The 57,671-nt window shown below is 65.6% G+C and carries 43 protein-coding genes and 2 pseudogenes (1 of these 45 only partly in view); 20 read left to right on the top strand and 25 right to left on the bottom strand.

Annotated elements, in window-relative coordinates; genetic code table 11:
• The 8 genes and pseudogenes from QA649_RS31265 to QA649_RS31230 all read right to left on the bottom strand — a co-directional run.
• Positions 1–1,295, bottom strand: the 5' portion of a protein-coding gene (locus tag QA649_RS31265) for an alpha/beta-hydrolase family protein (RefSeq protein ID WP_283020573.1). The gene continues 445 nt to the left of window position 1, outside the view; only the first 1,295 of its 1,740 coding nucleotides appear in the window; it begins with the start codon at positions 1,293–1,295; the stop codon falls past the left edge of the window.
• Positions 1,296–1,316: 21 nt separating this feature from the next.
• Entirely contained in the window at positions 1,317–3,800 is a 2,484-nt protein-coding gene (locus QA649_RS31260) for a GAF domain-containing protein (RefSeq protein WP_283020572.1), read from the bottom strand.
• 113 nt (positions 3,801–3,913) lie between these two features.
• A pseudogene (locus QA649_RS31255) lies at positions 3,914–5,557 on the bottom strand (thiamine pyrophosphate-requiring protein); the annotation flags it as partial.
• A gap of 98 nt (positions 5,558–5,655) precedes the next feature.
• A complete protein-coding gene (locus QA649_RS31250) occupies positions 5,656–8,592 on the bottom strand; it encodes a winged helix-turn-helix domain-containing protein (protein WP_283020571.1) in 2,937 nt (978 codons plus the stop codon).
• A gap of 143 nt (positions 8,593–8,735) precedes the next feature.
• Positions 8,736–9,158, bottom strand: coding sequence for a putative quinol monooxygenase (locus tag QA649_RS31245; RefSeq protein WP_283020570.1), 423 nt, complete (start codon positions 9,156–9,158; stop codon positions 8,736–8,738).
• Positions 9,159–9,234: 76 nt separating this feature from the next.
• Positions 9,235–10,077: a VOC family protein gene (locus tag QA649_RS31240; RefSeq protein ID WP_283020569.1), complete on the bottom strand. Its 843-nt coding sequence runs from the start codon at positions 10,075–10,077 to the stop codon at positions 9,235–9,237.
• A gap of 95 nt (positions 10,078–10,172) precedes the next feature.
• Positions 10,173–11,186, bottom strand: a complete 1,014-nt coding sequence (locus QA649_RS31235; protein ID WP_283020568.1) for an aldo/keto reductase — start codon at positions 11,184–11,186, stop codon at positions 10,173–10,175.
• 51 nt (positions 11,187–11,237) lie between these two features.
• The gene (locus tag QA649_RS31230; protein ID WP_283020567.1) at positions 11,238–11,993 is read right to left on the bottom strand and encodes an alpha/beta hydrolase; all 756 of its coding nucleotides are present in this window, start codon (positions 11,991–11,993) and stop codon (positions 11,238–11,240) included.
• 336 nt (positions 11,994–12,329) lie between these two features.
• Here QA649_RS31230 and QA649_RS31225 point away from each other — a divergent pair, with 336 nt between their 5' ends.
• The 5 genes from QA649_RS31225 to QA649_RS31205 all read left to right on the top strand — a co-directional run bounded on the left by QA649_RS31225 (position 12,330) and on the right by QA649_RS31205 (position 17,442).
• On the top strand, positions 12,330–13,265 hold the full coding sequence (locus QA649_RS31225) for an AraC family transcriptional regulator (protein WP_283020566.1): 936 nt from the start codon (positions 12,330–12,332) through the stop codon (positions 13,263–13,265).
• Between the two features lie 82 nt (positions 13,266–13,347).
• Positions 13,348–13,812 (top strand): (2Fe-2S)-binding protein, encoded by a 465-nt coding sequence (locus QA649_RS31220; protein WP_283020565.1) that lies wholly within the window; start codon positions 13,348–13,350, stop codon positions 13,810–13,812.
• A gap of 1 nt (position 13,813) precedes the next feature.
• Entirely contained in the window at positions 13,814–16,069 is a 2,256-nt protein-coding gene (locus QA649_RS31215; protein ID WP_349254040.1) for a molybdopterin cofactor-binding domain-containing protein, read from the top strand.
• 8 nt (positions 16,070–16,077) lie between these two features.
• The gene (locus QA649_RS31210; RefSeq protein WP_283020563.1) at positions 16,078–16,710 is read left to right on the top strand and encodes a hypothetical protein; all 633 of its coding nucleotides are present in this window, start codon (positions 16,078–16,080) and stop codon (positions 16,708–16,710) included.
• Between the two features lie 63 nt (positions 16,711–16,773).
• Positions 16,774–17,442 carry a type 1 glutamine amidotransferase domain-containing protein gene (locus QA649_RS31205; protein ID WP_283020562.1) on the top strand — a complete coding sequence of 223 codons (669 nt, stop codon included), beginning with the start codon at positions 16,774–16,776 and terminating at the stop codon, positions 17,440–17,442.
• A gap of 717 nt (positions 17,443–18,159) precedes the next feature.
• Here the strand turns inward: QA649_RS31205 and QA649_RS31195 are convergent.
• From QA649_RS31195 to QA649_RS31175, 5 genes are all read right to left on the bottom strand, one after another.
• A complete protein-coding gene (locus QA649_RS31195) occupies positions 18,160–20,913 on the bottom strand; it encodes a calcium-binding protein (RefSeq protein ID WP_283020560.1) in 2,754 nt (917 codons plus the stop codon).
• 445 nt (positions 20,914–21,358) lie between these two features.
• Entirely contained in the window at positions 21,359–21,523 is a 165-nt protein-coding gene (locus QA649_RS31190) for a Flp family type IVb pilin (protein ID WP_018647793.1), read from the bottom strand.
• A gap of 196 nt (positions 21,524–21,719) precedes the next feature.
• The gene (locus QA649_RS31185; protein WP_349254039.1) at positions 21,720–21,905 is read right to left on the bottom strand and encodes a hypothetical protein; all 186 of its coding nucleotides are present in this window, start codon (positions 21,903–21,905) and stop codon (positions 21,720–21,722) included.
• 138 nt (positions 21,906–22,043) lie between these two features.
• Complete coding sequence (locus QA649_RS31180) at positions 22,044–22,280, bottom strand: hypothetical protein (protein WP_260385006.1); 237 nt, start codon at positions 22,278–22,280, stop codon at positions 22,044–22,046.
• 59 nt (positions 22,281–22,339) lie between these two features.
• A complete protein-coding gene (locus QA649_RS31175; protein ID WP_283020559.1) occupies positions 22,340–23,323 on the bottom strand; it encodes a Ku protein in 984 nt (327 codons plus the stop codon).
• A gap of 235 nt (positions 23,324–23,558) precedes the next feature.
• Between QA649_RS31175 and QA649_RS31170 the strand changes: the two genes are divergently transcribed.
• The 12 genes from QA649_RS31170 (at position 23,559) to QA649_RS31115 (ending at position 36,485) form a co-directional block, all read left to right on the top strand.
• Positions 23,559–23,714, top strand: a complete 156-nt coding sequence (locus QA649_RS31170; RefSeq protein WP_283020558.1) for a hypothetical protein — start codon at positions 23,559–23,561, stop codon at positions 23,712–23,714.
• A 230-nt stretch (positions 23,715–23,944) separates the two neighbouring features.
• Positions 23,945–24,619: a response regulator transcription factor gene (locus QA649_RS31165; RefSeq protein WP_014496705.1), complete on the top strand. Its 675-nt coding sequence runs from the start codon at positions 23,945–23,947 to the stop codon at positions 24,617–24,619.
• A gap of 88 nt (positions 24,620–24,707) precedes the next feature.
• The gene (locus QA649_RS31160) at positions 24,708–26,084 is read left to right on the top strand and encodes a sensor histidine kinase (RefSeq protein WP_283020557.1); all 1,377 of its coding nucleotides are present in this window, start codon (positions 24,708–24,710) and stop codon (positions 26,082–26,084) included.
• A 161-nt stretch (positions 26,085–26,245) separates the two neighbouring features.
• On the top strand, positions 26,246–27,646 hold the full coding sequence (locus tag QA649_RS31155; protein ID WP_283020556.1) for a hypothetical protein: 1,401 nt from the start codon (positions 26,246–26,248) through the stop codon (positions 27,644–27,646).
• Positions 27,647–27,746: 100 nt separating this feature from the next.
• On the top strand, positions 27,747–28,016 hold the full coding sequence (locus QA649_RS31150; RefSeq protein ID WP_026312775.1) for a hypothetical protein: 270 nt from the start codon (positions 27,747–27,749) through the stop codon (positions 28,014–28,016).
• Between the two features lie 132 nt (positions 28,017–28,148).
• Entirely contained in the window at positions 28,149–29,264 is a 1,116-nt protein-coding gene (gene ccmI, locus QA649_RS31145; RefSeq protein WP_283020555.1) for a c-type cytochrome biogenesis protein CcmI, read from the top strand.
• Between the two features lie 37 nt (positions 29,265–29,301).
• Positions 29,302–29,811, top strand: coding sequence for a cytochrome c maturation protein CcmE (ccmE, locus tag QA649_RS31140; RefSeq protein ID WP_283020554.1), 510 nt, complete (start codon positions 29,302–29,304; stop codon positions 29,809–29,811).
• Positions 29,808–31,790: a heme lyase CcmF/NrfE family subunit gene (locus QA649_RS31135; RefSeq protein ID WP_283020553.1), complete on the top strand. Its 1,983-nt coding sequence runs from the start codon at positions 29,808–29,810 to the stop codon at positions 31,788–31,790. Before ccmE ends, QA649_RS31135 begins: the two co-directional genes overlap by 4 nt.
• A gap of 5 nt (positions 31,791–31,795) precedes the next feature.
• Positions 31,796–32,278, top strand: a complete 483-nt coding sequence (locus QA649_RS31130) for a cytochrome c-type biogenesis protein (protein WP_283020552.1) — start codon at positions 31,796–31,798, stop codon at positions 32,276–32,278.
• 105 nt (positions 32,279–32,383) lie between these two features.
• Positions 32,384–33,727 (top strand): methyl-accepting chemotaxis protein, encoded by a 1,344-nt coding sequence (locus QA649_RS31125; RefSeq protein ID WP_283020551.1) that lies wholly within the window; start codon positions 32,384–32,386, stop codon positions 33,725–33,727.
• A 223-nt stretch (positions 33,728–33,950) separates the two neighbouring features.
• Positions 33,951–35,531: a Do family serine endopeptidase gene (locus QA649_RS31120; protein WP_283020550.1), complete on the top strand. Its 1,581-nt coding sequence runs from the start codon at positions 33,951–33,953 to the stop codon at positions 35,529–35,531.
• A gap of 273 nt (positions 35,532–35,804) precedes the next feature.
• Complete coding sequence (locus QA649_RS31115; protein WP_035668167.1) at positions 35,805–36,485, top strand: response regulator transcription factor; 681 nt, start codon at positions 35,805–35,807, stop codon at positions 36,483–36,485.
• Positions 36,486–36,494: 9 nt separating this feature from the next.
• On the opposite strand, the gene QA649_RS31110 is transcribed toward QA649_RS31115, so the two are convergent.
• On the bottom strand, positions 36,495–37,925 hold the full coding sequence (locus QA649_RS31110) for a DUF1254 domain-containing protein (RefSeq protein ID WP_283020549.1): 1,431 nt from the start codon (positions 37,923–37,925) through the stop codon (positions 36,495–36,497).
• A gap of 431 nt (positions 37,926–38,356) precedes the next feature.
• Here QA649_RS31110 and QA649_RS31105 point away from each other — a divergent pair, with 431 nt between their 5' ends.
• Positions 38,357–39,817 carry an ATP-binding protein gene (locus tag QA649_RS31105; protein WP_283020548.1) on the top strand — a complete coding sequence of 487 codons (1,461 nt, stop codon included), beginning with the start codon at positions 38,357–38,359 and terminating at the stop codon, positions 39,815–39,817.
• Entirely contained in the window at positions 39,814–42,801 is a 2,988-nt protein-coding gene (locus tag QA649_RS31100) for a bifunctional [glutamine synthetase] adenylyltransferase/[glutamine synthetase]-adenylyl-L-tyrosine phosphorylase (RefSeq protein ID WP_283020547.1), read from the top strand. Before QA649_RS31105 ends, QA649_RS31100 begins: the two co-directional genes overlap by 4 nt.
• Here the strand turns inward: QA649_RS31100 and QA649_RS31095 are convergent.
• Genes QA649_RS31095 through QA649_RS31075 form a run of 5 tightly spaced genes read right to left on the bottom strand, consistent with a single transcriptional unit; the run spans position 42,758 to position 48,750 of the window.
• The gene (locus tag QA649_RS31095; RefSeq protein ID WP_283020546.1) at positions 42,758–42,991 is read right to left on the bottom strand and encodes a formate dehydrogenase subunit delta; all 234 of its coding nucleotides are present in this window, start codon (positions 42,989–42,991) and stop codon (positions 42,758–42,760) included. The genes QA649_RS31100 and QA649_RS31095 overlap by 44 nt on opposite strands.
• Positions 42,981–43,808, bottom strand: coding sequence for a formate dehydrogenase accessory sulfurtransferase FdhD (gene fdhD, locus QA649_RS31090; RefSeq protein ID WP_283020545.1), 828 nt, complete (start codon positions 43,806–43,808; stop codon positions 42,981–42,983). Before fdhD ends, QA649_RS31095 begins: the two co-directional genes overlap by 11 nt.
• A gap of 4 nt (positions 43,809–43,812) precedes the next feature.
• Complete coding sequence (fdhF, locus tag QA649_RS31085; protein WP_283020544.1) at positions 43,813–46,686, bottom strand: formate dehydrogenase subunit alpha; 2,874 nt, start codon at positions 46,684–46,686, stop codon at positions 43,813–43,815.
• A gap of 10 nt (positions 46,687–46,696) precedes the next feature.
• Positions 46,697–48,253: an NADH-quinone oxidoreductase subunit NuoF gene (locus QA649_RS31080; RefSeq protein ID WP_283020543.1), complete on the bottom strand. Its 1,557-nt coding sequence runs from the start codon at positions 48,251–48,253 to the stop codon at positions 46,697–46,699.
• Positions 48,250–48,750, bottom strand: a complete 501-nt coding sequence (locus QA649_RS31075; protein WP_283020542.1) for a formate dehydrogenase subunit gamma — start codon at positions 48,748–48,750, stop codon at positions 48,250–48,252. Before QA649_RS31075 ends, QA649_RS31080 begins: the two co-directional genes overlap by 4 nt.
• Before the next feature lie 224 nt (positions 48,751–48,974).
• Here QA649_RS31075 and QA649_RS31070 point away from each other — a divergent pair, with 224 nt between their 5' ends.
• Positions 48,975–49,868, top strand: a complete 894-nt coding sequence (locus tag QA649_RS31070) for a LysR family transcriptional regulator (RefSeq protein ID WP_283020541.1) — start codon at positions 48,975–48,977, stop codon at positions 49,866–49,868.
• Between the two features lie 3 nt (positions 49,869–49,871).
• Here the strand turns inward: QA649_RS31070 and QA649_RS31065 are convergent, their stop codons facing one another.
• The 6 genes and pseudogenes from QA649_RS31065 to QA649_RS31040 all read right to left on the bottom strand — a co-directional run bounded on the left by QA649_RS31065 (position 49,872) and on the right by QA649_RS31040 (position 57,431).
• Positions 49,872–52,199, bottom strand: coding sequence for an ATP-binding protein (locus QA649_RS31065; protein ID WP_283020540.1), 2,328 nt, complete (start codon positions 52,197–52,199; stop codon positions 49,872–49,874).
• A gap of 225 nt (positions 52,200–52,424) precedes the next feature.
• A complete protein-coding gene (locus QA649_RS31060) occupies positions 52,425–53,798 on the bottom strand; it encodes a cation-efflux pump (RefSeq protein WP_283020539.1) in 1,374 nt (457 codons plus the stop codon).
• A gap of 239 nt (positions 53,799–54,037) precedes the next feature.
• Positions 54,038–54,942: pseudogene (locus tag QA649_RS31055) on the bottom strand (zinc-binding dehydrogenase).
• Between the two features lie 25 nt (positions 54,943–54,967).
• Complete coding sequence (locus tag QA649_RS31050) at positions 54,968–55,963, bottom strand: nitronate monooxygenase family protein (protein WP_283020538.1); 996 nt, start codon at positions 55,961–55,963, stop codon at positions 54,968–54,970.
• 568 nt (positions 55,964–56,531) lie between these two features.
• Positions 56,532–57,182 carry a hypothetical protein gene (locus QA649_RS31045; RefSeq protein WP_283020537.1) on the bottom strand — a complete coding sequence of 217 codons (651 nt, stop codon included), beginning with the start codon at positions 57,180–57,182 and terminating at the stop codon, positions 56,532–56,534.
• A gap of 45 nt (positions 57,183–57,227) precedes the next feature.
• Complete coding sequence (locus tag QA649_RS31040; RefSeq protein ID WP_209965301.1) at positions 57,228–57,431, bottom strand: hypothetical protein; 204 nt, start codon at positions 57,429–57,431, stop codon at positions 57,228–57,230.
• Between the last annotated feature and the right edge of the window lie 240 nt (positions 57,432–57,671).

Raw genomic sequence — 57,671 nt, 5'->3', positions numbered from 1 at the left:
ATGAAGCGCACGAAGCGGCTGTCGCGGAATTCCGGAAGCCACGCCGGCGAGCCAGCGTTGCGGTTCGCGGTGACCGAGCGCCAGATGCGGCTCTCGAATGGTGGCCCGCTCCATAGCGCGCCGGCAATGGGATCACCGATCGTCTCGAACAGCTCCGCGGATTTTTCCGAGTTCATGGCGCCGAGGCTGAGCCCGTGAAGATACAGCTTCGGCCGCTTGTCCTTCGGCAAGCTTGTCCAGTAGCCGTAGATTTCCGCGAACAGGGCGCGCGCGGCCTCTGCGCCGTATTCGGGCTGAAACAGCAGCGACAGCGGGCTGTTGAGATAGGAATATTGCATCGCGACGCTCGCGACATCGCCGTGGTGGAGATATTCGACCGTATCCATCGCGGACGGATCGATCCAGCCGGTGCCGGTCGGCGTGATCACGATCAGGATCTTGCGTTCAAAGCCGTGCTGGCGCTTGAGCTCGTCCAGCGCAAGCCTTGCACGCGCCTGCGCCGTGCCTCCGCCGGCGAGGCCCACATAGACGCGCACGGGGTCATGTGCGGCCCGGCCCGTGATGGCGCTGATGTCCGCTGCGGTCGGACCCGAGGCAATGAACCGGCGGCCCGTACGCCCGAGCTCCGTCCATTTCACCAGCGACGCCGGACTTCCCGTGCGATCCGGCGCGGTCGGCTGCGGCCGTTCTGGCTCGTGCAGGGCGTCGAGTTCACGGAAGGACGAATCAAGTGCACGAAATGCCGTGCTGATCAGGACGTTACTGGCGATCGACCAGAACAGCAGGCCGGCAGCCGCGATGCCAATGACGTTCGCGATCTTGCGTGGAATGATGCGCTTCGCGTGCCAGATGAGGAATCGCGACACAAGCGCGAACAGCCGCCCCAGCAGCAGCAATGCGGCGAACGTGACGATGGCGATGGCGCAGACCTTGAAGGGATGCGCGGTTTCGACCGGCGCCATCTTCATCACAGTGCGGATCGAGTTCTGCCATTCGGCGGCGCGCCACAGATAGATGACGACGACGATCAGGCAGCCGGCCGCGACCAGCGCATTGGCACGCGAGCGCAGGCGCGTCGAGGGCTCGGGCAGCTCGAGATAATGCCACAGCCAGCGCCAAAGGTTGCCGGCGAGGTAACCGATCGCAAAGCAGGCGCCGGCAAGGGCGCCTTGCGTGAGATAGCTTCGCGGCACCAGCGTCGGCGTCAGAGCGGCCGCGAAGAACAGCGCGCCCAGCATGAGGCCGACGCCGGACAGCGAGAGCGATTGTCGCCGAATGAGCCGGGTCAGATACATGAGAGCACCTTGTGAACGAAGCTACCGTCCGTCCTTGTCCGGGAAGCCGCTCTTCCGCGGCAGCAGAATCGTGAACTCCGTGAACTTGCCCGGTTCGGTCGCGACGTCGATCGTGCCGCCGTGCTGCTTGACCACGATATCATGGCTCATCGACAGCCCGAGGCCGGTGCCTTCGCCGGCCGGCTTGGTGGTGAAGAAGGGATTGAACATCTTCTCCTTCACCTCGTCCGGAATGCCGGTGCCGTTGTCGCGGATTCGGATCTCGATGCTGTCGCCGCGATCGCGCGTCGTGGCGGTCACCATCGGCTCGTACCCCGCGCCGCCGTCCTCCGCCTTGCGCCTGGTCACCGCGTAAAATCCGTTCGAGATCAGGTTCAGCAGTACCCGCGTGATCTCCTGCGGAAACACTTCGGCTTGGCCGGCCGCGGGATCGAGCTCGTGCTTCAGCGTCACGTCGAACTGCGGTGTTTCGGCGCGGGCGCCGTGGTAGGCAAGATTGAGGCTCTCCTCGACCAGCGCGTTGATGTCGCTCAAGCGGTGCTCGCCGCCGCCCTCGCGCGAATGCAGCAGCATGTTCTTGACGATTGAATCGGCGCGCCTGCCGTGTTGCACGACCTTGTCCAGATTGTCCTTCAGAAGTCCCGTCAGCTCGGCGACCTCGCTGCGGACGTCGCCCGCGAGCGGGACGGGCGCCAGCACCTCGTTCAACTCGCTCGTCAGCTCGGCGGAGAGCGAGGCAAAATTGTTGACGAAGTTGAGCGGGTTCTTGATCTCATGCGCAATGCCGGCGGTGAGCTGGCCGAGCGAGGCCAGCTTCTCGGTCTGGATCAGTCGGTCCTGCGCGGCCCTGAGATCATCGAGCGATCTGGCGAGCTCACGCGTGCGGTCCTGCACCTCGTTGAACAGGCGCGTGTTCTCTATGGCGATCACGGCCTGATCGGCGAAGGTCTTGAGCAGGTTGATCGCCTTGTCCGGGAACTGACCGGCCACCGGCCGCGTCACCGCGATGGTGCCGATCGCGACGCCGTCGCGCAGCATCGGCACCACGAGAATGCTGCGATAGCCGCGGGTCCGCGCCAGCTCCTTCATGGCGTCGGTCAGATCAGGCTCGTTCTGCATGTCGCTGCGGAAGGCATATTCTCCGCTCGTCGCCACCCGGCTGTGAATGCCCGACGAGGACAGCGGCGCCGGGAAGGAGCTGAGCAGGTCCGCATTGCCGGCTTCATTGTCGGTGGTGAAGGCGGCCAGATGCAGCATGCCGTCGATGACGCGGGTGACAGTGGAGGAATGCCCGCCGATCAGCGCCTTGGCACTGTCGGAGATCGCCTGGAACACCGGGGTGACATCGGCCGGCGAAGCCGCGATCACCTTCAGGATGTCGGCGGTCGCAGTCTGCCGCTCCAGCGCTTCCCTTGTGGCGTTGAACAGGCTGACATTCTTGATCGCAATCACCGCCTGGTCGGCGAAGGTCTGCAGCAGCCGCACATGATGTTCGGCGAACGCGCCGGTCGCGCGGCGCGTGGCGATGATGATGCCGATGGCTTCGCCCTCGCTCATCAGGGGCGCGAACAGCATGCTGCGATAGCCGCGGGCGCGCGCGATGTCGCGCGCGGCGGGCTCAAGCTCGGTGTCGGGCAATTGCGCCGCGGCTCCGTTGGCCACGAGCCGGTAGGGCGGGAACTGCGCGAAGGGGACGGGGAACGAGGCCTGGAGCACGCGATCACCGGCCGGATCGGTCGGCGTGAAGGCCGCAAGATGCGCGGCGCCGTCGTTGTAGCGCAGCACCGCGGTGGAGAAGCCGCCGATCAGCCGGTTGGCATTGGCGGCGATCGCGTCGAACACCGGCTGCACGTCCGACGGCGAGGCGGCCATCACCTTCAGGATGTCGGCCGTGGCGGTCTGGCGCTCCAGCGCCTCGCGCGTCTCGTTGAACAGCCGCGCATTCTCGATCGCGATCACGGCCTGGTCGGCAAAGGTCTGGAGCAGCTGCACAAGATCGGTTGCGAATGCGCCCGGCTCGGCGCGCGTGACGCTGATCATGCCGACCGGCGTGCCCCGGTTCATCAGCGGCATGAACAGCACGCTGCGGAAGCCGCGCAGCCGCGCAAGATTCCTGTTCAGCTCCGGGACATCGTCGGCCTCGCTGTCGGGAAACTGGATCGTCTCGCCATTGCGAACCAGGGCGAAGGTCGGAAAGTCCGCGATCTTGCGCGGGAACGATCCCTTGAGCCCCTCGTCAGCTTCAGGACTGGTCGGCGTGTAGGCCACGAGATGCAATTCGTCGCCGATGAACTGCAGCACGGTGGCGGAGAAGCCGCCGAGCAGGCGCTTCGAGCTGGACGCGATCGCCGCGAAGACCGGCCGGGCATCCGATGGTGAGGCCGCGATGGTGCGCAGGATCTCCGCGCTGGCATTCTCACGATCGCGCGCAATCGCGAGTGCGCTGCGTAGCCGCGCGTTCTCGGCTGCGAGTTCGTCGGCGGCATCGTGGGAGGGGTCGGTCATTCGCAATCCGGCTAAATGCCGCGACGGGGCGCGGCACCGGGCCGGATTATCACACCTTCTGCGGCGGGAGCCAGCGCCAGCGACAGCAAGCCTTGCCGCCGAGAGCTGCCCGCTCACGTGCCCGGCCGCGATACCTCGGTCTCCTTGCTGGTGATGAACTCCAAGAGCACCGGCACGCCTTCCTCGGTCTTCTGGATGCCGCGCCTGATTGCGGGGATGATGTCCTCGGGCCGCGTGACCCGCTCGCCATAGCCGCCGAAGGCGCGCGCCATCGCGGCATAGTCGCCCGAAATGTCGGTCGAGCGATATTTTTCGGTCGAGATCGGCATCACCTTCAGTTCGATCGCCATCGAGAAATTGTTGAGCAGGATCGACATGATCGGGATGCGCTCGCGCACCGCGGTCTCGAAATCCATGCCGGTAAAACCAATGGCCGCATCGCCCCAGACATTGATGCAAAGCTTGTCGGGCTTTGCCAGCTTGGCACCCATTGCGAGCCCGAGGCCGTAGCCGAGTTGCGTTGTCTTGCCCCAGCCGAGATAGGTGAGGGGCTCGACCGCCTTCCAGAACGGCGAGAGCTGGTCGCGTGGGCTGCCGGCATCGTGTGTGATGATGGTGTTCTTGATGTCGACGGTGTGCTGCAAGTCCCACAGCACGCGATAGGGGCTCAAGGGTGCATCGTTGCTGGTGAGTTTTGGCATCCATTTCGCCAGCCACTCCTTGTGCGAGGCCGCGATCTCGGCCGCGACCGCCGAGGCGTCGCGATCCCTGGTGACGGTCGTGCCGATCTCCTCCAGCAACGCATCGAGCACGAGGCCGGCATCGCCGACGAGGCCGATGCCGGCTTCGACATCCTTGTTGAGATGGTTCGGATCGAGCGTCGAATGGATGATGGTCTTGCCCTTGGGCATCGCGATGCCGAAATTTGTCTCGGTGAAGGAGCAGCCGATGCCGAAGATGACGTCGGCCTCGGCGAGGAATTTCGGGACTGCGCGCGGCACCGCGAGCCCGCCGGAGCCGAGCGAGAGCGGATGCGTTTCCGGAAACGCCGATTTGCCCCCGAGGCTGGTGGTGACGGGGATAGCGAGACGCTCGGCGAGGCGTTTCAGCTGCGGCCAGGCCTGCGCGTAATGCACGCCCTGGCCCGCATAGATGACCGGCCGCTTCGCACTCACGAGCAGGCTTGCTGCCTCTTTCACATGCACGGGATCGGCGCCGTAGCGGGTGCGCAGAACCGGCGTGTAGTTCAGCGGCTCCGGCACCTCCTCATTCCACATGTCGGAGGGGATCTCGACGATCACGGGCCCGCCGCGGCCGTTCTTCAGCTTGGTGAAGGCCCGGCGGAAGATGTTGACGACCTCCGCGGCCAGGATGATCGGCTCGGTGGATTTCGCGAACGGCTTCATCGCCTCGCTGGAATTGAAGTTCGGCTCGATATGCGCGAGCCGGCGCTGATAGCCCATCGGCAGCACCAGCACGGGCACGGATTCGCCGAAGCACTGGGCGACGCCGCCCATCGCATTCTCGGCGCCGGGTCCGTGCTGCATGCAGAACGCGCCGATGCTGCGTCCCGAGGTCACCCGCGAGATTGCGTCAGCCATGTGGATGCCGACGCGCTCCTGCCGCACCATGACGGGACGGATCTCGGCCTTGGCCGCATGCTCGATCAGGTGATTGACCGGATAGCCGCAAAGGATCTCGATCCCCTCGCGCCGCATGATTTCCGCAATCGCAGTGCCGAGCTTCATGGCGTCTCTCTCCTCAGGCGAGGCCGGTTGATCCGGCTGGTTGGGGAGAGAGGATCAGGAAATCGGAGAGGCGTAAAGCGCGCGCGGTGGGCGCGGCGGTAGGCCAGCTATGCACCGCGGGCGTGCATCGGCTCCGGCTGGCGATAATGGCCGCAGCCGTTCGCCGTTGGCTGCCTGCGCTGCAGCAGGCGCTCGGCCGCAACGAGATCCGGCGTTTCGAAGCCCTCGGTGAACGCGTCATAAATCGGGGCGAGCAGTCGGATGGCCTTCGCCCTGCGGCCGGTCGCGATCCAGTGTGCTGCGAGATCGGTGGCGATCCGCAGCTGGAATGTCATCGCGCCTATGGCGCGCGCTTCGGTAAGCGCCTGCTGGAGCCGCTGCTCGGCGCGCAGCGGCTCGCCGGCGTGGAGCAGGACCGCTGCGTCGACCCGCTGCAGTTCCGACCGGCACCAGCGCTCGCCCTGACGTTCCTGATGGTCGATCGCACGCGTGATGGCTTCGCGCGCATCTGCGATCCGCCCCTGCCGCAGATAGGCGCGGGCGAGGACCGCGAGATAGCTGCCGATCCGCATCAGGAAGCGACATTCGATCAGTTCGTCGATTGCGGCTCGGATATCCTGAACCGCGCGCGGATCGCCACGTAGCTCGCGAAGGCAGGCGGAGAAATAGCGCTCGACCGGAACCCAGCGCGAGATGCGCTCGCGTTCGAGGTTGCGACGCAGCCGCATCGTGTAACTCTCGAGCGCATCCAGATTGCCGGTTTCCAGTGCAACCGGAAGTGCGGCGAGCCCGAGTGCGTTCGACTGCGACACCCAATGGCCGCCGCGGTCCGCGGCGTCGACCGCATCACGAGCGAGCCTTGCCGCGTGGTCGGCCTGCCCTTGCATCCACGCCACGAAGGGCAGGTTGAAGCGGACGGTGATGAATCGGTAGACCTCATTCGCATCCTTGCGCGAACGGCCCTCGGCCAGCGAATAGGTCGCCGCGAGGCGATCCAGAACCGGGCGGCTCTTGCTCAACTCGCCGGCGAAGGCGCGGGCCCAGGCCAATGCCCGATCGGCTTCGGACGTCGCCGTCAGGTCGCGGCCGCGGTCACTGTCGGCGAGCGCGGTGGCCTCCTCGAGATAGGTTGTGGCGCGCGGGACCTGACCGATCTGCAACAGGTAAAAGGCAAAACCCACCAGCGCTCGCTGCTGATACTCGATACTGCCGGCGCGCCTTGCAAAGGCGATCGCATCGAGCCAGGCAACCTCGTTCTCGTTCGACATCTTGCGGGCGTAGAACAGGCTCCATCCAAGGGCGCAGGCGAGCTTTGCCTTCGATAGATCGTCGCACGCGACGGTCTTGGCCAAGGCGAGCGCGTCCTCCAGCCGCGCCTGCGCTTCCGACAGGATGGAGGTTTCCGACCACAAGGTGATCGCCGCAACTGCGAGCCTGATGCCGAGGACAGCATCGCCGTCCTCGCCGAAGGCCCACGACAGCGCCGCTCTCAGATCGGCAATGCGGCCGAGGTAGCGCTGGGTCCAATCGGCCGGCTCGCGCCAGTTCCATTCCTCCTCGGACTGCTCGAACAGCGCAAGCACGTGCTGCGCGTGGTGGCGCAGCGCCTGGCCGCAGGCGGGATCGGCCTGGCGCCGCTCGGCCGCATAGCGGCGTGTGCTGTCGAGCAGCCGGTAGCGAAGGTGCGCTCCGCGGGCCTGCGCACTCAGAAGCGATTTGGCGACGAGGCTGCCGAGGCCGGTGACGACGTCGACCGGCGTGAGCCCTGCCGCTTCTGCGACGAAAACCGCATCCTCGGCGTCAAAGGCGTCGCTGAACACCGACAGCAGGCCGAACAGTCTGGCCTCCTTCTGCGACAGCAGCCGGAAGCTCCAGTCGATCGTCGCCATCAGGGTCTCGTGGCGCGGCGGCGCGCTCTCGGCGCTGGGCGCGCGAAAGCCCAGGTTCTGGTCGAGCAGCGTCACCAATTCGCGAGGATTAAACCTGCCGATCTGGGCTGCTGCCAGCTCGATGGCCAGCGGAAGGCCGTCAAGCGAATGGCAGATCGAGGCGACCGCCTCGCAATCGTCATCGACGAACTGGTAGCCCGACCATTCGGCGGCGCGGCGGACGAACAGCTGCACCGCTGGAAACTTGACGGCCTGATCGACCGACAGGTCGAGGCCAGACTTCGGCGAGGCCAGCGAGCCAAGCCGTACGACGTGCTCGGTGACGGTGCCGAGCGCTTCGCGGCTCGTCGCCAGCAGCCTGGACGGCGATGTGTCCGTCAGGAACTTGCCGGCGAAGATCGTGGCGGCGGGCAGCACATGCTCGCAATTGTCGAGGATGAGCAGCATCTGCCGCGGCCTCAGATAATCGAGGGCGGCAGCCAGACCGTTGTCCGTATTGCCTCTGATGCCCAGTGCCGTCACCAGCGCCGTGCCGAACAGCGTCGGATCGGAGATCGTCGCGAGATCGACGAAGCAGACGCCGTCGCGGCACCGCGGCGCAAACGCCTGGGCGACAGCCACGGCGACCGTCGTCTTGCCGATGCCTCCCGCGCCGGCCAGGGTCACGTGCCTGTTGTCGGCCAGCAGATCGGCGATTTCGACGATGTCCGCCTCGCGACCGACGATGCCGCGCAGCAATGGCGGCCTGGACAGGGGGACCGGTTCGGCGAGCGACGGATCGTCCTCGACCTCGCCGATGCTGATTTGCACGTCCGCAATGAACTTGTACCCGCGGCGCGCCACGGTCGCGATGTAGACGGGCTCGATCTGGGTATCCGCCAGCGAACGCCGCAAGCTCCACATGTTGACCTTGAGATTGCTGTCGTGGAGGAAGGTGCCCGGCCAGGCCGCCGCCATCAGCTCATTCTTGCTGACCAACTCACCGCGGCGCTGCACTAGCAGCTGCAACAGCTCGAATGCGCGTCCGCCCAGTTTGACGGGGCGCCCGTCGAGCAGGAGGAGCTGGCGGCTGGGAACCAGTCGGAATGGGCCGAAGGAGTAAGTCAGTTCCTGTCGGCGTGTGCCCCGTTGCCGTATCTCCGTGGCAGCCTGCATTGATCATTGCCAATCGATCGAAGAGATCGTCTGCAAATATCATGCGCCGCAAACTTGTTGGAGTGGGCCGTTCTGAATTCGCACGATTGCGGCGGGCATTGCCCGCAGGATGGCTGCGACAAAACCGCTCGCGCGCAGGCCGGCTATTTCTTGGGCACGCCGAGAACCGCCATGCGCATGACCTCGACGCCGCCATTGGCAAGTTCCGGAAGCTTGGCGAACCAGTCCTTCACATAAGGCATCGCGTTATGGGCGTCGAAATCGGCCTGGCTGGCGAACACCTCGTAGAAGACGAAATGGCCGGGTTTGGCGCGGTCTTCCTGGAGAAAATAGACCAGGTTCTTGGGATCGCCGCGAACCAGATCGATCAGCGGCAGCGTGGCCGCGCGCAATGCGTCTTCCTTTCCAGGCTTGGCGCGCACCTGGGCCACCACCGAATAAGCGCCTTCCGGAATCTCCTGATAGCGCACGCGCGGGGCTTCCTGGGCAACGACTGGTGTCGCCGTCATGGTCACCGAGACGGCGACGAGCAGGGCGCCAAGCGAATCGCGGACGAGCGTTTGCATGATGAAGTCCTTCACATCGAGGTCGAGGGTGCTTTGCCGGGCGGCCAGCGGAAGCCGGTCGCCCGAGTTTTATGGGTCAGCGCACGATTGTCTGCTGCCGCTTTGCCAGGGCTTCGCTGAAGCGCTGCTTGACCGGGCCCAGCGCTTTGACGAATTCGAGCTGCTCGCCCTCCGGCCCCTTGCAATAGATCAGCTCCCAGCCGTTCGAGGGTTCCGCGGTCACCCGGTTGGTGTTGGTGCTGCGGGGCGCGGCCTTGCGGTCGGCCTCCGTCATGACGCGGATGGTGCGGTTCGCCCGCACCTGCGTCATGCCGCGGCGCGCGGATTCGGCTTCGAGGTCGGCGATGAACTTGTTGAAGTCGACGTCGTCGCGAACGTAGAAGCAGATGTGCATCATGCGCGGAAAAGCCGGGCTCATGTGCTCCACTGGCTCGGCAAAGCTCTTCGCGCTGCCCATCGGCTGATCGGCCTCGCGATATTGCAGCAGTTCGATCACCACGTTGTCGAACTGGATGAAGCGGACATCGAGCCTCTGCGCTCCGCTTCTGAGGTCGGGAACGCCGATGGTCCGCGGATTGACCCCGCGCGCGTTCGCCTCGATCTCCTGGTCGGCCAGCAGTGTGTTCTGCACCTCGTCGCCCTGGAAGTCGCCGTGACGGAACACCTCGGTGCCGCCGAGCACTTCCGTATAGAACTGATAGGCCCGCTCCATGTTCTGGACCGTCAGCCCGAAATGCTGGACGCCCTGAAGCCGCGCACCGAGCGGCGCCTCGTCGCGCGCCGCTGACGACATGCCGTCTTGCGTCGCGGCCCGCGCGTCGGTCGTGCCGGCGACGAGGCCGGTGACGACGGCTGCGCCGGCGCTCTGGAGCAGGGCGCGGCGGCCCATGTCGGTGGCGTTGTCTGCTTCATCTGTCATGTCGCTCTCCTTGGTCGTTCGACGGATTTTGTGTGCGTTATCCTGCCGGCCGCAGCAGCGCTCGGCCGGGATGAACCTGCTTGTGCCTCGGCGCCTCAAGCGGCCGCGGGAAGCGGAGCTGCGGGGTTGACGAGCCCCTCCGAACGGAGCTCGCGCCAGAAATCGGCGGGGATGGCCTCCTCAAGCGCAGCGCGATCCTCGGCGATGCGGCCCGGGCGGCTCGCGCCGGGAATGACGGCCGCGACCACCGGGTTGGCGAGCGCAAACTGCAAGCCTGCCGCCTTCATGCTGATGCCGTAGCGGCCGGCGATGGCCTTGATCCGCGCCACCTTGTTGAGGATTTCCGGCGGCGCCGGCGCATATTCGAAGTTGGGGCCGCCGACGAGCGCGCCCGAACTGTAGGGGCCGCCGACGACGATCGCGAGCTCGTGTTCCGCAACCATCGGCATCACCCGTTGAAGCGCCCTTGCATGGTCGAGCAGCGTGTAACGGCCCGCGAGCAGGAAGCCGTCGGGGCGCGGCTCTTCGAGCGCGAGCAGCAGCTCGATCGGCTCGACCCGGTTGACGCCGAGGCCCCACGCCTTGATCACGCCTTCGTCGCGCAGCCGGTCGAGCGCCTTGAACGCGCCCTTGCGCGCGCTTTCGAAGACCGAAAGCCACTCGTCGCCGTAAAAATCCTGCGCGACGTCATGCACGAACGCGATGTCGATGTGGGAGGTGCCGAGCCGCTTCAGGCTGTCCTCGATCGAGCGCAACGTCCCGTCCCGGGAATAGTCGTTCACGATCCTGTTCGGGCGCCCGTATTGGAAGACCCCGCCCTTCTCGCCGAGGTCGCGGGCGCTGACATCCTCGATCTCGTCAAGAATCAGGCGTCCGACCTTGGTGCTGACGACATAGTCGCTGCGCGGCCGGCCGGCGAGCGCAGCGCCCATGCGGATCTCGGCAAGACCTGCGCCGTAGAAGGGCGCCGTGTCGAAATAGCGGATGCCGTCGTCCCAGGCCGCATTTACCGTCGCGAGGGCTTCCTGCTCCGGGATGTCGCGGAACATGTTGCCGAGCGGCGCCGCACCGAAACCCAGTTTTCCCGGCAGAATATCCTTGAGGGCCATGTTGCGAGTCCTTGTGTGACAGAAGACCACCCGTGCTCCGCGCGGCCGAACTCAGTCGGCGGCGGACGTGTCTGCGCTTCTGATGAAGGCTGCGACCTCGCGCGGATGCGACAGCATCACCGCGTGGCTGCTCTTCATCTCCGTCACCTTCGCGCCTGACCGCTTGGCCATGGTGCGCTGTGCCGTCGGCGGGATCATGTGATCCTCGCTCGTCACCATGTAATGGGTCGGCTTCGTCTTCCAGGCCACGCGATCGACCTTGGTCTGCACCGCCTGCAATCCCCAGGGTAGCTGCGCGGCGCCCATGAAGCGGGTCGTTGCCGCGTCGACATCGGCCGCGAAAGAGGTCGGGAATTTCTCGCGGTCGACCAGGAGATAATTGCCCTCAGTGACCAGCGGAGCCTTGTGCTCGCCCGCCGGCACTGGGGCTTCCGCCAGCGTGCTGACCGACTCCCCGGCATCGGGCGCGAATGCCGCGAGATAGACGAGGCTGCGAACCTTCGGATTGTCGCCTGCTTCGGTGATGATCATTCCTCCATAGGAATGCCCGACGAGGATGACCGGATGCCGCGCCTTGGCGATCACGCGTTCGGTCTCCGCGACATCGTCGCGAAGCGTGATCGTCGGCTGCTGGACCACGAGAACCTCATAGCCCGCGTCCGAGAGGATGTTGTAGGTGTCCTTCCAGCCCGAGCCGTCGACGAATGCGCCGTGGACGAGGACGATGGAAACGGTCCTCTCGGCCGCGATCGCGGGGGAGACCGTTGCGATCGACATTGCGGCAAGCGCAGAGATGAGCGTCTTCATACCAGGCTCCAACCTCGTTACGGCGGCATTGCCGTTGATGAGCCCTCCACTAGCGTTCGCGAGCACTGCGGTATTTCCGATTCCTGCGCGATGACCGACGCATCTTGCTCATCCGTTGCGAGACCGGCTTGCGAAGCCAATCGCATCCGGCTCCAAGTCTTTGCTTTGCCTGCCTTTTACCTCTTTTAACCGCGCCGCCTCTGGACTTCGCCATCGCCGCTTGTGAGAAATTCGGGATCGGCGTGGCAGCAGCCGGGGCTGCAACTCACCACCGGATGGAATGATCGCTCGCTTGCGATATGGGGCCGGGATTCGCCGCAACTCGCGGAGGTCGTGATGGCGCTCGTGACGCATGGAGACGAAAAGTATCAGAACAGCGAGAAGCTCGCGGCGGCCAACGACTGGCCGGGGCTGAGCATCGAGCATCGCAAGTTCGAGGCGGGGCGCCAGGCAACGCCCGTTCCCATCTGCACCGAAATCGTCATGGTGCTGTCAGGCGGCGGCATGGTGTGCCGGGTCGGCAACGGCGAAGTCCAGAAGAGCTTCGCCCGGCCGGGCATGAGCTACCTCGTTCCCGTGGGGACGCAGGAGAGCCATCTCGAACTGTCCGACCGGATGGAGTGTCTTCATCTCTATCTTCCGCCGGCGCTGCTGGACCACAGCGCGCTTGCGGACTTCGATATCGATCCGGCGAAAGTCGAGATCGCCTACGCCCACGGTCTGGCGGACCAGGTACTCTTCCACATCTGCTCGCCGCTGCGCGACCTGCTCCATCGTCCGCGCCAGCCGACCGACGCGCTGTTCGTGGAGGGAATCCAGGTTGCGCTCGCGGCGCATCTTCTGGGGAATTACACGATCGACCGCTGGCGCGCGCCCGACAAGTTGCCGTCGCTCGATCCACGGCGCCTGCAGCGCGTGCTGGACTATATCGAGGCTTCTCTTGGCAGCGACGTCAGGCTTGAGGATCTGGCGGCCCAGGCCTGCCTCAGCCCCTATCATTTCTCCCGGCTGTTTCGCGAGGCGACCGGATTGTCGCCGCACCGTTACGTGACCGATCGCCGCGTTCAGGCCGCGCGGCAAGAACTCGCGCGCAACCGTTTGTCCCTGGTCGAAATCGCGCTCGAGTTCGGTTTCGGCTCGCAAGCCAATTTCACGCGCGTGTTCCGCAAGGCCGCAAGTCTCACGCCCGGGCAGTATCGCGAATTGTGCTGCGGCCAGGCCGACGTGAAAACCGATCGCGTCGATGCGGCATTGCGCAGGGATTGCGCATGATCCCGCAGGAATCGGAAATACGGCTCAGCGTCCATCAGGCAGTGCTGTTGTGCCGACCAGATCCGCAAGGAGATGTACCGACATGATCGAGCTCACGGTGAACGGGATCAAGCATCAGGTCGACGTCGTTCCCGAGATGCCACTCTTGTGGGTGCTGCGCGACGAGCTCGGCCTCACCAGTGCCAAATATGGCTGCGGGGTCGCACAATGCGGCGCCTGCACCGTTCACATCGACGGCAAGGCGGTGCGGTCCTGTCAGGCGCATATCGGCGAGGTCGCGGGCAAATCGGTCGTCACGCTCGAAGGGCTGGACAACAAGGACCAGCACCCGGTCCTGCAGGCCTGGATCGAGCATCAGGTCCCGCAATGCGGCTACTGCCAGACCGGACAGATCATGCAGGCCATCTCGCTTCTTGCATTGATCTCCAAACCAACCGACGAGCAGATCAATCAGGTGATGTCCGGCAATCTCTGCCGCTGCGGCACCTATCCGCGCATCCGCGCGGCAATTCATGCGGCCGCTGCACACAAGATAGCGGAGAAGTGAGATGGGCCACATGCAGCGCCTTTCCCGCCGCGCCTTCGTTTTCGGCTCCGCGGCTGTCGCCGGCGGCGTCGCGTTCGGCGCCTACGGCCGCGTCGAAGCGGCCGCACCGGCCGCCGGCGACAATCCATTGGCTGCCGGCCTCGGACCGAATTCCGTGAGCTTCAATCCCTGGGTCGAAATCAGCCCGGAGAAAATCACGCTGATCGCGCAGCACGCCGATATCGGCCAGGGTGTCGGATCGGTGCAGCCGATCATGATCGCCGAAGAAATGGACCTCGATCCCGGCCAGTTCGAGATCCGCTTCGCCGGTCCCAGTCCCGCCTATTTCAACACCGGCTTTGCCGACGAGTTTGCGCCGTTCGTGGCTGCGGACCAAAGTCCGGCCGCGGAGGAAGCCCGCGCCAAGACGCTCGAGTGGCTGAGGCAATCTGGCCTGCAAATGACCGGTGGATCGAGCACAATCCCGGACACCTACGAGAAGCTGCGTGTAGCCGGTGCGGTCGCGCGCGAAACGCTCAAGGCCGCTGCGGCCAAACGTTCGGGCGTCGCGGTGGCCGACCTTCGCACGCAATCAGGCCATGTGATCCTGCCCGACGGAAGCAAGATCGCCTATGTCGCACTCGCGGCCGAGGCGTCGAAAATTCCGCCGGTGCTCGATGCGCAGCCGCGCGACCCGTCCAAATGGCGCATGCTCGGCAAGCCGATGATGCGGCTGGACGTCCGCTCGAAAGTGATGGGCGAGCTGAAGTTCGGCATCGACATGAAAATGGATGGCATGCTCTATGCCTCCGTCAAGCTGAACCCCGCCAAGGGGCAGCCGCTGAAATCATACGACGCGAGCAAGGCGCGCGTGATGCCGGGGGTCAAGAACATCCTCGAGATCAAGAATGGCGTCGCGGTGATCGCGACGAACAGTTGGTACGCGATGAAGGCGGTCGACGCCATCGCTTGCGAGTGGGCGCCTTCAGCCTATCCTGCCGAGCAGGCCGACCATTGGAAGGTTCTGGAATCCTCGTTCAAGCCCGAGTTCCTCGGCAAGGAGTGGCGGAAGATCGGTGACATCGAAGCCGGGCTGAAGGCCGGGACGCGCGTCGAAGCCGAATATCGCGCGCCCTATGTGGCACATCAGCCGCTCGAGCCGCTGAACGGGATCGGCCTCGTCACCGACAAGGGGATGGAGATCTGGGTCGGCCATCAGAGCCCGCGCTTCGTGCAATATGTCGCGGCGACGGCGATCGGCCTCAAACCCGAGCAGGTCACCTTCCACAATCAGTGGACCGGTGGAAGTTTCGGCCACCGTCTCGAATACGAGAACGTCCGCGTTCTTGCCGAGATCGCCAACCAGATGAAGGGAACGCCGATCAAGCTGGTGTTCTCGCGCGAGGAGGATTTCCTCCAGGACATTCCGCGGCAGATTGCGATTGCCAGGCACCGGGGCAGCGTCGACAAGAGCAAGATCGTCGCGGCCGATCTGCAACTGGCTTCGACTGCTCCGCTCAAGGGGCTGCTCGAACGTTCGGGCACGCCCTCGAAGGATCCCGACGGGCAATTGGCCGCTGGGCTTTGGAACGTCTATTACGACATCCCCAATTTCCGGGCCACGAGCTACGAGGCGCGGGGGCTTTCGCCAAGCACCACGTGGCGTTCGGTCGGCGCCTCGACTTCGGGCTTCTTCACCGAAAGCTTCATCGACGAGCTGATCCATGCCGCGGGGCTCGATCCGATGAAGGCGCGCATCGCGATGTGTACCGTGCCGCACTATCGCAAGGTGCTGGAGACGGTCGCGGAGATGTCGGACTGGAAGGGACCGCTCGGCAACGGCCGAGGGCGCGGCGTCGCCTTCGTGGAGTCCTTCGGGACGCCGACCGCGGAAGTCGTCGAGGTGACGGCGACGCCGGAGGGCATCAGGATCGACAAGGTCTGGGTCGCGGTCGACGTCGGCAAGGTCGTCGATCCCGTGAATTTCGAGAACCAGGTGCAGGGCGGCGTGATCTGGGGACTAGGCCACGCCATCAACTGCGAGCTCACTTACGCCAAGGGCGCGGTGCAGCAGACCAACTACAATCACCACGAAGCGATGCGGATCTATCAATGCCCGGTCATCGAGGTTCGCGGGCTCGAGAACGATCCGAAGGTGAGGGGGGTCGGCGAGCCGCCGGTTCCGCCGGCCGCGCCTGCGCTCGCCAACGCGATCTTTGCGGCGACCGGGAAGCGCATCCGCGAGATGCCCTTCAACAAGTTCATCGATTTCGTGTGAGGCGAGCCATGAAGAGATCTCTGATTGCGGTCGTCTTCGCAGCTTCTGCCGTCGCGGCCCTCACCGGGATCGTCGTGGCCAAGGACGAAACCGCCAAGGACGTGCTGCGGACCGCCAGCGTCAGCCGGGCGGAGGGGCTGGAGGCTTGGAAGCGGATCGAAGCCGTCGTGACGCATCCGCGGTGTGCCAACTGCCATGTCGATGCCAAGGCCATCCCGATATGGACGCCCGCAGGCGAAACCAGGCCGCGCGTGCACGGCATGAACATCCACGGCGGCGAGAGCCGCATCGGCGCGGAGGCGATTCCGTGCTCGACCTGTCACATGACCTCGACCCAGGCGAACGAGCCGGCACCGTCTCCGCCGCGCGCCGGCATCGACTGGCAACTCGCTCCGGTGGCTTTCATCTGGTTCGGCAAGAGCGGCGCCGAGATCTGCGCGCAGCTGAAGGATCCCAAGCGCAATGGTGGACGCGACGCCGCCGGCCTCGTCGACCATTTGCGGCACGATGCATCCTTGAATGGCTTCATTCCCAGGGGCTGGGCTCCCGGCGCAGGCCGCTCGACGCCGCCGGGCACCTTCGAGGATCACGTCAAGGACATGGCGATGTGGGGCGCGGCCGGGCAACCCTGTCCGAACTGATCCGTACTCCGCGTCGCGCCAACTGGCCGCCTGAATGAACAGCGTTATCGGAAGGAGAAAACCTTGACCCAACATGTCCTCTTCATCGTCACCAACGCAGCCGTGCTCGGTCCGCATAATCGCAAGACCGGCTTCTTTTTCGCCGAGGTCGCCCATCCCTTCGAAGTGCTCGACAAGGCTGGGGTCGCCGTGGAGTTCGCGTCCCCGGCCGGGGGATGGACGCCTTACGATGCGTACGACGAGAAAGATCCCGCTCAGAAGGATTTTCTGGCGAGCAAGGCGTTTCGTCGCCTAAATCACAGTCGCAAATTGTCCGAGGTGGACGCCGCCGACTACGACGCCATCCTGGTGCCCGGCGGTCTTGGGCCCATGGTGGACATCCAGCGCAATGCAACGGTCCAGAATGCCATCGTGCGCGCCTGGAGCACTGGCAAGCTCGTCGCCGCTGTTTGTCACGGGCCGTGCGCGCTGCTTGGCGTCAACCTTGGTGATGGCACCCCGTTCGTGCGCGGCAAGAAGCTCACGTCCTTCTCGAAGAAGGAAGAATACGACTACGCCCGCGATGATGTGCCTTACGAGCTCGAGGACGCGTTGAGGGCGGAGGGTGCCGAGTATTCGTCTGCAGCCAACTGGCAGCCTCACGTCGTCGTCGATGGCCGGCTCATCACGGGGCAGAACCCCGCTTCGGCCGGACCGCTGGGAAAAGAGTTGCTGTCCGCCCTCAAGAGATAGGACCGGCGTCAGAAAACGGTCGAAGCAACCGCATCCGCTCTCCGGATTTCGCTGCGCTCCATCCGGGCTACGAGCTTGCTAACTGCGAGAGCCGCAGTTGGAGTTGTCCCATGGACAAACATCCTATTTGCAGTTCTGGCAGATCATCAGCTTTCGCTTCAACGCCCCATCTTCCTGATCGAGGTCATTTGCATCCGGAGTGGGCCTGGCGTCCTTTGCGGCGCGTGACCTCGCAGGCGGCCTCGCCTGGCTCGGCGCGTCATTGTCGTCGGCGGCGCCGACGCTGAAACCGTCGTAGTCGGCGGCCGGATTCGGCACCGGTTGAGGCAAGCCAGTCACGGATGTCGAGGGCTCTCTGCCGGACGCCGCCGGCGCAGCTCTATTTGTTGTCGCCCGTGCGGGCTTGGTGGCACTCGGGCGCGGCGGCGATGCATCGGGCGGAGCAAGCGAAACCGGCGGCGCGGCCGACGTCTGGCCTCTCGCGCTGTCGTGCGACCATGCGCCGACAAACATGAGGCTGAGAGCCACGAGCGTCACGCTTCTCATCCGCATCCTCTCGGCAGCTTTGGTTCAACGATTGACGGCATGGCGCGCCGAGCCACGACGGGGGTAGAGTATCAGGACTCACATGGCCGTCAAAGCTCCATCCGGACTACGGTCGGTTGCATCGCCCGGCGGGCAAAACACGCCACAACCGGGCGAAGCGCGACCGCCGGCTCAAACCAGCGTGCCGGCGTGGAAGCTTGCATGGGCGAGCAACGACTGGATCACGACGTTGTCGCCGGGACCTCCATCCAGCACGTCGGTTCCGCCGCCGCCGATCAGCACATCGTCGCCGAGCCCGCCGAGCAGCGTGTCGTTGCCGGCGCTGCCGATGAGCACGTCGTCGCCGGCACCGCCGTCGAACACCAGGTGCGGCCCGCCGGAGCCGACGCCTGATGCCTCGATCACGTCGTCGCCGCCGAGGCCATTGATGGTGATGGTGTCGTTGAAGTCGAAATTCTCGATCACGACCTGGCTTGCCAGACCGTCGATCACCAGCGCGCCATTGCTGTTGAGCGAAAGCGTGATGACGTCGTCGCCGCCGGTGCCGTTGATCACGATCTTGTCGGCGGCGCCATCGCCGCCCGGGTTGCCGGGAACGCCGCCGAGGTCGACCTTGACCTCCGTCACGTCGGTCCCGCTCATATCGCCGACATTGATCGTATCGGCGCCGCCGCGAGCATTGAACGCGATCGTCTCGACGCCGTGCGTATCCATCGTGATCGAGGCGACGTCCCGTGTCAGCTCGGCACGGGAGCCGTTCGCGAAGATGTTGATGGTTTCGGCGATGTTGGCGCCGTTGAACAGCAGCGTGTCGCTGCCGGCCTGGCCCTCGACCGTGTCGTTGTCGTCGCCCGGATTCCAGACGAAGGTGTCGTTGCCCGCGCCCATCAGCGCGACGTCGTTGCCGTCGCCGCCGTTGATCACGTCATCGCCCTGGCTGCCGCGGATGGTGTCGTTGCCGAGCCCGCCATTGATCGTGAGCTGCAGCACGCCGGCAGCAAGCCCGCTCGCATCGATGACGTCGTCGCCGCCGAGGCCGTTGAGCGTCAGCTGGTCGGTTGCGTCCATGCCGCTCAGGCTGGTGGTCGTATGCAGACCGAACACCGTCACGCCGCCGGCATTGCCGGAGACGCCGAACGTGTCGGCGCCCTGGGTCGCGTCGACGGAGACGGTATCGAGGGCGCCGTCGGGCGTACCAGTCGAACCGCCGAGGTCGATGTTCACCTGCGTCACGTCGGTCGCGGTCAGATCTCCCACCGCGATATGGTCGGCGCCGCCCAGCGCGTGGACGTCGACATGCTCGACCCCGTGCAGGTCCATCGTGACGTTCCCGACGTCGCGCGCGAGCCGGGCATGATCGCCGTTCGCCGCAAGGACCATATTCTCGGCAATGTTGGCACCGAAGAACCGCAGCGTGTCGACGCCGGCACCGCCGTCGACGGTGTCGCTGCCGTCACCCGGATTCCACTGGAAGATGTCGCGGCCGTCGCCGAGCTGCACGAGATCATCGCCGCGGCCGCCGACGACGAAATCATTGCCGTCGCCGCCGATCAGCGTGTCGTTGCCGGCGCTGCCAGTGATCGTATCGTTGCCGGCACCGCCGTCGATCGTGAGGTGCACGACCCCCGCGGCAAGCATGGCCGCCGAGATCGTGTCGTTGCCGCCGAGGCCTTCGATGACGAGCGCATCGCTCGCGCCTTCCGCGTTGGTGATGGCAAGAGCGGCGGGTAATCCCGCGACCGCAACCGACGTGCCCGAGCCGGACACCTGGATCGTATCGGCGCGGCCCGTGCCCTCGAGCGTCACCGTATCGGCCGCACCGTCGCCGGTCCCGGCCGAGCCGAGATCGACATTGACCTGCTTGACATCGGTTCCGGCGAGGTTGTTGACAACGATGTTGTCGCTGCCGCCGCGCGCGTTGATGGTGATGGTCTCGATGCCGTCGAGGTCCATCGTGATGTTGCCGACATCGCGGGTCAGCAGCACGCGTCCGCCACTGGCGGCGGAGAGGGCGATGTTCTCGCCGATGTTCGAGCCGTTGAACAGCAGGGTGTCGGCTCCGGCCTGTCCGTCCACCTTGTCGCTGCCGTCGCCCGGATCCCACTGGAAGGTGTCGTTGCCGGCGCCCAGCAAGGCGGTGTCGTTGCCCTGGTTGCCGTCGATGAAATCGTTGCCGTCGCCGCCCAGCAGGCGGTCCGCACCATTGCCGCCGAGGATCGTGTCGTTGCCGGCCCCGCCGTCGAGCGTCAGCGCGATGAGCGCGGCGAGATTGCCGGTGGCGGTGATGAGGTCGTCGCCGCCGCCGGCATGGACCACGAGGTTTTCGGTGGTGCCGATGTCCAGCGAGAACGGCGCCGGATCGACGCGGTCGAAGCGGACGCGCGTGCCGTTGGCGGTGATGGCGAAGGTCTCGCCGCCGTTGCCGCCGTTCACGTCGGCGGTGTCGGTGCCTTCGCCGCCTTCCATCAGGTCGCTGCCGTCGCCGGGATTCCAGATCATGCGGTCGTCGCCGGCCTCGCCGAACATCTGGTCGTTGCCGTCGCCGCCGACCAGCACGTCATTGCCGGAGCCGCCGAACAGCAGGTCGTTGCCGCCCTTGCCGAACAGCGAGTCGTTGCCGGACTGGCCGAACAGCATGTCGCCGCCGGACCCGCCCGTCAGCGTATCATTGCCGGCGCCGCCGAAAAGGTTCGCTGCGGGCATCGCGCCGTTGCTCTCGTCGATGGTGATGATGTCGTTGCCATCCTGGCCGAAGGCCTGGATCAACTTGGTGTTGGCGACCGTCGCGGGGCCGCCCTTGATCGCGACTGCGCCGCCGTTGACGATGATCGTTCCGGCCGCGTTGCGGCCGAGTGCGATCGTATTGTTCAGGCCGTTGCCAAGAACGGTGAGAATTCCGGAGGAAAAATTTGCTGTGATAGCCATGTGTGCTTCTCGCTTGCGTGATCGCCGAAACGGACCGCGGCGGCATCGCGACGCTTTTTCGCGATGCCCGGGGGTGAACGGCAAATGACCTCGTCTGTAGGCCGAGATGCCAGTTCCGGCTTGACGGAAGCCTTGGGGCCGGCTCCTGATTTTCTTGAGGGCAGCTTGATTTTTAGGAAGCCGATCACAGACGCGCGAAACGGAGAGCCGAAGAGGCGTTGTCGGTGGCGGGGGGTCGGGGAAGCGCTGGAGGTTTTGTGCCGCAACGCGAAGGGCGCAGCCGCCAGCTTGCTCCGTCATTGCGAGCGCAGCGAAGCAATCCAGACCGTTGCCGCGGAGGGACTCTGGATTGCTTCGCTGCGCTCGCAATGACGAGCTTGTGAAGGCGCTATGCCTTCGACGCTATCGCCGAATCTTGGGAGGCCGCACCGGGCCGGGTCCGCGCCTACTTCGTGGCTGCGTCGATCGAATTGAACTTGTTGTTCAGCAGCGCACTGCCCGTGTTGTTCACGACAGCGACGATCGCGAGCGCGATGCCGGCGGCGATCAGGCAGTACTCGATAGCGGTGGCTGCACTTTCATCGGCAAGAAAGGACCTGAGCAAAGCCATCGTCAACTCCTGTTCATCCGTCTAATTTAGGCTGGTGCCGTTTTCGGAATGGTAAATTGATTCACTAAGTTTTTCGCGGCGCGCGCACGCCAAAGCGCAAGGTCGGATGATCCCGGCCTCGGGCCTCATATACTGCCTTCCTTGATTTAAGGTTTCGTCACCCAATGCGGGTGCATTCGCCCGTGTCGCCGCCGTCTCAGGATTTGACCGCGCATCCGGACGCGGCCTTGCCGGGGCGTCTCAGCGCGGCTGCGAGGCGCCCGATCAGATTGCCCATGACGCGCGGCTGCGCCCGCGCCGCGCTGTCGGCAAGGCGCTTGTCCTCGGTCGCGTCGTTCACGAGGCCGATATAGTTCTTGCTGGCGTCTGGTTGCTGCACCACGCGCAAACCCTGCTTCCATCGACGGCGCGACCTTGTCCTGCGCAACGGGAATCGACGGTTAATTTTGTCTTCCGTAGGACTACGTGGCGGCGCGCAAGCGTGCCGGAAAGACCGGCGCGGCTTAACGGATTGTTGAGGCTATTTACGGCGTGCGTCCGCATTCAGTGCCCGCAGCATCGCGATGCGGGCGAACATCATCCAGCCGCCGCCCGTTTCTGCCGCGTTGATCAGAGTCTCGATCGCGGTTTGCCAGTGGCTGGCGTGCTGCGCATCCTCGGGCAGCTGCATGATGTGGTCGGCCGCTTCCTGCAGCGTCCGCAGCCTGCGCCCATTGGAGAGCGGAATCGGATCGTCGAACGCCGCCGACCAGGGCATGTCAGGCCGGCCGACCGGAGGGGAGGGACATCACGGCGCGATCGACAGGTCTGGTGCTGCTAGCTGGCCTTCTTCGCCCGCGCAGGTGCGCGCACCGGCTTCTCGGCCTTCTTCGGGGCGTCCTTGGGAGCCGCCTTGGCCGCGGCGTCCTTGCCGCCCTTGCCGGCGATAGGCAGCAGCATCTCGCGCTGGCCCTCGACGCGCTTCTTCGGCTTCTTGCCCTTGACGGCCTCCTTGGCGACCCTCGCCACAGGCGCCGCTTCCTTCTCGCTCGCGAGGCTCTTCTTCAGAGCGTCCATCAGGTTGATGACGTTGCCGCCCGTCTTCGGCGCCGCCTTCGCGGTGATGGGCATGCCGCTGCGCTTCTTGTTGATGAGATCGATCAGCGCGGTCTCGTAGTGATCCTCGAACAGCTCGGGCTCGAACGCGCCGGACTTCTTCTCGACGATGTGCTTTGCAAGGTCGAGCATGTCCTTGGTCAGCTTCACGTCCTGGATGTCGTCGAAGTATTCCTGCTCGCTGCGCACCTCGTAGGGGTAGCGCAGCAGCGTGCCCATCAGGCCGCTCTCGAGCGGCTCCAGCGCGATGATGTGCTCGCGGTTGGTCAGCACCACGCGGCCGATCGCGACCTTGTCCATGCTGCGGATGGTCTCGCGGATCACCGCAAAGGCGTCGTGGCCGACCTTTCCGTCCGGCACGAGGTAGTAGGGGCGGATCAGGTAGCGGCTGTCGATGTCGGTTCTCGGCACGAACTCGTCGATCTCGATCGTGTGCGTGGAGTCGAGCGCGATGTCGTCGAGCTCGTCCTTGGTGACCTCGATATAGGTGTCGGTGTCGACCTTGTAGCCCTTGACGATGTCCTCGGACGTGACCTCGTCACCGGTCTCGGCGTCGACCTTGAGGTACTTGATCCGGTGACCGGTCTTGCGGTTGATCTGGTTGAACGAGACCTTCTCGGTATCCGAAGTGGCCGGATAGAGCGCGACCGGGCAGGTCACGAGCGACAAACGCAGAAAACCCTTCCAATTGGCGCGGGGGGCCATGGGCTACTCCAAACGCAACAGGGGACAGACTTATGAGAATACCATCGGGGAACACCGAATCATACACGGCTCGGCGCGGAATCTTGCAACTGCGTTAACCGATCGCCGGGCGCGTGGTTGCTGCCCGATCGGATGGCAAAAGCCGGAACATCATATCGGATCGGGCGTTGGCTTAGGACACAAGGCTGCGAGGAGGTCGCGGCCACCGGGGCAGCATCCAGAGATTGAGGGCATCATGGCAACCACGCGACAGCAGCGCCAGATCGTCGAAACTCCGACCGAGGCGCGTCAGGGCGAGCCCGGCCCTTCGGTGGCGGCGCTGCTCGCCATCTCGACCGGGCTGGCGATCCTGATCCTCGCCGTCATCTGGTTCGTGTTCTTCCGGACCTGACGGCCCCGACCGGAACGCTCCGGGCCCTTCCTAAGCGCCGCGCAACGCGGCACATTGCGCCCGCCAGGCCGCCGGCTCGTCCGGTTGACTGGCGGGCGCAGTCGCGTTGGCGGACAACAGGTCGTATATGACCAAAAAGTAACGTCGGCGGTTCCCAGCGTTCATATTCAGTTCACGCCGGAATTGCTCATCTGGAGCGGTGTTCATGCGGTCTATTTCTGGAGAGAAGCGTGCGCCTGCTCGTTGTTGAGGACGACCCCGATCTCAATCGCCAGCTCACCAAAGCGCTGACGGACGCCGGCTATGTCGTCGACCGCGCCTTCGACGGGGAGGAGGGGCACTATCTCGGCGACAACGAGCCGTACGATGCCGTCGTGCTCGACATCGGCCTGCCGAAGAAGGACGGCATCTCGGTGCTGGAGGCCTGGCGCCGCAACGGCCGCACCATGCCGGTCCTGATCCTGACCGCACGCGACCGCTGGAGCGACAAGGTGCAGGGCTTCGACGCCGGCGCCGACGACTATGTCCCGAAGCCGTTCCATCTGGAGGAGGTGCTGGCCCGCATCCGCGCGCTGCTGCGCCGCTCCACCGGTCATGCCCAGAGCGAGCTGAGCTGCGGCCCTGTTACCCTCGACACAAGGACCGGCCGGGTCAGCGTCTCGGGCAATCCCGTCAAGATGACGTCGCACGAATATCGGCTTCTGGCCTACCTGATGCACCATTCCGGACGCGTCGTTTCGCGCACCGAGCTGGTCGAGCACCTCTACGACCAGGACTTCGACCGCGACTCGAATACGATCGAGGTGTTCGTCGGCCGCATCCGCAAGAAGCTCGACGTCGACATCATCCAGACCGTCCGCGGCCTCGGCTATCTCCTGACCCCACCGCCCGCACCCGGCGCTTGAAGCGGGCTTGACGGGAGGCCGAACAGGGCCCTTGGTCCGGTCATGACCTCCGACGCCCTGATATCCTGCGCCCGCCGGGACCCTGCCGATGGCTGCTAGCTCACTTGCCAATCGCCTGTTCCTGTCGGCGACCGCCTGGCTCGTGGTGATCCTGGCCATCACCGGCGTGGTGCTGTCGTCGGTCTACAAGAACGCCACCGAGCGCGCTTTCGACCGCCGGCTCAATCTCTATCTGCGCACCCTCATTGCTGAAGTCGCCACCCCGGACGAGCCGCCGGACCGCCAGTTTCAGTCGCTTGGCGAGCCGCTGTTCGAGCTGCCGCTGTCCGGCTGGTACTGGCAGATCACGCGCACCGACACGGAGAAGCCGGAGGTGCGCTCCTCGCGCTCGCTGTGGGACAAGAAGCTGCCGAAGCTGGAGGAGCAGGGCGCCGAGCTCACCGCCGCCGGCATCCGGCTCGGCTATGTCGACGGGCCCGAAGGGCAGAATTTGCGGATGGTGGAGCGGCCGGTGGATCTCGGCGCCGACGGCAAATATCTGGTCAGCGTCGCCGGTGACGACACCGAGATCTTCGACGAGACACGGAGCTTCGACTACTATCTCGGCGGCACCTTCACCGCGCTCGGCATCGTGCTGCTCTTGACCACGGTGTTCCAGGTCCGCTTCGGCCTCGCGCCGCTCAAGCGCATCTCGGAATCGATCGCCGACATCCGCTCGGGGCGGGCCGAGCGGCTCGAGGGCGAATTCCCGGTCGAGATTGCGCCGCTGGCACGCGAGACCAATGCGCTGATCGAAGCCAATCGCGAGATCGTCGAGCGCGCCCGCACCCATGTCGGCAATCTCGCCCACGCGATCAAGACGCCGCTGTCGGTCATCGTCAACGAGGCCGGCGCCCACGCCGCGGAGCCGTTCGCGGCCAAGGTGATGGAGCAGGCGGACGTGATGCGTGACCAGGTCGCCCATCATCTGGAGCGTGCGCGCATCGCGGCGCGAGTCTCGGTGGTCGCGACCGTGACGGAGGTTGCGCCCGCGATCGAGGCGCTGCGGCGGACCATGGAGAAAATCCACCGCGACCGCGACATCATCGTCGAGGCCAAGGCCGATCCGTCGGCCAAATTCCGCGGCGAGCGGCAGGATCTGGAGGAGATGGTCGGCAATCTCGTCGACAATGCCTGCAAATGGGCAGCCTCCCGCGTCTTCATCGAGGTGCTGGTCGAGGCGCCGCAGCAGGCGGGCGCGGGGCCGCGGCTGCGGATCATCGTCGATGACGACGGCCGCGGCCTGTCGGAGGCGGAGCGGGCCCAGGTCTCCCGGCGCGGCCAGCGGCTCGACGAATCCAAGCCCGGTTCGGGGCTGGGTCTATCGATCGTGACCGACCTTGCCGCCCTCTATGGCGGTAACCTCTCCCTCGGCGGGGCGCCGACCGGGGGCTTGCGGGCCGAGCTGGTGCTTCCGGGAATATAATCCTCTGTTCCCAAGGGGTTATTTGGTCTGCCGGGCGCCGATCCGGAGCAAAACGGAGGCATTGGAGCCAACGTCCTCAACGGCTTCTTAAGGCGCAGCCACCTATGATCGCGCCCGGACGCATCTCACGTCTGCCATTTTACCGTGCATTACCCGGGCGCATGAGCCAAACATCGATCGAGCGGCTGAGGGAATATCTCGCGCAGCTCCCGCCGCAGTCGCAGGCGCTGCTGATGCGGGAGTTCGAGCGCGCGCTCGAGCGCGGCCAAGACACGGCTGTGGCCACCCTCGTGCTCGAGCAGCTCCGCAAGATCGTCCGCAAGTCCGAAGCCGACGAAGCCCCGCCGCCACGGACCGACGATCTGTCGCGGCTGCTGTTCCAGGCGCTGGAACCATTCCTGGTCGAGGCGGGCGCCCCGATCCGCGTTGGCCAGATCCGCCGCTCCTCGCTGCAGCCGATCTGGCAATGGCTCGGCCGGGACGGCGCCCCGGACAGGCTGAACGAATTCGAGGCGGCGCTGGCGCGCATGCCAGCTGACAGTGCGGGGCAGGTCGAGGCTCTCGCCCAGAAGCTGCAGACGGTCACCGCGGACGCGATCTTCGCGCTGACGGGGCCGGGCGGTGGTGACAAGTCGCGCGCGCTCGCCCGGGTCGGGCCGCCCAACGTGATCGAGGACCTCTATTCGATCGGAGCGGTGCTTGGGGTCCGCGAGGCCATCGCCACACTGAACGAGAAGCTGCCGCGCACCTTGCGCGCCTTCGGCGATCCCCAGATCGCCTCGGTGACCTCGGCGCTCAACATTCCGGCCCTGCAGACGCCGCAGATGCTGCCCTTCGCGCTGTCGATCGTCGTGCAGCGCATGACCGCGCCGTGGCAGATCATCCGCCTCGCCATCAAGATCGCGGCCTCCGACGACGAGATCCGCGTCGCGGCAACGCCTTATGGCGTCGGCGTCACGATCGCCCTGCATGATTTGTCCTGCGTCGCGGCGATCCTGCGCATGGACATCAAGCGCGGCCATTTCGACAATGTCGCTGACAACCTCAAGGCGCTGCACGATGGCGTGCGCGGCCTGCGCACCGAGCTCGACCTGCGCAACGATTCCGTCTGGGGCAAGCAGCTGACCTCGATCCGGGCCGACATCTCCAATGCTCTGCAATCGGAGATCGACAGCGTTCCCGGCCGCGTGCGGCGCATCCTGCGCCAGCGGCCCGAGAAGGACATTCCGCCGGGAGCGCGGATCGACAGCACCGAGGTGGAGGAAACCGCGGCGCTGATCGATTTCGTCGCGACCTGCCGCAACTATGCGAGCGAGCTCGCGATCAACGAGGTGACGCTGCGCACCTATTCCGACCTTCAGCAATATGTCGAACGTTCGACCGAGCAGCTGGTGCAGTCGCTGCGCGGCGCCGATCACAAGGTCCGCACCTATCGCCAGCAGCAGGTGCAGGCCGCGATTCGCTTCTGCCAGGTGCTGTTCGGCGATGACTATGCGTCGCTGATGAGTCGCGCTGCGGAGAACGCTGCAACCGGCGAGCGCAAATCGTCGCGCGCGAGCTGATTCAGGCGCATATTTTCGTGATCACAATTTGTGGTTGACGCTGCCGGTGGCGGGCCCTACGGTCGCTGCGCAAGCTTTTGGAATTTCTACCTGTGGGCGCATGAAATCCATTATCAGCTCCATCGAGATCGAGAACCGTGTCATCGTCGCCAAATATCAAAGGCTGATGGTCGGGGCGAAGGTCGTGCTCGTCGAGAAGGCGAGCGGCCGGCAACTGCCTGAGACAGCGACCCGGGTTGCTTCTCCGGTTCCGGTCGGGGCGGTGCGCATCAGGTTGCCGGATGCGATTCCGCCGGGAACCTACTTCCTGAAGGCCTTCAACGGTCATGGCGAGGATGCCGCTCGGAGTGCCGACTTCGAGATCGGCTAAACTGTTGGGATATTGACCGTTTCAGGACAGAGCGCGGTCGCGCCGAATTGACAATTGTCAATTGCCGCATCGTCCGGCCGTGGTGTAAAGCCACCTATGGGCGCGGGTGGCGCGCTGCCGGAAGCTTGCCAGATGACTTTATGGTTCGTGTTCGCGCTGATGACGGTCGCGGCGATTTTCGCCGTGCTCTGGCCGCTCGGCCGCAGCGGACGCGCGCAGGATCAGGGCAGTGAGGTCGCGGTCTACAAGGATCAGCTGGCCGAGATCGAGCGTGATCTTGCCGCAGGCTTGATCGCGGCCCCCGAAGCCGAGGCGGCGCGCGTCGAGATCAGCCGCAGGCTGCTCGCCGCGGCAGGAAGCGAGTCCTCGTCGGACCTCAAGTCGGCGCCGAGCCTCAAATGGCGCCGCGCGGGCGCGGTGCTGGCGCTCGTTGGCCTGCCGCTCGTCGCGATCGGCGTCTACATGCCGCTCGGCTCGCCCCGGCTCCAGGACTTTCCGCTGGCGCAGCGGGAGCGCGGGGCCGGGTCCGGCATGGCCCGATCGCTCGAGAATCTCGTGGTGCAGGTCGAACAACATCTGGAAAAGAACCCGACCGACGGACGCGGCTGGAACGTGCTCGCGCCGGTGCTGCAGCGGCTCGGCCGCTTCGACGATGCGGTGCGGGCCTATCGCAACTCGCTTACCTACAATGGCGAGAGCGCTGAGCGCCGGTCCGATCTGGGCGAAGCGATCTCCGCCGCCGCCGGCGGCGTCGTGACCGCCGAGGCCAAGGCCGAGTTCGAGCGAGCGCATGCGCTCGACGCCGACGATCCCAAGGCGAACTACTTCCTCGGGCTCGCCGCCGAGCAGGATGGCCGCAAGGACGATGCCGTCACCATCTGGCGCGCGCTGCTGGCCAAGGCCCCGGCGGATGCACCGTGGCGGCCGCTGGTGCAATCCTCGCTGGCCCGGGTCGGCGGCGGTACGATGCCGGCGCTGTCGGACGAGACCATTGCGGCGTCCAAGGACATGGCCGAAGGCGACCGCAACGCGATGGTGCGCGGCATGGTCGAGCGTCTTGCGACGCGCTTGAAGCAGAACGGCGACGACGTCGAGGGCTGGCTGCGCCTGGTGCGCGCCTATCTCGTGATGGGTGATCGTGACAAGGCGATGGGCGCGTCGACCGACGCCCGTCAGGCGGTCGCCAAGGATGCCGAGCGGCTCCGCCAGCTCAACGAAGGCCTCAAGACTCTCGGGCTCGACGGATGATGATTTCGGGGCGAGACGAGCGGAGAACGGATACGCCATGACGCGCAAGCAGCGACGTATGACCATCATCGGCGGCTCGCTCGCCGTGCTCGCGCTCGCGGCCGCGCTGGTGCTCAACGCATTGCGCGACTCCATCGTGTTCTTCTCGACCCCGACCATGGTCGCCGAGAAGCACGTCGCACCCGGCAAGCGGTTTCGTCTCGGCGGCCTGGTGCAGCCCGGCTCGCTCCAGCGCGGCGATAATCTCGCCGTGACCTTCGAGGTCGCGGACGGCGGCGCGAAGCTGCCGGTTGCCTACAAGGGCATCCTGCCCGATCTGTTCCGCGAAGGGCAGGGCGTCGTCGCCGAAGGCGCGCTCGACGCCAACGGCGTGTTCAAGGCCGACACCGTGCTCGCCAAGCATGATGAAACCTACATGCCCAAGGACGTCGCCGATGCCCTGAAGAAGCAGGGACACTGGAAGGACGATTACGGCGCCCAAGCGTCCGGTGGCGCCAAGCCGGCGGCGACGACCGCGCAGGGCAACCCGCAGGGAGCTATGCGGTGATCGCAGAGTCAGGACATTACGCGCTGGTGCTGGCGCTCGGGCTGGCGCTGATCCAGTCCATCGTGCCGCTGATCGGCGCGCGCCTGCGCGATGCCGCGCTGATGAACGTGGCGCGTTCCACCGCGCTGGCGCAGCTCTTGTTCGTCGGCGCCTCGTTCGTGGCGCTGGTGATGCTGCACGTGAATTCGGACTTCTCCGTCGCCAATGTCTACGAGAATTCCCACTCCATGAAGCCGCTGCTCTACAAGATCACCGGCGTGTGGGGAAACCACGAAGGCTCGATGCTGCTGTGGGTGTCGATCCTGGCGCTGTTCGGCGGATTGGTCGCTGCGTTCGGCAACAACCTGCCGCTGTCGCTGCGCGCGCATGTGCTTGCCGTGCAGGCCTGGATCGCCAGCGCCTTCTATCTCTTCATCCTGGTGACCTCGAACCCGTTCCTGCGCATCGCCAACCCGCCGATCGAGGGACGCGATCTCAATCCGGTGCTTCAGGATATCGGCCTCGCCGTGCATCCGCCGATGCTCTATCTCGGCTATGTCGGCTTCTCGATCTCGTTCTCCTTCGCCATCGCGGCGTTGATGGAAGGCCGGATCGATGCGGCCTGGGCGCGCTGGGTGCGGCCGTGGACGCTGGTCGCCTGGATCTTCCTGACGCTCGGCATCGCCATGGGCTCGTACTGGGCCTATTACGAGCTCGGCTGGGGCGGCTGGTGGTTCTGGGATCCGGTCGAGAACGCCTCGCTGATGCCGTGGCTCGCTGGCACCGCGCTATTGCATTCGGCGCTGGTGATGGAGAAGCGCAACGCGCTGAAGGTCTGGACCATCCTGCTCTCGATCCTGACCTTCTCGCTGTCGTTGCTCGGCACCTTCCTGGTCCGCTCCGGCGTCATCACCTCCGTGCACGCCTTCGCCACCGATCCGACCCGCGGCGTGTTCATCCTCTTGATCCTCTGCCTGTTCATCGGCGGCAGCCTGTCGCTGTTCGCGGGCCGCGCCACGTCGCTGAAGCAGGGCGGCCTGTTCGCGCCGATCTCGCGCGAGGGCGCGCTGGTGTTGAACAATCTCTTGCTCACGGTCGCCTGCGCAGTGGTGCTGTTCGGCACACTCTATCCGCTGGCGATGGAGATGCTCGCCGACTTCAAGATGTCGGTCGGCGCACCCTTCTACAACCTCACCTTCGCCCCGCTGTTTGCTCTGCTGCTGCTCGCCGTGCCGTTCGGTCCGATGCTGGCGTGGAAGCGCGGCGACCTGCTCGGCGTGACGCAGCGGCTGCTCGCAGCCGGTATCGCTGGCCTCGTCGCCGTCGCCATTGCCTGGGGCTGGGCGAGCGGCGGCGCTACGCTGGCGCCGCTCGCGATCGGACTGGGCGTCTTCGTCATTGCCGGCGCCGTCACCGACCTCGTCGAACGAACGGGCCTCGTTCGGCTGCCGTTCGCGACGGTGCTGCACCGGGCGCGCGGCCTGCCGCGTTCGGCGTGGGGCACGGCGTTCGCGCATGCCGGCCTCGGCGTCGCGCTGATCGGCATCGTCTGCGAGACCACCTGGAACAGCGAATATATCGCGACCATGAAGCAGAACGAGGTCGCCCATATCGCCGGCTACGACGTGAAGCTCGACGGACTGTTTCAGCGTCAGGGACCGAATTACCGCGAGATGATCGCCGAGTTCAACGTCAGCCGCGACGGCGAGACGCTGAGCGTCATGACGCCGTCCAAGCGCAGCTTCACGACACGCGGCTCGTCGACCACCGAGGCCGCGCTGCTGACGCGCGGTGCAAGCCAGCTCTACATCTCGCTCGGCGACGCGACCGCGGAAGGGGCGATCGCCGTGCGCATCTATCACAAGCCGCTGGTGCTGCTGATCTGGTGGGGACCGGTGCTGATGGCGTTCGGCGGCGTGCTGTCGCTGTCCGATCGGCGCCTGCGGGTCGGCGCGCCGAAGCCGGCGCGGGCCAAGCAGCGCCTGCAGCCGGCGGAGTGATTTTGATGCGCCGGATGATGGCTGCGTTCATCGCGTTGATGCTGCTGGCTTCGCCTGCGGCGTATGCCGTGCAGCCGGACGAGATCATGTCGGATCCCGTGAAGGAGGGGCGCGCGCGCGAATTGTCGCGCGAGCTGCGCTGCATGGTCTGCCAGAATCAGTCGATCGATGATTCCGATGCGCCGCTGGCACGCGACCTGCGCCTCCTCGTGCGCGAGCGCATCGCGGCCGGCGACAGCAATTCGCAGGTGCTCGATTTCCTGGTCGCGCGCTACGGCGAGTTCGTGTTGCTCAAGCCCCGGTTCGAGCGTCAGACCCTGCTGCTGTGGCTGCTCGCGCCGCTGCTGCTGATCGGCGGCGGCACGGCGCTCTGGCTGCAAATCCGCCGTCGCGCGCGGAGCGGTGCAGACGTACCAGCTCCGCCGCTCACTGCGGAGGAGGAGGCGCGGCTCGCCGCCCTGATGTCCGATGATACGAAGTCGTCCTGACCTACGTAATGATACGTAACCTGTCGGGCGCTGAGCGTTTCATCCTCTATTGACCTTTGTCTGGAAGCTTGTCGCGAGATTCGATTCCAGCCTCCGAGTCCTGCCATGTTCGCGAACAGCAATCTGACGATCCGCTTCCTGGTCGGCGCCGTCGTCGCTGCACTATTGTTCTTGCTGGGCATCGGCGGCGGCACCGGCTTCGTCGCGGTGCTCTATCTCAACAACGAGATCACCAGCCTGTCGTCGGACTTTGCCGCGTTGAGCGGCCCTGCGCGTGACCATGCGATGCAGATCTACCAGCAGGCGCAGACCGCGTTCTCTTATTTCCTGATCGCCTGCGGCGTGATCGCAGTCATAGCTTTCGCGATCTGCCTCACCACCTGGTTCGCCGTGCGCAACGGCATCCTCAATCCCCTGGCGGCGATCGTGCATGCCATGCGAGAGGTCGCCGACCAGAAGTTCGAGACAAAAGTTCCTGGGCTCGGTGGCACCAACGAGATCGGTCTGCTTGCCGGCGCGCTCGAGGTCTTCAAGACCAACGGGCTCGAGCGGCGTCGCCTCACCGAGCGGCAATTGCATGAGGCGCAGCACCAGGCCGAGCGGTCGAAATTCCTGGACGCGCGGATCAAGCGTTTCAACGATCTCGTTGCCAGCGTGGTCGACAGCGTGGCCTCGTCGGCCGTGCATCTGAAGCGCAACGCCGAGACGTTGTCGCGGACGGCCAACGACACCAGCACCAAGGCCAATGCGGTGGCGAGCGGCGCGAGCCAGGCCAGCGCCAGCGTGCAGACGGTTGCGGGCTCCGCCGAGGAGATGACGAATTCGATCGGCACGATCAGCCGCCGCGTCACCGATGCGACCCAGCGCGCCGAAGGCGCCGCAAGCCAGGCCGAGAAGAGCCGCGACACCATCCACACGCTGTCGGACGCCGCCGACAAGATCGGCGAGGTCGTGCAGCTCGTGCAGGCGATCGCCTCGCAGACCAATCTGCTTGCGCTCAACGCCACCATCGAGGCGGCGCGCGCGGGCGAAGCCGGCAAGGGCTTTGCCGTGGTGGCCTCCGAGGTGAAGAATCTGGCGCACCAGACCAGCAAGGCGACGGAGGAGATCACCTCCCATGTCGCCAGCATCCAGGGCATCACCGCGGAGACACGCGGCGCGATCGACGGCATCTCGAAGACGCTGTCGGAGATCTCGTCGATCATGTCCGGCATCGAGGTCGACACCGCCCAGCAGCGCACCGCCACGCAGGACATCACCCGCAGCGCACAGGACGCCGCGCAGGGAACCCTGGACGTCTCCAATCACATCGCCCAGATCACCTCGACCTCGGCGGAGACCGGGCGCATGGCGGCCGAGGCGCGGGATTCCGCCGTCGATCTGTCGCAGCAGGCCGAGACGTTGAAGCGCGAAGTCGACGAGTTCATCGTCAGCGTCCGGGCCAGCTAAGGCCAGCCAAAATCTCGCGCGGTGTCCGTCGCGGGAACTCGACTAAGTTCCTGTCGGGGCACGATTTTCGGCCTGCGCTAAACTGCCGCATCCGTAGCTCGGCATCATTACAAAAGTTTAACCCCGCCGCCAGCGCACGGTAAGGCGGGAGTCCCCATCTTCAGGTTCGCAAGGTGCCCGACATCCGGCACCAAAAGGAATTCAAGGCCCTGGAGATCTCTGCATGACCGAACGTCCCGACCTCTCGAACCTTCCGTCCTACCGGCAGCCGCGCCGGTCGGTTTTCTCTGCGCGCAAGGTCGCGCTGATGGCCTCGGTCGTCGCCGGCCTCGGCGCCGCCGTTTACGGCTTCAGCCCGTCGGTGTCGCCGGCTGACCTGTTCTCGAGCCCGGCGCATGCGCAGGTCAATAACGAGGTCCGCAAGGTCGAACGTCCGGTCGGTTTCGCCGACATCGTCGAGCGCGTGAAGCCGTCGGTGATCTCGGTGAAGGTCAACATCAAGGAGAAGACCGCGAGCAACGATGATGGCGACGACGCACAGTCGCCGTTCCAGCCGGGCTCGCCGATGGAGCGCTTCTTCCGCCGCTTCGGCGGTCCGGACGGCATTCCCGGTTTGAAGGGTGGCGGCCGTGGCCGCGTCGTGCAGGGCCAGGGCTCCGGCTTCTTCATCTCGGCTGACGGCTTTGCCGTGACCAACAACCACGTGGTCGACGGCGCCGACAAGGTCGAGGTCACCACCGACGACGGCAAGACCTACACCGCCAAGGTGATCGGCACCGACCAGCGCACCGACCTCGCGCTGATCAAGGTCGAGGGTGGCTCGAGCTTCCCGTTCGCCAAGCTCGCCGACGCCAAGCCGCGGATCGGCGACTGGGTGCTCGCGGTCGGCAATCCCTTCGGTCTCGGCGGCACCGTGACCGCCGGCATCGTCTCGGCCAGCGGCCGCGACATCGGCAATGGCCCCTATGACGATTTCATCCAGATCGACGCGCCCGTGAACAAGGGTAATTCCGGCGGTCCGGCCTTCGACACCAATGGCGAGGTGATGGGCGTCAACACCGCGATCTACTCGCCCTCCGGCGGCAGCGTCGGCATCGCGTTCTCGATCCCGGCCAACACCGTCAAGAGCGTGGTGGCCCAGCTCAAGGACAAGGGCTCGGTCAGCCGCGGCTGGATCGGCGTTCAGATCCAGCCCGTGACGTCCGATATCGCCGACAGCCTCGGCATGAAGAAGGCCGAAGGCGCGCTGGTCGCGGAACCGCAGGCGAACGGTCCGGCGGCGAAGGCCGGCATCGAATCCGGCGACGTGATCACCGCGGTCAACGGTGAATCCGTCAAGGACGCCCGCGAACTCGCCCGCACCATCGGCGGCATGGCGCCCGGTGCGACCGTGAAGCTCAACGTGCTGCACAAGGGCCAGGACAAGGTCGTGAACCTCACCCTCGGCCAGCTGCCGAACACGGTCGAGGCCAAGGCCGACGTCGATCAGGACAGCGGCAAGGGTGCCAGCAAGGGCACCGACGTGCCGAAGCTCGGCATGACCGTTGCCCCTGCGAACTCCGTGGCCGGCGCCGGCAAGGAAGGCGTCGTGGTTACCGAAGTCGATCCGAAGAGCGCCGCGGCCGAACGCGGCTTCAAGGAAGGCGACGTGATTCTCGAAGTCGGCGGCAAGAGCGTGGCCACCGCCGGCGAAGTCCGTGACGCCATCAACGCGGCGCGGACCGACAACAAGAACAGCGTCCTGATGCGCGTGAAGAGCGGCGGCCAGTCGCGCTTCGTCGCGATCCCCATTGCCAAGGGGTAAGCCTCAGGAGGCTTGCGAAATGAAGGGTGTCGCCGGCATCAGTCGCCCCCGCCGTCGGCGCCCTTCGGGGGAGCAGCGTAAATTTCGCTTCCCCAGCCTACCTTCCGGTGGAATTACGCCCCCCTCCGTCGGAAGGCATAGGGCGGTGAGGTCCCCCCAGCTTCACCGCCCGCCTTTTTCTCGCTTCGACACTCTCCCGCTCGGCTTGCATGCGATTGCCGCTCGCGCCATGTTTAGAGAAGGTTGACTCCCTTGACCGCCGCCGAACGCACGATGCGCCTCCTCATCATTGAAGACGATCGCGAATCCGCCGATTACCTCGTGAAGGCGTTTCGCGAGGTCGGACACATTGCCGACCACGCCGCGGACGGCGAGGAAGGCCTCGCCATGGCCGAGAACGGCGACTACGACGTGCTGGTGGTCGACCGCATGCTGCCCAAGCGCGACGGCCTGTCGCTGATCGGCGCGCTGCGCGACAAGGACAACGTGACGCCGGTGCTGATCCTCTCCGCGCTGGGACAGGTCGACGACCGCATCAAGGGCCTGCGCGCCGGCGGCGACGACTATCTGCCAAAGCCCTATTCCTTCGCCGAGTTGCTCGCCCGCGTCGAGGTGCTGTCGCGCCGCCGCGGCGGCCCCGCCGAGGACACCCTCTATCGCGTCGGCGATCTCGAGCTCGACCGACTCTCCCATCGCGTCGCCCGCGGCAAGGACGAGCTGACGCTGCAGCCGCGCGAATTCCGCCTGCTCGAATACCTCATGAAGCATGCCGGCCAGGTGGTGACCCGCACCATGCTCCTGGAGAACGTCTGGGACTATCATTTCGATCCGCAGACCAACGTGATCGACGTGCACATTTCGCGGCTGCGCTCCAAGATCGACAAGGGCTTCGATCGGCCGCTGCTGCACACGATCCGCGGCGCCGGGTACATGATCCGTGACGGCATTCGGTAGAGACGCGGGTTAATTCCGGCCAACGGTGTCGCTGTCGATCCGGTGGATGGCCGGGGGATTCCACACGCCGGTCAGCGCCTCCGATTTCGGCGCATAGAGACGCATGGTGAGATTGAACGGACCTTTAGGTGCGGGCAGCCAGTTGGCTTCACGATCGCTGCCGGGATTTTCATTCTGGAAATAGAGAGTCAGCGAGCCGTCGGCGTCGCGCTTGAACGGCATCCAGCTGCTCACCGCAAAGCGGTTGAGCGGATTGGCGACCTGGAAGCCTTCGTCGTCATACAGGGTGATCGACCAGAATGCATCGACCGGTGGCAGTCCGTCCTTGGTAAAGCGGATGATGTATTTGTTTGCGCCATCGAGCGGCTTCCCGCTTTCATCGCCAATGCTGCCCGGGTAGATCGCATCCTCCGGCAGATTGGCGCCGAGGCCGAGCTGGGCGACAATCGCGCGCTTCAAATAATAGGTCCCGTAAACGCCCATCGTGTCTGTATTCATGGACCAGTTGTTTGCGACGCGCGCCAAGGTCGGGACTTTCCATGCCATCAGCTTTCGCGCCTGCGCCGGCGCGTCGTCGATGGCCTTCCGTACCGTTGCGTCAACCTTGGCTATGTCGAAGCTCTTGCCCTGCTCGAAACCGATCCGCTTCATGCGCGCGAGGATCGGCTCATCGGTGATGTGTGGCGGGTTGATCTTGAGCAGCTCCGCAGCATAAGCGAAGTACTTATCCCCCGCCATCGTGTCGACTTGCGTCTTTGGCGGCGTTTTGACGTCGACGCTGGGATCGATGGTTTGTGTAACGGCGACCGGGGGCTTGCCCCATCCAGACAGCGGCGTGATCTTGTAGCCCTTCTGCACCTCGTGAACTGCGGCATAGTCGGCGGGGCCATCGGTCTTGGTGCGACCGATGATCCAGACATGGGGTGTCGGCGCATTGATTCGCGTGAAGCCCGCCGGCACGTCTCCATTCCAGCCCGGCGGCACGACCAGGAAATTGGCCGCCTTGGTGCCTGTCGTGCGCATTCCCGGCGATGCAAACACATCGGACCACATGTCGAGCATCGGCAGCAGGTAGTAGCGACCACCGGTATCAGGAACCGAAACGACCAAGGGCTCCTGCGTAAGGTCCAGCCAGGCGCTCGAATACAACGTGTCGAAATTGGGCCGCACCACCGCCCTCATGTCCGCGGTCGGGTAGGCCTGGATATTGTCGAACGTGTTGGGCGGGCCGCCTATTCCGCTGGTTTTGGGATCGGAATTGATGAGCTGCTTGCGTGTCACGTCCATCGTCACGAGCGGATAGAAGTAGACATACGCTTCCGCGGCGATGGCCTGTGCCTCGTCGGCAGAAATTGATTGAGCCGCGCTGGGCACCGATGTCGAGACCATGAAAATCAGACCCGACAAGACCGCAGCCAGCGATGACAAATGCTTCGTCATGATCTTCCTCCTCGTTATCCCTGCAGTGGCGAGCAATGATCCCGTGGATGTCATATTGCTTTCCTGCTGCGGAATATTTTCCCCATTTCCCTTAAGGGCGGAGAATGGACAGTGGACGAGCCAGCCAAGAAGCGAAGCGCCGCGGTCTGGTTGATCTACATCAATGGACGCCCGCGAAGGGTGAAAAACGGAGATCAAGCAATCCGCCGTCCGAAGGTCTGCTCCAGCTCCGGAAGCAGACCCCAGGCAGCCCGCGAGATTGCACAGAATTAAGTAGAGAGGGGCCCCTTCTGCCTTTATCATGGCGAGACGGTGCGGTCCGCGATAGCTCGATAAGGCATTGTGGCCGCTTGCCAAAAGGACCACCCCCTGAGAGGACGGCAAGGAAAATGGTTTTGAATTTACCGTTCTGCCAGTGCCGTAAATGATCCGTGACGGCATTCGGTAAACTCGTCCGCACCACGGCCTTCCGGCTGACGCTGGTCTATCTGCTGCTGTTCGCGATGTTCGCGGCCTCGCTGCTCGGCTATTTCGCCTGGAACACGCGGCGGCTGATCACCGAGGAAATCACGCAGACGGTGAATTCCGAGACCTCGGAGATCAACGCGATCTATGATCGCCGCGGCTTGGTCGGCCTGGTGCGAACGATCGAGTACCGCGCGCTCCGGCCGGGCGCCAACCTCTACCTCGTGACCACACCGACCGGGCAGGCGGTTGCCGGCAATGTCGGCTCGCTCGCACCCGGCGTGATGGCGACGCGCGGCTGGTCCGAGACCGCCTACCGGCGCATCGAGGACGCAGATGACCGCGATCATCGCGCATTGGTGCGCGTCACCGAACTCGAAAACGGCTTCCGGCTGCTGATCGGCCGCGACCTCGCCGAGCGGCGGCGCCTGTTCGGCATCGTCGCGAAGGCGGCGCAATGGTCGGTCCTGATCGTCGTCGTGCTCGGCCTCGGCGGCGGCATCTTCGTGGCGCGCAGGGTGCTGAGGCGCATCGACGCGATGACCGGCACCGCGCAGCGCATCATGACCGGCGATCTCAGCGGGCGCCTGCCAGTGGGGCGCAGCGGCGACGAGCTCGATCGCCTCGCGGAAAACCTCAACGCCATGCTGGAGCGGATCGAGGCCTTGATGGCGGGGCTGAAGGAAGTCTCCGACAACATCGCCCACGATCTCAAGACGCCGCTGACGCGCCTGCGCAACCGCGCCGAGGAGGCGCTGGCGAAATCGGGTTGCGAGGCCGATTACCGTGCGGCGCTGGAGCGGACCATCGAGGAATCCGACGGGCTGATCCGCACCTTCAACGCATTGCTGATGATCGCGCGGGCCGAGTCCGGACAGGCGCGCGGCAACATGGATGATTTCGATGCCGCCGAGGTCGCGGGCGGCATCCACGAGCTCTACGAGCCGCTCGCCGAGGACGACGGCATGACCTTGAAGGTGAAGGCCGATCCGACGCCGGTTCACGGCAATCGCGAACTGATCAGCCAGGCGCTCGCCAATCTGGTCGAGAATGCCATCAAATACGGCAAGCCGGTCGCGCAGGCCGGCGGAACCGTGGTCAGCATGGACAGCCGGCAGATCATGATCGAGGCGAAGCGCGAGGGTGACCAGGTGCTGCTCAGCGTCACCGATCGTGGCCCCGGCATTCCCGAAGCCGACCGCAAGCATGCCGTCGAACGATTCGTCCGGCTCGAGGCGAGCCGCACGCTGCCGGGCTCCGGCCTCGGCCTCAGCCTCGCTTCCGCCGTTGCGACGCTGCATGGCGGAGAATTGCGGCTGGGCGATGCGCATCCGGGCCTCGTCGCCACGCTGGTGCTGCCGGCGCGCACGGGTGCGGGCGACAGGGTTGCTCCGCCAATACCGGATGTGCCACAGAAGGTGGCATGAACCACTCCGCGCCGGGAAACGCGGACAAGCATGGTGAGAGTCTGGCCGCACGCTTCGCGGAGGCTCCCCATATTGTCGCTTCCACAACCGACGAACGCCGACTTGAAAACTGGCTGGCCGAGCTCGAGCCGGCACAATCGGCCCGTCTCGGAGCGTTGCTGGTTCATCCCTTCGCCCGGAATATCTTGGTCGGCATCGCGGAATTCTCGCCCTATCTGTTCGATCTGGTGCGCGCCGATGCGCTGCGCCTGATCCGGCTGCTCGAATGCGATCCGGATACGCATCTCGCCGCACTGATCGCTGAGACAAGGGGCGCGGTGTTCGCGGCACCCGACGATGCCGAGGTGATGCGACTGCTTCGCCGCATGAAGGCCGAGGCCGCGCTGCTGACCGCGCTGTGCGACATCGGCGGGGTCTGGCCGGTGATGCAAGTGACGGCGGCGCTCACCGACGTCGCAGTCTCCTCGGTGCAGGCGGCGCTGCAGTATCAGCTGCGGCAGGAAGCCGCACGCGGAAAGATCGTGCCGCCCAATCCGGAGGCACCGGAAGAGGGCTGCGGCCTGATCGTGCTCGCGATGGGCAAGATGGGGGCAGGCGAGCTGAACTATTCCAGCGACATCGATCTCATCGTGTTCTTCGATCCCGATGCGACGACGCTCGCGCCCGATATCGAGCCGCAGCCGTTCTTTGTCCGGGTGACGCAGGGCATGGCGCGCATCCTGCAGCAGCGCACTTATGACGGCTACGTCTTCCGCGTCGATCTGCGGCTGCGTCCTGATCCATCCTCGACGCAGGTGGCAATCTCGCGAGACGCCGCGCTGCATTATTACGAGCGGGAAGGGCGCACCTGGGAGCGCGCCGCGATGATCAAGGCGCGCGCCTGTGCCGGCGATGCCAGGGCAGGCGAGGCGCTGCTCGCCGAGATCGCACCCTTCGTCTGGCGCAAGCACCTCGATTTTGCCGCGCTTGCCGATGTCCACGACATGAAGCGGCAGATGCAGACCTATCGCGGCCAGAGCGAGGTCGCGGTCGAGGGCCACAACGTCAAGGTCGGCCGCGGCGGCATTCGTGAGATCGAGTTCTTCGCGCAGACCCAGCAGCTGATCGCCGGCGGCCGCCATCCGGAATTACGGGTGCGGCCGACGCTTAGCGCGCTCGACGTGCTCGCCACCAGCAATTGGATCACCTTCGCTGCGCGCGACGAACTCACCACCGCATACGAATTCCTGCGCCGGGTCGAGCACCGCCTCCAGATGATCGCGGACGAGCAGACCCATGCGCTGCCCGACGACAAGGAGGCGGTCGAGCGTTTTGCCCGCTTCTTCGGCTATCCCGATCGCGAAGCCTTCGCGCGCGACCTGCTGCAGCAGCTCGAGATCGTCCAGGGCCACTACGAAAAGCTGTTCGAGGGCGATGATCCGACCGGCACGGCAGGTCTGCCGGCTCTGGACTACAGTGCAGGTCCCGACGACCCGCGCCTGCTCCACCACCTGGCGACGCTCGGCTTCAAGAAGCCCGCTGCCGTCGCGCAAACCGTGCGGGACTGGATCACCGGCGACTATCGTGTGTTCCGCAATGAGGCGACGCGCAGCGCCTTCATCGAGTTCGTGCCGGCCCTGATCGACGGTCTCGCACATGGCGAGGAGCCGGACCGCGCGGTCGTGGCGTTCGATCAGTTCCTCGGGGCGCTGCAGCGTGGCGGCCGGCTGATCACGCTGCTCGGCCAGAACCGCGATCTCGTCGCGCTGGTGGCGCTGGTGCTGGGAGCTGCGCCGCGGCTCGGCGAGATGCTGGCGCGGCAGCCGCAGCTCATGGACGGCCTGATCGATCCGCGCTTCTTCGGCGCGATGCCGGACAGGCAGGAACTGTCGGGGCGGCTCGCGACGACCGTGCAGGACGCCGCCTCCTACGAGGAGTTCCTCGATCGCCTGCGTCTGTTCGGGCAGGAGAGCCTGTTCCTGATCGGCACGCGCATCCTGTCCGGCACCGTCTCGGCGCAGCAGGCGAGCACCGCCTTTGCCGATGTCGCCGAGGGAATCGTTCACACCGTGCATGGCCTGGTCGCCGACCGCTTTGCCGCGCAGCACGGCCGGATCAACGGCCAGGAGACCGCGATCATCGCGATGGGCCGCCTCGGCAGCCGCGAGATGACGGCATCGTCCGATCTCGACCTGATCCTGCTCTACGATTTCGACGCCGAGAACCCGGACTCGGATGGGACGAAGTCGTTACAGGGCGCGCATTATTTCGCCCGCTTCACCCAGCGCCTGATCAGCGCCTTCACGACCCGCACCAATTACGGCGTGCTCTACGAGATCGACATGCGGCTCCGTCCCTCAGGGCGCGCCGGCCCGGTGGCCTCGAGCCTCGCCTCCTTCGCGGACTACCAGGCCAACGAGGCCTGGACCTGGGAGCACATGGCGCTGACGCGCGCGCGCGTGGTGTCGGCTTCGCCTGCATTCCGGGAACGCATCGAGCGCGTCATCCGCGATGTCCTGACCCGCCGCCGCGATCGCGCGGTCATCGCCAATGACGTCGCCGATATGCGCAGCGCCATCGGCCAGGAGAAGGGCGAGACCGATTATTGGGATCTCAAATATGCCGCCGGCGGCATGATCGACATCGACTTCATCGCGCAATATCTCCAGCTCGTGCATGCCCACGACAAGCCCGAGATCCTCGACGTCAGCACTCTGCAGGTGCTGGATAATGCCTGTAGGCTCGGCGTGCTCGCACAATCGGAGACCGAGATCCTGCGTGCCGCGGCACGGCTCTATCACGATCTGACGCAAATCCTGCGCCTGTGCGTCAGCGACCGCTTCAAGCCGGAAACCGCCGGCACCGATCTGCAGCGCGTCATGGCGCGCGCCGGCGATGCGCCGGACTTCTCGTCGCTGGAGGCGCGGGTGAAGGAAACGCAGAGCGAGGTGCGGCGCGTGTTCAGGGCGCTGCTGGAAGGGGCGTCGCCAGCTTCAGCGCGGTGAGGGCCTCACGCACGTCAGGCTCGAGGCCCGCGCCGCCGGCATCGAGATGGGCGAAGATAGCGCGCTTCATCCGGGGATCCCAGAACTTCTTGATGTGCTCGGCGATCCCCGGCACGGCCTTGTCATGGCCCTGGCTCCTGAAGAACTTGCCGATCTGGTTGGCCATGTAGATCAGGCGGTCAGGCGACATCGGCAACCTCCGTGGCATGGCGGGCGACAATCCGGCCACCATGCGAGAACACTTCGAACCCGTCCTGGCGGGCAATGGCGATCAGGGTGATGCCCGCGGCTTCCGCGGTGCGCACCGCAAGCGCGGTCGGCGCGGAGACGGCGACCATCACTGGCGCGCCGATCGCGGCGGTCTTCTGCACCATCTCGACCGAGACCCGGCTGGTCAGCAGCACCATGCCGCCACTTGCATCGGTACGGCTGCGCGCCAGTGCGCCGGCGAGCTTGTCCAGCGCATTGTGGCGGCCGACGTCCTCGCGCAGGGCGACGATGTTGCCGCTAGGAGACCAGAACGCAGCGGCGTGAACGGCGCGGGTCTGTAGATTGATCGATTGCAGCGGTGCGATCGCCTGCATCGCCGCCATGATTTCTTCCGGCGTGAAGGTCTGCCCCTGCGGCACGACCGCCGCGGGTCGCACCGCCTCGGCAATGGACTCGATGCCGCAGATGCCGCAGCCGGTGGGACCTGCGACGTGGCGGCGGCGCTCGCTGATGAGTGCCGCATCTTCCGCTGCCAGCCACATCCTGAGCTCGATGCCGTCGTCGAGGCGAACCACCTCGAGCGACTTGATGTCGTCGACCGACTTGATGATGCCTTCGTCCAGGCTGAAGCCGACGGCGAAATCCTCGAGGTTCTGCGGCGTCCCCATCATGACGGCATAGGTGCCGCCATTATAGGTCAGCGCCAACGGCGTCTCCTCGGGGATCAGCCGTGTGCCTTCGGACGCGACACCGTCGCGCCATATCTCGCGGTCGATGGCCTGGACGGGCACGTGCATGCCGTTACTCCGCGGCTTCGGCGGGGACGATGCGGCGGGATTGCCGCGCCTGCGCGTCATAGGCCTTCTGCCAGTCGGACGGGCCGTTCGAGGGCGAGACCTGCACCGCCGTCACCTTGTATTCGGGACAGTTGGTCGCCCAGTCCGAATATTCGGTGGTGATGACGTTGGCCTGCGTGTCCGGGTGGTGGAAGGTGGTGTAGACGACGCCGGGCGCGACGCGGTCGGTGATCTCCGCGCGCAGCGTGGTCTCGCCGGCACGGCTCTTCAGCCGCACCCAGTCGCCGTCGCGCACGCCGCGCTGCTCGGCATCGTGCGGATGGATCTCGAGGCGATCCTCGGCATGCCAGACCACGTTGTCGGTGCGCCGCGTCTGCGCGCCGACATTGTACTGGCTGAGGATGCGGCCCGTGGTGAGCAGCAGGGGATAGCGCGGGCCGGTGCGCTCATCGGTCGCGACATATTCGGTCACGACGAACTTGCCCTTACCGCGGACGAAGCCGTCGATATGCATCACCGGCGTGCCCTCGGGCGCCTTCTCGTTGCAGGGCCACTGCACCGAGCCGAGCTCGTCCAGCCTGGCGTAGGAGACGCCGGCGAAGGTCGGGGTCAGCGCCGCGATCTCGTCCATGATCTCCGAGGGGTGGCTGTAGTTCATCTCGAAGCCCATGGCCTTGGCAAGACCGATGGTGACCTCCCAGTCGGCGAGGCCGTTCTTCGGCGTCATCACCTTGCGCACGCGCTGGATGCGGCGCTCGGCGTTGGTGAAGGTGCCGTCCTTCTCGAGGAAGCTCGAGCCGGGCAGGAAGACGTGGGCGTAGTTGGCGGTCTCGTTCAGGAACAGGTCGTGGACGATGACGCATTCCATCGCCGACAGCGCCGCCACGACGTGGCTGGTGTTGGGATCGGACTGCAGGATGTCCTCGCCCTGCACGTAGATGCCCATGAACGTGCCTTCGACCGCGGCGTCGAACATGTTGGGAATGCGCAGGCCCGGTTCCGGGTTGAGCTTGACGTTCCAGAGCGCCTCGAACTGGTCGCGGACGGCATCGCCGGAGATGTGGCGGTAGCCGGGCAGCTCGTGCGGGAACGAACCCATGTCGCAGGAGCCCTGCACGTTGTTCTGGCCGCGCAGCGGGTTCACGCCGACGCCGGGGCGGCCGATATTGCCTGTTACCATCGCAAGGTTCGCGATCGCGATCACGGTGGTCGAGCCCTGGCTGTGCTCGGTGACGCCGAGACCGTAATAGATCGCGCCGTTGCCGCCGGTGGCGTAAGTGCGGGCTGCTTCGCGCAGATCCTTCGGATCGACGCCGGTGAGGATGGCGGTGGCTTCCGGGCTGTTGCTCGGCTGGGCGACGAAGGCGGCCCATTCCTCGAACTCGCTCCAGTCGCAGCGCTCGCGCACGAAGGCTTCGTTGACGAGACCCTCGGTGACGATGACATGCGCCAGCGCGGTCATGACCGCGACGTTGGTGCCGGGCATCAGCGGCAGGTGCAGCGCCTTCACATGCGGAGATTCCACCATCTCGGTGCGGCGCGGATCGATCACGATCAGCTTGGCACCCTGGCGCAGCCGCTTCTTCAGGCGCGAGGCGAACACCGGGTGGGCGGACGCCGGGTTGGCGCCGATCACGACGACGACGTCGGTGTCCTCGACCGAATCGAAATCCTGCGTGCCGGCAGAGGTGCCGAAGGTGGTGGCGAGGCCATAGCCGGTCGGCGAATGGCAGACGCGGGCGCAGGTGTCGACATTGTTGTTGCCGAAGCCGGCGCGGATCAGCTTCTGCACCAGATAGGTCTCTTCATTGGTGCAGCGGGACGAGGTGATGCCGCCGATGGCGTCGCGGCCGTACTTCTTCTGGATGCCGCGCATCTTGGCGGCGGCAAACGAGAACGCCTCGTCCCAGGAGACTTCCTTCCAGGGATCCTCGATCCGGTCGCGGATCATGGGTTTAAGGATGCGTTCCTTGTGATTGGTGTAGCCCCAGGCGAAGCGGCCCTTGACGCAGGAATGGCCGCGATTGGCCTTGCCGTCCTTGTAGGGCACCATGCGCACGACTTCCTCGCCGCGCATCTCGGCCTTGAAGGCGCAGCCGACGCCGCAATAGGCGCAGGTGGTGACCACCGAGTGCTCGGGCTGGCCGATCTCGATCACGGATTTTTCCGTCAGCGTCGCGGTCGGGCAGGCCTGCACGCAGGCGCCGCAGGAGACGCATTCGGAGCCGAGGAAGCTTTCGCTCATGCCCGGCGAGACCCGGCTGTCGAAGCCGCGGCCGGAGATGGTCAGCGCGAAGGTGCCCTGCACCTCCTCGCAGGCGCGGACGCAGCGCGAGCAGACGATGCACTTGGAGGGATCGTAGGTGAAGTACGGGTTGGACTCGTCCTTCGGCATCCAGTGGTCGTTGTCGCAGCCGTGGGTCTTGGCGAAGACGTGGTTCTCGCCCTCATAGCCGTAGCGCACGTCGCGCAGGCCGACCGCGCCGGCCATGTCCTGCAATTCACAATCGCCATTGGCGCCGCAGGTGAGGCAGTCGAGCGGATGGTCGGAGATGTAGAGCTCCATCACGCCCTTGCGCAGCTTCTTCAGCCGCTCGGTCTGGGTGTGCACGACGAGGCCGTTCATCACAGGCGTGGTGCAGGAGGCCGGCGTGCCGGCGCGGCCCTCGATCTCGACGAGGCAGAGACGGCAGGAGCCGAACGCATCGACCATGTCGGTCGCGCACAGCTTCGGGATCTGGTGGCCGGCGTCCATCGCGGCGCGCATGATCGAGGTGCCCTCGGGCACGGTGACCTGGTTGCCGTCGATGGTCAGCGTCACCATCGTCGTCGATTTGGAGCGCGGCGTGCCGTAGTCGATTTCTTCGATCAGAGACATTGTCGTTCTCCTATTCCGCGGCCTGAAGCGTGGTCGGGACGGGTGCGAAATCCTCCCGGAAGTGCTTCAACGCGCTGAGGACGGGGTAGGGCGTGAAGCCGCCGAGTGCGCAGAGCGAGCCGAATTTCATGGTGTTGCAGAGGTCTTCGACCAGCGCGAGGTTTTCATGGACGCGCTCGCCGTTGATGATCTTCTCGATGGTCTCGACGCCGCGGGTGGAGCCGATCCGGCACGGCGTGCACTTGCCGCAGGATTCGACGGCGCAGAATTCCATCGCGAAACGCGCCTGCCTGCGCATGTCGACGCTGTCGTCGAACACGACGATGCCGCCATGGCCGATCAACCCGTCGCGCGCGGCAAAGGCCTCGTAGTCGAACGGCGTGTCGAACAGGGCGCGGGGGAAGTAGGCGCCGAGCGGGCCGCCGACCTGCACCGCACGAACCGGCCGGCCGGTGAAGGTGCCGCCGCCGATGTCGTCGACGAGTTCGCCGAGCGTCACGCCGAATGCGGTCTCGAACAGCCCGCCGTGGCGGATATTGCCGGCGAGCTGGATCGGCATCGTGCCGCGGGAGCGGCCCATGCCGAAATCGGCATAGGCCTTGGCGCCCTCGGCGAGGATGAAGGGGATGGCGGCGAACGACAGCACGTTGTTGATGACGGTGGGCTTGCCGAACAGGCCGTGATGGGCCGGTAGCGGCGGCTTGGCGCGCACGATGCCGCGGCGGCCTTCCAGACTCTCCAGCAGCGAGGTCTCCTCGCCGCAGACATAGGCGCCGGCGCCGACGCGCACTTCCATATCGAAGCTGGTGGTCGAGCCGCCGATCTTGTCGCCGAGATAGCCGCCGCGCCTGGCCGCCGCGATCGCGGCATTCATCGCCTCGACCGCATGCGGATATTCGCTGCGGATGTAGATGTAGCCCTTGGTCGCGCCGACGGTGATGCCGGCGGTGGTCATGCCCTCGATCACCAGGAAGGGGTCGCCTTCCATGATCATGCGGTCGGCAAAGGTGCCGCTGTCGCCTTCGTCGGCGTTGCAGACGATGAACTTGCGGTCGGCCTTGGCCTGCGCGACGGTCTTCCACTTGATCCCGGTCGGGAAGCCCGCGCCGCCGCGGCCGCGCAGGCCGGATGCGGTGACCTCAGCGAGGATCGCTTCCGAGCCGAGCGACAATGCGCGCTCCAGGCCCTTGTAGCCGCCATGGGCGCGGTAGTCGTCGAGCGAGCGCGGATCGATCACGCCGCAGCGGGCGAAGGTGAGGCGGGTCTGGCGCTTCAGCCAGGGGATCTCGTCGGTGGCGCCGAGCCGCAACAGATGCGGCGTGTTGGTGGCGAGCGCATCGAGCAGGGAGGGGACGTCGGCCTCGGTCACCGGGCCGAAGGCGATCCGGCCCTTCGGGGTCGCAACCTCGACCAGCGGTTCCAGCCAGTACATGCCGCGCGAGCCGGTCCTGACGATCTCGACCTTGACACCACGCTTGGCCGCAGCCTGCTCCAGCGCCAGCGCAACCTCATCGGCGCCGACGGCGACCGCGCCCGCATCGCGGGAAACGAAGAGACGCATGCTCATCGCTGTGCCTCCGCAACCAGTGCATCGAGGCGCTTCTCGTCGAGCCGGCCGATGAGGCGGCCGTCGAGCATCGCGGATGGCGCGGTCGCGCACAGGCCGAGGCAGTAGATCGGCTCCAGCGTGACGCGATCATCGGCCGTCGTGTTGCCGAGCGACACACCGAGCTTCGTCTCGGCGCGCGCGGCCAGTGCATCGCCGCCCGCAGCCTGGCAGGCTTCCGCGCGGCACAGCTTCAGCACGTGGCGGCCGGCCGGCTTGTGGCGGAAATCATGGTAGAAGGTGAAGACGCCGTGCACCTCGGCGCGCGACAAGTTCAGCGCCTGCGCAACCATGGGAATCGCCGCCTCCGGCACGTAGCCGAACGCCTCCTGAAGCGCATGCAGGATGACGAGCGTTGCGCCTTCCTGCCCGGCATGTTCGGCGATGATCTCAGCGCCGCGCGCTTCGTCCCAAGGCTCGTAACAAGGCTCGTAACGAGGTTCGTAAAGCGTTGTCATTGTTCGTTCTCAACCTGAGCGTTCCTTCAGCGCAAAGTATTTGGAATCATTCGAAGATCAATAAAGCTGTCTCATGCTGCGATTGCGAATTCAGATCGATTTGCAACCGCAATCGGTCGATACGGAATGGTAATGAAGATTGTATCGGCTGCCGGTTTTTGCGTGTTGGTGCAGGCCCGGCATGCTAGCTTGCATGCCAACACAGAATCCGAGGGGACGACCGGTTGATCGACAAGCTTGAACTGCTGCTGGCGCTGGCGAAGGAGCGGCATTTCGGACGCGCGGCAGAGGCCTGCGGGGTCACGCAGCCGACCATGTCGACCGGGCTGAAGCAACTCGAGGAGATCCTCGGCGTGATGCTGGTCCAACGCGGCTCCCGCTTCCAGGGTTTCACCCCCGAGGGCGAGCGGGCGCTGGACTGGGCGCGGCGGATCGTGGGCGACGCCCGTGCCATGCGTGACGAGATCAACGGGCTGAAGCACCAGCTCTCCGGCGAGATCCGCATCGCGGCGATCCCGACCGTCCTCGGCATGGTCGCCCAGCTGACGACGCCGTTCCGCGCCAGACATCCCGAGGTGCGGTTCAGCATCCGGTCCACGACGTCATCGGAGGTGCTGGGCCTGCTCGAAAATCTCGAGGTGGATGCGGGGCTGACCTATATCGAGAACGAGCCGATCGGCAAGGTGCGCACCATTCCGCTCTACAACGAGAGCTATCGCCTGCTCACCGCGCCGGATGCGATGTTCGGCGATCGCGAGACCGTGACCTGGACCGAGGTCGGGCAGGTGCCGCTGTGCCTCTTGACGCCCGACATGCAGAACCGCCGTATCATCGACCGCGCGCTGCGCTCGGTCGGCGCGGAGGCGACGCCGACCCTGACCTCGAACTCGCTCCTGGTGCTGTTCACGCATGTGAAGACGGGACGCTGGGCCAGCGTGATGCCGGCCAAGCTCGCCGAGACGCTCGGCCTGTCCGATACGGTGCGGTCGATCCCGATCGTCGACCCCGAGGTCAATTACAGCATCGGCATGGTGATCCCGCAGCGTGATCCCATGACGCCGCTGATCGCGGCGCTGGTCAATGTGGCGCGGGAAGTCGCGCCGACGCTGCAATTATAGAGCTCAAGCCGCGGCCGATATCCCGGCCCCCTTGACGGCGTCGCGCGGCAGCGTCACGCGGACGACGGTGCCGACATCGATCTTCGAGCGCAGCCGCATCGAGCCGCCGTGGAGCTGTGCCAGCGAGCGGGCGATGGCGAGGCCCAGCCCAGAGCCGTGATAGGTCTTGGTGAGCTGGCTCTCGACCTGCTCGAACGGGCGGCCGAGCCGCGCCAGCGAGTGCGGCGCGATCCCGATGCCGGTGTCGGCGATCATCAGCACGATCCTGTCGTCGAGCTGCCGGCTGCGCACCACGATCCGTCCGCCGTCGGGCGTGAACTTCACCGCGTTGGAGAGCAGGTTGACGATGATCTGCTTGGTGGCGCGACGGTCGGCGACGACCGAGATCGATGTCCCGATGTCGGCATCGAGCGTCAGGTGCTTGTCCTCGGCGCGGCGGGAGACGACGCGCAGGGATTCGGCGAGCGTCCGCGCGAGGTCGAGTTCTTCCATGTCGAGCTTCATGCGACCGGCCTCGATCTTGGACATGTCGAGGATGTCGTTGATGACCTCGAGCAGATAGTGGCCGCTGGTCAGGATGTCCTGGCAATATTCCTGGTACTTCTCGCTGCCGAGCTCGCCGAACATGCCGCTTCCCATGATCTCGGAGAAGCCGATGATGGCGTTGAGCGGCGTGCGCAGCTCGTGGCTCATGTTGGCGAGGAACTTCGACTTGGTCTGGTTGGCTTCCTCGGCGCGGGTCTTCTCGCGCTGGTATTTCTCGGCGAGGTCGGCGAGCTCGTTGGTCTGGCGCTCCAGCGCGGCCTGCGAGCGCTTGAGGTCGATGACCGTCGCGCGCAGGCGCAGGTCGTTGTCGACCAGCTTCTGCTCGTGCTCCTTGATGCGGGTGATGTCGGTGCCGACCGAGACATAGCCGCCGTCCTTGGTCCGGCGCTCGCTGATGTGCAGCCAGCTGCCGTCGTCGAGCTGCGCCTCGAAGGTGCGCGCGCCCGGGCCCTGGGCAGCGGTCTCGTTGTGACGGGTGCGCACCTCCGGCATGCGGCCGACCTCGAGCACGGTTTCGTAGGAGGTGCCGGGAATGACCGCGCTGTCGGGCAGCTTGTGCAGGCGCTGGAAGTGCGAGTTGCAGAGCACGAGGCGATCGCTCGCGTCCCACAGCACGAAGGCCTCCGGAATGGTCTCGATGGCGTCGCGCAGCCGCAGGTCCGCTTCCACGGTCCGCTCGGCGAGGCTCTTCTGCTCGGTGATGTCGACCGCGATGCCGATCAGGTGCACGCTGGAATCGGTCGCGCCGCGCGTCTTTTCGCAGCGGACGCGGAGCCAGATCCAGTGGCCGTCGACATGCTGCATGCGGAAGGTCTGGTCGATGTGGTCGATCTTCTCGGAGATCAGCTGGTCGGCGATCTCGAACAGGTCGATGTCGTCGGACTTCACCAGCGCGTTGACCTCGCCGAAGGTGAGCAGCTCGTGGCGGCCGTCGAGGCCGAGCATCGAGAACATCGACTGCGACCAGAAGATCCGGCCGCGCGACAGGTCCCAGTCCCACAGCCCGCAGCGGCCGCGGTTCAGCGCGGTGTCGATCCGGCCGCGCACCGCGTCGTTGATGAGGTCGCCCTCGCGGGCGCGGGTGGACTGCCAGTGGAAGGCGAAGCCGAGGATCAGGACGACGAAGCCGGTGGTCGCCGACAGCGTCACCGAGAGCGCGGCGTCCGAGCCCCAGATCGGCTCGTTGCGCTCCTGGATCACGGTGACGAAGCCGGGCAGCGACTTGATCTGCCGCGAGGTCGCCATCGCGGCGTTGCCGCTCGGCAGCGTCATGTCGGAGACGTTGCCGTCGCGCGGCGGCGCCGCAAGCAGTTGCGCCGTGGTGATGGCATCGAGCAGGCGGTCGTTGCCGGAAGGATCGCTGTCGATGGGAATGCGGGCGAGGAGACGGCGGTCGATCCCGGCCGAGGTGACGATGACATGGCGGCCGGATGCCGTGCCCCAGGACGGGATCAGGTCGGGCAGCAGCGTCGGAAGGCGCTCGATGTTCTTCTGCCGCTCGATCCGCAACGAGGTGAGGCGGTCGATGCGCTCGGCGAGCAGGTCGGCGAGCGCGGAGATGTCATGCCGGATCACCTGCCGCTTCTGGCGCGTCTGATCGACGACCTGCACGAACGCGCCGAGGCAGATCGTGATCAGGAACGCGATGATGAGCGTCGGCACGGCACGGCGCAGCGCCGGCTCTGCGATCAGCAGCCGATGATAGGCAGGTTTCGCGATCGATTGCGCCAATCCCTTGATCGAATCGGATTGGACGCACGCGTTCGCGGCGTCTGCACGCGACATGCCTTCGGCCCCCTGAAACCCTGCTTGCAACTTGAGTTCGGAGGCAGCCCCACGTCGCTTCCGAATCAGACCGATTTGAATCCAGTTTTGCCGGGCTGTCGAGAGTCAACGAATCGTTAACGCGAAATTATTCTTATCCAACGCGCAGTTTATGCATCACGCGTCCGCAAACCAACGGGTGCAGGAGTCCGAAACGAGAACGTGTGACTCCTCGCGCAATCCGCGTCACACGCGCGGCGGCTCGGCGTGACTGATGACGCGCTTCACGCTCGGGAAGGCGCGGCGCAACGCGCGCTCGATCGCATCGACATGCTCGTGCACCCTGATCACGCTCATCGACGGCGCAGCGCGGCAGTGGAAGTTGACGATCTCGCCGGCGTCGGTGTTGCGGACGCGCACATTATGGATGTCGTGGATCTCGCCTTCGCCGGCGAACTCGGCCAGCGCGGCGGCGATGGTCTGTACCCTCTCCGGCGCGGCGTCGACGCCGAACGGCAGTTCCGGTTCCAGCGGCTCGATATGGACGTCGACCTCGACGTCCTCGCCGAACTCCTCCTTGATGTTGCGCTCCAGCGTATTGGCGATGTCATGGGCCGCGTCGAGCCGCATCCCGGCATCGACCTCGAGATCGATGCCGACGATCAGCTTGGCACCAAGGTCGTGCACCGTGACGTGGTGGATGGCGAGGCTCGAATTGCGGGCGATCACCATGATGCGGTCGCGGACGGTCTCGTTGTTGCGCGCGACCGGGACCGGGGTGAAGGTGAGGTCGGCATCGCCGAACGCCTTGTCGAGGGCGGCCTGCGCCTTGCGCTTGATCTCCTCGACGCGGTCGATCGGGTAGGTGCGCGGCACCTTGGCGATGGTGTCGATGAAGGTGGTCGCCCCGACCATGCGCACGCGCAGGCGCTCGACGTCGATCACGCCGGGCACGCTGCGGATCGCGGCCGTGGCCTTCTCCTGGGCGCCCTCCGGCGCGCGGTCGAGCAGCGTCTGCACGGTCGAGCCGGCCATGCGCAGGCCGAGCGCGGCGATCATCACGGCGACTGCGGCGGCGGCCGCGGCATCACCCCACCAGAAGCCGAGGGCGGCGAGGATCAGGCCGACGATCACGGCGCAGGAGCCCATCACGTCGGAGGCGAAGTGGAGCGCATCCGCGGCGAGCGCCTGGCTTCGGGTCTCGCGCGCGGCGCGGTGCAGGGCGCGGGCGCGCCAGAGATTGACGACGATGTCGATCACCAGCACGACGAACGGCACGGCCGAGATGGTCGGCGGCGGCGTTCCCTCGCGCAGCCGGCTATAGGCTTCGACCAGGATGCCGCCGGCGAGCACGTAGAGCAGGGCGGTGACGCCCAGCGCCGAGATGCTTTCCAGCTTGCCATGGCCGTAATGGTGCTCCTCGTCCGCCGGCTTGTCGGACACCCGCACCACCGCCCAGGTGATGATGGTCGCGACCAGGTCGATTGAGGAGTGCAGCGCCTCGGAGATCAGCGCCAGCGAGCCGATCGCGATCCCGACCACGAACTTGGCCGCCGCCATGCCGCCGCTGGCGAAGATCGAGATGGCCGCGACCGAGGTCTTGTTGTGCTGTGCGCTCATGGCGGGGATTTAGCAGCCTGAGGCTGAACATCAAGCGGCGATCCACAGCTGTAGTCGCAAGTGAGTTGCAGGAGCGAAGCCATTGCGAATGCTTCTGAATTGAATGGTGGCTTATGCCACTAGCTCAGTCTCGTAGGGTGGGCAAAGGCGCGAAGCGCCGTGCCCACGTTCTTCCGCGATCACTGACGGATGGTGGGCACGCTCCGCTTTGCCCACCCTACGAGACCGGTGTCTGCGCGCTACGGCAGCGTCACCACGATCTTCCCCAGGTGCTTGTTCGCCTCCATGTGCTCGAACGCCTGGTCGATGTCGTCGAACGCATAGACCTTGTCGATCGGTAGCTGCAGCTTGCGCGATTCCACCGCGCCCCAGATGTCCTTGCGGACCTCCTCAAAGATCTCGCGGACCTCCTCGATGGTGCGGGTGCGGAAGGTGACGCCGATATAGCTGATGCGGCGGGCCGCATGCAGGTCGAAGTTGAAGTCGGCATGGGTGCCGCCGAGCCGGCCGACATTGACGATGCGGCCGAGGACCTTGGTCGCGGCAAGGTTCTGGTTGGCGACCTTGCCTGAAACCTGGTCGACGATGAGATCGACGCCTTCGCCGTTCGTCGCCTTCAGCACCTCATCGACCCATTTGGGGTCGGAGTGATCACGAGCCTCGCTCCCTTGAGTTTTGCGATCTGCATCGCCATCAGGCCGACGCCGGAGCTGGCCCCCTGGATCAGCACGGCTTGCCCGGGCTGCACACCGCCGACCGTGACCACGGCGTTGTGCATGGTCGCGAGCGCGACGGGGAGGGTGGCGGCCTCTTCGAAATTCATGTTCGAGGGCGCGCGGAACAGCCGGCCGTGATCGGCCAGGGTGTATTCAGCGAACGCCGCGCCGCCGGATCCCATGATGCGGTCGCCGACTTTGACGCCCTTCGCATCGGGCCCTAGCTCGGCAACCTCGCCGGCCCATTCCATCCCGAGCACGGTGCCGACGCCGCCGGCCGCGCCATGGGCGTGCCCCTTGCGCATGCCGGTGTCGGCGCGATTGAGGCCGCAGGCGCGGACCTTTACCAGCACCTGCGTGCCTTTCGGCTTTGGTTGAGCGACGTCGGAAATCCGAGCGCCTTCAGGGCCGTAGACATAAGCCTTCATAAATTGCTCTCGCTTCTTGCAGTGACTATTCCGCGGCTTCGCGTTGCGGCTGAACGATCATCCCTTCCAGCCGGCTGCGGATGATCGCCTCCGCCTCACGCACGATGCGCGAGACCAGCTCGGCGCAGCTCGGGATGTCCTGGATCAGGCCCTGGACCTGGCCGGCCGACCAGATGCCTTCGTCGGAATTGCCCGTGGCATAGACCATCTTGCCGCGGGCACCGGCGACGAGCTCGCGGATGTCCTCGAACTTGGCACCTTCCTTCTCCATCGCGACGACCTTGGTCGAGATCTCGTTCTTGGCGACGCGCGAGGTGTTGCGCATGGTGCGGAAGATCAGCTCGGTCTCGCGCTCGTCATTGGCGACGATCTTCTCCTTGATGAGTTGGTGGATCGGGCTCTCCTTGGTGGCCATGAAGCGGGTGCCCATGTTGATCCCTTCCGCACCCAGCGCCAGCGCCGCGACAAGACCGCGGGCGTCGGCAAAGCCGCCGGAGGCGATCATCGGGATCTTGACCTTGTTGGCGGCGGCCGGGATCAGGATCAGGCCGGGCGTGTCGTCCTCGCCGGGGTGGCCGGCGCATTCGAATCCGTCGATCGAGATGGCGTCGACCCCCATGCGCTCGGCCGAGAGGGCGTGGCGGACGCTGGTGCATTTGTGCACGACCTTGACGCCGTTCTTCCTAAACTCGTCGACATGCTCCTGCGGCTTGTTGCCGGCGGTCTCGACCACCTTGATGCCGGCCTCGATGATGGCGGCACGATATTCGGCGTAAGGCGGCGGCTTGATCGCGGGCAGGATGGTGAGGTTGACGCCGAACGGCTTGTCGGTGAGGTCGCGGCAGCGCGCGATCTCCTTGGTCAGGTCCTCCGGCGTCGGCTGCGTCAGCGCCGTGATGAAGCCGAGCGCGCCGGCATTGGCGACGGCGGCGACCAGCTCGGCCCGTCCGACCCATTGCATGCCGCCCTGGACAATCGGGTGCTCGACGCCGACGAGCCTGGTGAACCGTGTCTGCAGCATGATCTGTTTCCCCCCGGATGGCCCGCGTGGCGCTCTGTTATCGTTTGATGGCGGCAGGATGCCGCCGGGGGTGGGAAAAGTCTATTGCGGGGGTGTGCGGTGCGGGCGGGGTGTCATGCGGGGAGTGAGGGGGATTCCGCCGGGCGGATAATTGGGGCCTCACTCCGTCATCCCCGCGCAACCGCGAAGCGGTTGTCGCTGGAGGCACGAGGCATGGGACGTAACGCGTCCCATGGGGAGCCTCGAAGGATGAGCGGCCACGCTGTGAGAGCCGGGCATCGCCCTTCGAGGCTTGCTCAGCGGCGCGATGCGCCGCGGAGCGCGCACCTCAGGCTGACGGTCACAGATAGGTGCTCGCTGCTTCAACCCCCTCATTGCGAGCGTAGCGAAGCAATCCAGACTCTCTCCGGCGGGATTCTGGATTGCTTCGCTACGTTCGCAATGACGGCGAGGGTAATTATTGAAGTTCGTAGCCCGGATGGAGCGAAGCGCAATCCGGGACGGTCGCAACGAGGCAACAGCAGTCCCGAATTCCGCTGCGCTTCATCCGGGCTACGGGATTGCGCGGCTACTCCGCCGACAGCCGCACCATCTGCCGGCCGCCGTTCATTTCCTTGAGGCGGTTGACGAACTTTTCCGGGCGTTGCCAGCGATTGGGGACCTCTAGGCCCATGAATTCGGCAATGTCGCCGATGAAGCCGGTGCAGTTGGCGGTCTCGGCGTTCCACACCGGCGAGTCCGCCTGCAGTTTCTTGATATAGGCGAACACGCGCTTGGCGTCCGCCTCGTTCAGGTAGACCCGGTAGTTCGCGGTCAGATATTCCGGATCGAGATCGCCGTAGCTCGCACCGGTCTCGGAGGGCACGAATGTGAGGTGACCGAGCACGTAGGCGAGCGTGTCGCCGGCCGGCGTCAGGCCCGCGACCTCGACCGCCTTCTCGCTGGTCTTGCCGTACCAGACGAAGGCATGGCCCCAGCTCGCCGCCGTACGGGCGCGGAAGTCGACATAGTAGGGACCTTTCTCCGTACGCGCGACCGGACGCCGCGTCGCCTGCGGTTGAGGTCGCGATGCGGTCTCGGTCGTAGCAAGCGCGTTGGCATCGGCAACGCGCTTGTTCGCTTCGTGGGCCGAGGCCGTGGGCGTCGTGCATGCGATCATCGCCGCGAGGGCGAGCCCCGCGAGGATGCAGGATCCCGATCGATCAGCTTTGTTCGTCACGCTCTACCCCCTGGACTGTCGGCCGCTTACGCTAGAGTCTGCGCGTCAGTAGCGCGCCGCCACCGGGCCGGGCGCCTTGCCGATCGGGGCCTTGCCGACCGGGCTCTTGCCAATCGGCATCTTGCCGATCGGGGCCTGCTCCGCCGGATAGACAGGTACGGGCTGGCGGCGCGGCAAATCCGCGGCATTCGCAGCCGTCACCAGAGCAAGCGTCGCACCGAGAGCAAATACAATCTTCTTCACAGTCATTCCCCTAGAAGGTTTGGTCCAAACACGGCCATGCCGTGCCCCCAGACACGCCTCACAGAAGGGCGGCCGAATGCGTCCAAGTTGCGGCGCGCACGGGACATGTTGGCGGCATTGATCGGCCCCGCGCAGATGTGATGTGTCTGGACGTTTCGGGGGGGCGATCGGCGCTGTGGCCTGTAGGATGGGTAGAGCGCAGCGAAACCCATCGGCCATCTGCTTGGGGAGATATGATGGGTTTCG

This window comes from Bradyrhizobium sp. CB1717, assembly GCF_029714325.1.
GTDB lineage: Bacteria > Pseudomonadota > Alphaproteobacteria > Rhizobiales > Xanthobacteraceae > Bradyrhizobium.
The sequence above is the reverse complement of the archived record's forward strand: the minus strand, read 5'-3'. Positions and strand labels throughout refer to the sequence as shown.

What these genes read in the sequence shown, in the direction of transcription:
- QA649_RS31260 (WP_283020572.1), bottom strand. Translation starts at nt 3,800, where the DNA reads ATGACCGACCCCTCCCACGATGCCGCCGACGAACTCGCAGCCGAGAAC.
- QA649_RS31250 (WP_283020571.1), bottom strand. Translation starts at nt 8,592, where the DNA reads ATGCAGGCTGCCACGGAGATACGGCAACGGGGCACACGCCGACAGGAA.
- QA649_RS31245 (WP_283020570.1), bottom strand. Translation starts at nt 9,158, where the DNA reads ATGCAAACGCTCGTCCGCGATTCGCTTGGCGCCCTGCTCGTCGCCGTC.
- QA649_RS31240 (WP_283020569.1), bottom strand. Translation starts at nt 10,077, where the DNA reads ATGACAGATGAAGCAGACAACGCCACCGACATGGGCCGCCGCGCCCTG.
- QA649_RS31235 (WP_283020568.1), bottom strand. Translation starts at nt 11,186, where the DNA reads ATGGCCCTCAAGGATATTCTGCCGGGAAAACTGGGTTTCGGTGCGGCG.
- QA649_RS31230 (WP_283020567.1), bottom strand. Translation starts at nt 11,993, where the DNA reads ATGAAGACGCTCATCTCTGCGCTTGCCGCAATGTCGATCGCAACGGTC.
- QA649_RS31225 (WP_283020566.1), top strand. Translation starts at nt 12,330, where the DNA reads ATGGCGCTCGTGACGCATGGAGACGAAAAGTATCAGAACAGCGAGAAG.
- QA649_RS31220 (WP_283020565.1), top strand. Translation starts at nt 13,348, where the DNA reads ATGATCGAGCTCACGGTGAACGGGATCAAGCATCAGGTCGACGTCGTT.
- QA649_RS31215 (WP_349254040.1), top strand. Translation starts at nt 13,814, where the DNA reads ATGGGCCACATGCAGCGCCTTTCCCGCCGCGCCTTCGTTTTCGGCTCC.
- QA649_RS31210 (WP_283020563.1), top strand. Translation starts at nt 16,078, where the DNA reads ATGAAGAGATCTCTGATTGCGGTCGTCTTCGCAGCTTCTGCCGTCGCG.
- QA649_RS31195 (WP_283020560.1), bottom strand. Translation starts at nt 20,913, where the DNA reads ATGGCTATCACAGCAAATTTTTCCTCCGGAATTCTCACCGTTCTTGGC.
- QA649_RS31190 (WP_018647793.1), bottom strand. Translation starts at nt 21,523, where the DNA reads ATGGCTTTGCTCAGGTCCTTTCTTGCCGATGAAAGTGCAGCCACCGCT.
- QA649_RS31180 (WP_260385006.1), bottom strand. Translation starts at nt 22,280, where the DNA reads ATGCCCTGGTCGGCGGCGTTCGACGATCCGATTCCGCTCTCCAATGGG.
- QA649_RS31175 (WP_283020559.1), bottom strand. Translation starts at nt 23,323, where the DNA reads ATGGCCCCCCGCGCCAATTGGAAGGGTTTTCTGCGTTTGTCGCTCGTG.
- QA649_RS31170 (WP_283020558.1), top strand. Translation starts at nt 23,559, where the DNA reads ATGGCAACCACGCGACAGCAGCGCCAGATCGTCGAAACTCCGACCGAG.
- QA649_RS31160 (WP_283020557.1), top strand. Translation starts at nt 24,708, where the DNA reads ATGGCTGCTAGCTCACTTGCCAATCGCCTGTTCCTGTCGGCGACCGCC.
- QA649_RS31155 (WP_283020556.1), top strand. Translation starts at nt 26,246, where the DNA reads ATGAGCCAAACATCGATCGAGCGGCTGAGGGAATATCTCGCGCAGCTC.
- QA649_RS31150 (WP_026312775.1), top strand. Translation starts at nt 27,747, where the DNA reads ATGAAATCCATTATCAGCTCCATCGAGATCGAGAACCGTGTCATCGTC.
- ccmI (WP_283020555.1), top strand. Translation starts at nt 28,149, where the DNA reads ATGACTTTATGGTTCGTGTTCGCGCTGATGACGGTCGCGGCGATTTTC.
- ccmE (WP_283020554.1), top strand. Translation starts at nt 29,302, where the DNA reads ATGACGCGCAAGCAGCGACGTATGACCATCATCGGCGGCTCGCTCGCC.
- QA649_RS31130 (WP_283020552.1), top strand. Translation starts at nt 31,796, where the DNA reads ATGCGCCGGATGATGGCTGCGTTCATCGCGTTGATGCTGCTGGCTTCG.
- QA649_RS31125 (WP_283020551.1), top strand. Translation starts at nt 32,384, where the DNA reads ATGTTCGCGAACAGCAATCTGACGATCCGCTTCCTGGTCGGCGCCGTC.
- QA649_RS31120 (WP_283020550.1), top strand. Translation starts at nt 33,951, where the DNA reads ATGACCGAACGTCCCGACCTCTCGAACCTTCCGTCCTACCGGCAGCCG.
- QA649_RS31115 (WP_035668167.1), top strand. Translation starts at nt 35,805, where the DNA reads ATGCGCCTCCTCATCATTGAAGACGATCGCGAATCCGCCGATTACCTC.
- QA649_RS31110 (WP_283020549.1), bottom strand. Translation starts at nt 37,925, where the DNA reads ATGACGAAGCATTTGTCATCGCTGGCTGCGGTCTTGTCGGGTCTGATT.
- QA649_RS31100 (WP_283020547.1), top strand. Translation starts at nt 39,814, where the DNA reads ATGAACCACTCCGCGCCGGGAAACGCGGACAAGCATGGTGAGAGTCTG.
- QA649_RS31095 (WP_283020546.1), bottom strand. Translation starts at nt 42,991, where the DNA reads ATGTCGCCTGACCGCCTGATCTACATGGCCAACCAGATCGGCAAGTTC.
- fdhD (WP_283020545.1), bottom strand. Translation starts at nt 43,808, where the DNA reads ATGCACGTGCCCGTCCAGGCCATCGACCGCGAGATATGGCGCGACGGT.
- fdhF (WP_283020544.1), bottom strand. Translation starts at nt 46,686, where the DNA reads ATGTCTCTGATCGAAGAAATCGACTACGGCACGCCGCGCTCCAAATCG.
- QA649_RS31080 (WP_283020543.1), bottom strand. Translation starts at nt 48,253, where the DNA reads ATGAGCATGCGTCTCTTCGTTTCCCGCGATGCGGGCGCGGTCGCCGTC.
- QA649_RS31075 (WP_283020542.1), bottom strand. Translation starts at nt 48,750, where the DNA reads ATGACAACGCTTTACGAACCTCGTTACGAGCCTTGTTACGAGCCTTGG.
- QA649_RS31065 (WP_283020540.1), bottom strand. Translation starts at nt 52,199, where the DNA reads ATGTCGCGTGCAGACGCCGCGAACGCGTGCGTCCAATCCGATTCGATC.
- QA649_RS31060 (WP_283020539.1), bottom strand. Translation starts at nt 53,798, where the DNA reads ATGAGCGCACAGCACAACAAGACCTCGGTCGCGGCCATCTCGATCTTC.
- QA649_RS31050 (WP_283020538.1), bottom strand. Translation starts at nt 55,963, where the DNA reads ATGCTGCAGACACGGTTCACCAGGCTCGTCGGCGTCGAGCACCCGATT.
- QA649_RS31040 (WP_209965301.1), bottom strand. Translation starts at nt 57,431, where the DNA reads ATGACTGTGAAGAAGATTGTATTTGCTCTCGGTGCGACGCTTGCTCTG.